The following is a 57671-nucleotide window of genomic DNA, read 5'->3' as shown; positions in this document are numbered from 1 at the left end:
CCAATAACTTTCCTGGGAATTGCACTCCTTGAAATAACCGCCCCATATTTCAAGGAGTGTCCCCATGAAGTTGCTCCGTCGCGTCGTGGTTCCCCTGGTCGCCGTGCTCGTCGGTCTGCTGCCCGGAGTGGTGGCGGTCGAGCAGGCGTCCGCGCTGACCAAGCTGACGCACTCCCAGGCGACCTCGATCTTCCGGGCCGCCGGCCTGACCTGGTCGTCCAGCGGTGGCTGCTCGGACCGCTACAACTCCACGTGCACGTCGTTCGAGCAGATCAACGACAGCACGGCGTACGGCGTACGCACGCTGAAGACCGCCAGCGGGTGCGCGGTCAACATCACCGGCGGTACTGAGGTCGGCCACGCGAGCGGCACCTACAGCCACTGGAACGGATACAAGGTCGACATCTCGAAGTACACCTGTGTCGGCAACTACATCCGCAACACGTTCACCCGGATCGCCGACCGCGGCGACGGCGCCGCCCAGTGGCGCTCCGGCGCCGGCAACATCTACGCCGACGAAGGCAGCCACTGGGACATCACCTACTACAACTGCGGCGGCTGCTGACAGGAGCTGCTGACAGGTCTGGCGGGAGGGGCCTCGGTCCCTCCCGTACTGCGCGTACTAGGCTTCGGCTTGTGATTGTCGAATTGTCCGGGCACTCGTTGCTGGTGTTCGTCGGGATTCCTGCCCTCGTCATCGCCGTGCTGGCGCTGCTGGTGTTCGCGTCGTCGATCGCGAGCGGCCCGCGGTACCGTCCGGGCCTGTCCTGGTGGGCCCCGCCGGTCTGGATCAACGGACCGACGGCGACCAAGCCCGACCCGGCCAACCTGCCCGAGATGCCTGAGCTGACCAGTGCACCGGGTGCCACCGCGACCGCCGGCACCGGCGTCGCCCGCACGCTCGGAGGCGCAAGTGCCAGCTGGTGACGCATTCACCCCCGACCAGCTCTACGACATCGAGCGCGCCGTCCGGAACGCCGAGGAGACGTCCGGCCTGCACTTCTCCGTATACGTCGGCGGCGCGGACTCGGAGACCCGCCCGTTCGCGATCGAGCTGCTGAACGAGCTCGACGACCCGGACAGCAGCATCCTGGTGTACGTCGACCCGGCCGGCCGCCGGCTCGAGATCGTCACCGGCTCGCTGGCCAGGCGGCAGCTGTCGGACGCGTCCGCCGGCCTGGCCGCGCTGACCATGCAGACCTCGTTCGCCACCGGTGACCTCACCGGCGGCCTCGTCACCGGCGTCCAGCAGCTGGGCGCGCACGCGCACCAGCCGCCGCTGCTGCACGCGAACAACGAGCCGCACAAGCTCTGACGTGGCGGCCCTGCAGCCCCGTCGCATCGACCTGGACGACGTCGTACTGCGTCCGTTCGTCGCCTCCGACGAGGCTGCGGTGGCCCTCGCGCTGCAGGACCCTGGCATCCTTCGCTGGACCGCCGGTACGGCGGTGATCAGCACGCCGGCCGACAAGCGCGCCCTCCGCTGGCTCGAGCCGCGGATCGACAGCTGGGCGCGCGGCAACGCGGTCTTCGCGATCGCGGACACACAGACAGACGCGGTGATCGGCAGCGTGACGCTGCGGGACGTCCACCGCGTACCGGACCAGGCCGTGGCGGCGTACTGGGTGAGCCCACTCGCCCGTGGTCGCCGGCTCGGTGCCCGCGCGCTGGACGCGGCCGCGCGCTGGGGCTTCGCAGCCGAAGGCCTACGGCTGCACCGCATCTCGCTCGACCACGCGCTGGTCAACGAGGGGTCCTGCCACGTCGCACAGCGCGCCGGGTTCCAGCTCGAAGGCGTGATGCGTGACTACTACGTCGAGCCGACGGGGCAGCGGCACGACTCGCACCTACACGCCCGGCTGGCGACCGACTCAGTGCCCCCTGTGCCCTCTGTGCCCTCGGTACCTCAGCCGGCCGGTTCGTAGGTCGGGCACGGGCTCTGGTACGCCGCCTGCGTGCGCGGGTCCAGGCACAGGTTCAGCATCTGCTCCGAGGACGTGCCCGGGCCGAGGTAGACCATCCAGGTGCCGGTGACCGGCGTGAGTGAGCTGGTCGTGAGGCCCGGGTACTGACCGTCGACCAGCATCGCCTTCGCCGGGATGCCGGCGCGGGTGATCTTGGCGGCCGTCTCCTTGGCCGTCTCGCCCGCGTCGGCCGGGTACTTGTCCAGCATCGCGATCCACTGGCCGCTCTTGAACTTCGGCGAGGCCGGACCGGTGTTCACCGGCGGCGGTGTGGTCGTCTGAGCCTTCGCTGTCGGCTTCGGGGCGCTCGCGGACACCGGCGGCTTCCGGTCGGCCTTGGTGACGCTGCCCGTCGCGCTCGCGGTCGGTGCGGCCGGTGCCGCGGCGCCGTTGTCGGTCCCTGACCCCATGCGCAGTCCGTCGGCGGGTGTCTCCGAGTCCGCGCCGCGGGTGAGGATGAACGCGAACACCGCGACCATCGCCAGGCTGGCCACGATTGCTGCGCCGATCGCACTGCGCGATCGCTGCGGCTTCCGCGACCGCGCCGCGGGCGCGTTCCGTCGGGCGGCAGGCCGCTGCTGTCTGCGGGCGGCCCGGGCGGGCGGCTTCCGGTGGTCGACGCGTGTCACGGCAAGGGCCCCTCCCCGACACCCTGATGGATATATGCGGTGCAGCTTAAACCGAACGCACGAGTAAGTGAGCCTTCTTCAGGTGGTAAGAATCTCTTTCCCTAGAAGGGAATCGCACACCGCGCACACTCCTTCACGATCCGCCGACCAACAATCGTTTGATTCTCACGGGTAGCGTTCGCGCTACCACTGTCCGGGTCCGGAGGCGATGGCTGCCGTCCGGCGGCGCTGGCAGCCTCGTGCCAGCTGTCCGACCGACGGGTGCGCGGACGAGTGCTTGACCTAGAGGGCGCTCTAGTTGGTTCGCTGACGGTCATGCGTTATCTGACGATTGGCGGCGACTCCGCGCGGCAGCGCCGGGTCAGCCAGATCGCCCTCGGGGCGATGCTGATGGGGACGGTGACCGACGAGGCGACCTCGTTCGCGATCCTGGACCGGTACGTCGAGGCGGGCGGGACGTTCGTCGACACGGCCAACAACTACGCGTTCTGGGTCAACGGCACCCAGGGCGGTGAGAGCGAGCAGCTGCTCGGCCGCTGGCTGCGGAGTCGCGGCGTGGGCGACGAGTTGACGATCGCGACCAAGGTCGGTGGCCGGCCGCCGCGGCCCGCCAGGCAGCTCAGTGAAGACCTGGAGGGCCTGTCGCCACAGGTGATCAAGGAGTCGCTGGCGCGCAGCCTGGAGAACCTCGGCCGGGACCACGTCGACGTGTACTACGCCCACGTGCCCGATCCCGCCGTACCGCTGGAGGTGCAGGTCGAGACCTTCGGCGCGCACGTGGCCGAGGGGACCGTCGGTCTGGTCGGGCTGAGCAACTACTGGAGCTGGCAGATCGAGCGGTTCAGGACATTGGCGGCTGCGGCAGGTCTGCCGGGGTGCGAGGTGCTGCAGCATCACCACACGTACTTCCGGGCCCGGACCGATCAGGGCGGTCTCCGGTCGCGTGACGGCGCCATCGGAGTCACCGACGGCCAGCTGCTCAGCTATCTGCGTGCAGAGCCCAGCATGAGCCTGGTCGCGTACTCGCCTCTGCTCAGCGGTGGTTATGTGCGCGCCGACAAGCCGCTGGACGAGTCGTACGACCACGCCGGCACGAGAGCTCGCAAGCTCGCGCTGGACGACGTCGTCCGCGAGACCGGTGCGACAGCGAACCAGGTGGTGCTGGCCTGGCTGATGGGTGGCGAGCTCTCGATCGTCCCGCTGGTCGGTGCGTCGTCCGTCGCCCAGCTCGACGAGACGCTCGCATCCGTCGACCTGGAGCTCACCGCGGACCAGCGGAACCGTCTGGACGCGGCTGGTCAGAACTAGGTGCCGGACGGTATGCCGTCGGGGCGTGGGATGGGGCGGGTGTCGAGGACGTCGTCGAGCCAGCCGTCGACGTCGACGCCGGCCGACAGGATGTGCTGCACGTACGACGCGCGCTCGTGGCTGAGCACCTCGAGTTCCCAGACGCAGGGCGCGGCGCCGATCGGTGCCGGGCGCAGGTCGTCGACGTCCATCCCGCTGAAGATGCTGAGACGCGACTGGAAGTCCTTCGCCCAGCTCTGCACCACGAGGTTGATGCCGTCGTCGCCCAGATGCAGTACGACGACGCCGAGCCCGACGGACCCCATCGCGTCGTCGAACTCGAGCTGCCGGGTGGCGGTACCGCGGGCGACGTCGACCATGTGGTCGTCCCATTGCCGGCCGCGCGCAGTGACGACGTACGGCTTCACCAGACGGTGGGTGTACCGCCAGGGCATCAATGGGGTGATGGGGCGGGGTCGGTACGCCTCTGCGAGTCCGGTCAGCGCAACAGCTGCCGCACCAGCCAAGGCGGGATCAGAGGCGGGCACCGACCCAGTCTTACCGCACGACGAGGTTCAAAGCGACAGGGCCGGTCCCGTGATGAGACCGGCCCTGTCAGAAGGGTGTCAGGCGACGATGTCGTTGGCCTGCGCGGCGATCGCGCGGGTCAGGTCGGCCTGGGCCTCGGTGACGTACCGGAGCGTCGGAGCGTCGACGGACGACGACTCCGCGGCCAGCCAGCCGGTGAGCGCGTCCAGCGCGCCCTGGTCGGCAAGATGCCGCGGGGACAGGTACACGAGCACGTTCTCGCCCATGGACGAGCCGAGCCGCGTGTACACGTCCTTGGCCGCGTTCAGGTACTTGTCGACGTACGGCCGCAGCAGGTCCTCCTGGCCCGGCTGCTGGAAGCCGAGGATGGTCCGGAACTGGGTCTCGTTCGGAGTGTCCTCGGACTCGACGGCGACCCGCCAGGCCTCTTCCTTCGCCTCCGCGGTCGGCCGGGCGGCACGGGCCTGGGCAGCCCGCTCCTGACCGGTGATCGTGGTGTCGCGGGTGAGCTCGTCGTCGATCTCGTCGGCGCCGATCCGGCCGAGCCGGGCCAGCGCCACGATCAGCGTCCAGCGCAGGTCGGTGTCGACGACCAGACCCTGCGGCAGGTCGCGACCCTCCAGCCAGCCGGCGAGCCGGTCGGCACCGGCGTCGGAGAACACCGCCGAGCTGTACGCCCGGACGAACGCCAACTGGTGGTCGCTGCCCGGCTCCGAGTCGGCGACCAGTCCGGCGAGCGCCTCCTCGAACTGCGTGCGCAGGGCGGGCCGGTTCTGCGGAGCGGCGTACTGGTTGATCGCGCTGCTCGCCTGGTTGAGCAGGGAGCGGACACCGGTCAGGTCGGTCTCGGCCCGGATGCCGCGCAGCACGATGCCGACGTACTGGCTGGCCGGCATCTCCGCGTCCCGGGTCATGTCCCACGCCGAGCCCCAGGCAAGTGCCCTCGGCAACGACTCGGTGAGCTGGTCGATCGACTCCACCAGCGTGCCGCGGGAGCGCTCGTCGAGCCGGATCTTGGCGTAGGTGAGGTCGTCGTCGTTCAGCAGCACCAGGTCCGGCTGGGTTGCGCCGGTCAGCTCCGGGAGCTCGGTGCGCGGCCCGTCGATGTCCACCTCGAACCGCTCGGTCCGGACCAGGCCGGCCTCGGTCCGCCGGTACAGGCCGACCGCGAGCCGGTGCGGCCGCAGCACCGGGAACTTCTCGGTCGCGGTCTGCTCGATCGCGAACCGCGCGAACGCGCCCTGCTCGTCGACGGCGAAGTCGGCCCGCAGCGTGTTCACGCCGGCGGTCCGCAGCCAGCGCTCGGTCCAGTCGTCGAGGTCGCGGCCGGACGCCTTCTCCAGCGGCTTCAGCAGGTCGGCGAGCTCGGTGTTGGAGAACGCGTGGTCCTTGAAGTACTCCTTCAGCGCGCTGACGAAGGTGTCCTCGCCGACGAACGCGACCAGCTGGCGCAGCGTCGAGGCGCCCTTGGCGTAGGTGATGCCGTCGAAGTTCACCTCGACCGCGTGGAAGTCGATCATGTCGGCCGCGATCGGGTGCGTCGACGGCAGCTGGTCCTGCCGGTACGCCCAGTTCTTGCGGGCGTTGCAGAACGTGGTCCACGCGTCGGAGTACTTCGTCGTGGCGACCACCTGCGCCCAGTGGCTGGCCCACTCGGCGAACGACTCGTTCAGCCACAGGTCGTCCCACCAGGTCATCGTGACCAGGTCGCCGAACCACATGTGCGCCAGCTCGTGCAGCACGGTGTTGGCGCGCGCTTCCATCTCCGCGTGCGTCGTCCGGCTGCGGAACAGGTACTCGTCGCGCAGCGTCACGCAGCCCGCGTTCTCCATCGCGCCCATGTTGTACTCCGGCACGAAGGCCTGGTCGTACTTGTGGAACGGGTACGGCGTACCGAACGCTTCCTCGAAGAGCGCGAAGCCCTGCTTGGTGACCTCGAACAGGTCGTCGACGTCCAGCGCGCCCTTCAGCGACGGACGGCACAGCAGCGACAGCGGGTACGTCCCGTGCGGCCCTTCGTACACGTCGGTGACCACGTGGTACGGACCCGCGACGACCGCGGTGATGTAGGTGGAGATCCGCTCGGTCGGCGGGAACTCCCAGCGCGCCAGCTCCTCGCCGTTCGCGCCCTGGTACGGCGTGGGCTCGGGGGTCGGGGCGTTCGAGATGACGACCCAGCGGGCCGGTGCGGAAACGGTGAAGGTGAACGGGGCCTTGAGGTCGGGCTGCTCGAAGGTGGCGAACACCCGGCGGGCGTCCGGCACCTCGAACTGGGTGTAGAGGTAGGTCTCCTTGTCGGCCGGGTCGACCGAACGGTGCAGCCCTTCACCGGTCCGCGAGTACAGGCAGTCCGCCACCACGATGAGCTCGTTGCGCTCCGCCAGCCCGTCGAGCTGGATGCGGGCGCCGTCGTACACGGCGTCCGGGTCGAGGGTCACGCCGTTCAGCGTCACCGAACGGACCGTGTCCGCGATCAGGTCGGCGAAGGTGCTCGCCCCGGCCTCGGCCGCGAACGTGATGGTGGTCACCGACGGGTAGGTCGGAGCACCGGTCGGGGCGTTGGCCAGATCGAGCTCGACTGCGTAGCTCACGTCGCTGACCACGCCCGCACGGGAACGCGCCTCGTCGCGCGTCAGGTTGGTTCCAGGCATGTCGGCATCCTATGCACCTGGCTCGCGGGTTGGCCGAGGGTTTCCCCCCGACATTGGGTATTGGATACCGAGTCGGTATAACCGTTGTTTCAACTTTGTATGATGGTGAATATGACTGCCTCCGCTGATTTCTGGTTCGACCCGGCCTGCCCCTGGGCCTGGATGACGTCCCGCTGGATGCTCGAGGTCGAGCAGGTCCGGGACGTGACGACGACCTGGCACGTGATGAGCCTCGCCGTCCTGAACGACGGCCGTGACGAGCTCCCCGAGAAATACCGCAGTTTCCTGAGCAACGCGTGGGGCCCGGTCCGCGTGCTGATCGCGGCCGAGCAGGCGCACGGCAACGAGGTGCTGCTGCCGCTGTACACCGCGCTCGGCCGGCGGATCCATGTCGAGGGCCGGGGGATCGGCGACGGCAAGGGCGACGTGATCAAGGAGGCGCTGGCCGAGGTCGGGCTGCCGGCATCGCTGATCGAGGCGGCCGACACGGACCGGTACGACGACGCGCTGAAGAAGTCGCACCACGCCGGCATGGACCAGGTCGGCATGGAGGTCGGTACGCCGGTGATCTCCGTCGAGGGCACCGCGTTCTTCGGTCCGGTGGTGACCCCGGCGCCCAAGGGCGAGGCGGCCGGCAAGCTCTGGGACGGCGTCCGGCTGGTGGCCGGCACCGAGGGTTTCTTCGAGATCAAGCGCACCCGGGACCGCGGCCCGATCTTCGACTGACGGTTCAGGGGTTGAACTTTCAGCACCCGGGCGGTGAAAGTTACTCACTCATGAATCCGTCCAGGAGTGAGTGGGTTTCCAGATGACCTTGGCCGCCGGCGTCGCCGTGTTCGACCGCCAGACCGGGCAGTTCGTCCACCAGCAGGACGCGGACCAGCGCTTCCGGTCCGCGTCGGTGGTGAAGCTGCTGATCGCGCTGGACTTCTTCGCACGCCGCGGACCGGAGTACGACGTACCGCCCGACGACGGGAAACGGCTCGAGGTCATGCTGCGCAGCAGTGACGACGACGCGGCGAGCTACTACTGGGACCAGTTGGGCGGCGCCGCGATCGTGGACCGCACGGCCGAGCGACTCGGCCTGACGCACACGGCCGGCCCGCCGCCCAGCCACCCGGGTTTCTGGGGGTACGTCGCGATCACCGCCGCCGACACCGTCCGGATCTACCGCCACCTGCTGGAGGACGCCCCACGGCCGGTCCGCGACTTCGTGATGGGCCACCTGCATCAGGCGACCCGTCACGGCACGGACGGCTTCGACCAGTTCTTCGGGATCCCGTCGGTCTTCGCGGACGGCTACAGCATCAAGCAGGGCTGGTCCGGGTTCCACGGGTCCAGCGGGTATCGGTCGGACCGGGCGAAACCGGAGTCCGTGGTCGACCTCGTCAACGACGCGCTGCACACGACCGGCACCGTCGGGCCGGACGACCGGAGCATCGTCGCGGTCTTCACGCTGCACCCGAGCGGGACGCCGTACGAGCAGGCGTACGCCGCGGTGACGGAGCTGACCGCGGAGCTGACGGTGCCGGGCGGCGTACACGTGCGGAAAGCTGACAAGTAGATTGCGGGCCATGCGAGTGCACATCGGCTCCGACCATGCCGGCTTCGAACTCAAGAACCACCTGGTGCAGCACCTGACGGCTGCCGGGCACGACGTCGTGGACCACGGTCCGGCGGTGTACGACGCCGTCGACGACTACCCGCCGTACTGCCTGCGCACGGGCCAGGCCGTGGCCGGCGAACCGGGCAGCCTGGGCATCGTGATCGGCGGCTCGGGCAACGGCGAGCAGATCGCCGCCAACAAGGTGAAGGGCGTCCGGGCAGTGCTCGCCTGGAGCACCGACACCGCGCGGCTCGGTCGCGAACACAACAACGCCAACGTGATCAGCGTCGGCGCCCGGATGCACACCGAGGAGGAGGCCACCGCGTTCGTCGAGACGTTCCTGGCCACCGACTACTCCGGCGAGGAACGGCACACCCGCCGGATCGAGATGCTGTCCGCCTACGAGTCCACCGGCGAACTCCCACCGCTGCCCTGATCATCGTGCTCGGTCGCATCGGTCGCATCGGTGCTCGGCAGGACGGGGCGACGTACGACGGGCTGACGGGGCCGCGACACGTCGCGGGCCCGCATGCTCCGGCCGGTGCCGACCACGGCCGGGGTGGGCGGACTCGTCCGGCCCCCTCTGGATCCATCTGTCGTCCCCATAAGAGGAACTATGCCTGAAGGTCACACCCTGCATCGATTGGCGAACGACGTCTGGGACGCGTTCGGCGGCCGGACGGCTCGGGCGTCGAGCCCGCAGGGCCGGTTCGCCGAGGGCGCTGCGCTGCTCGACGGGCACCTGCTGCGCCAGACCGAGGCGCACGGCAAGCACTTCCTCGCCGACTTCGAGGGCGCGGGCTGGCTGCACATCCACCTCGGGCTGATCGGGAAGATGGACATCCGCCCGGCGCCGGTCCCCGAACCGGTCGGTCAGGTCCGGCTGCGGCTGCAGAACGCCACGGCGTACGCCGACCTGCGCGGTGCGACCGTGTGCGAGGTGATCACCGACGAGGAGCGCGACAAGCTGCTCGGCCGGCTCGGTCCGGACCCGCTGCGTGACGACGCGGATCCGGACCTGGCATGGAACCGCATCCACCGTAGCAAGCTGCCGATCGGTCAGCTGCTGATGAACCAGGACGTGCTGAGCGGGGTCGGCAACGTGTATCGCGCCGAGGTGCTGTTCCGGGCCAAGCTGAACCCGATGACACCGGGCAACGTGGTGAAGAAGCGCGAGTGGCAGGGCATGTGGGACGACCTGCTCGCGCTGATGAAGTACGGCGTGGAGACCGGGCGGATCGACACCGTTGCCGACGACCACACCCCGGAGGCGATGGGCCGTGACCCGCGCCGGGACGACCATGGGGGCGAGGTCTACGTCTACCGGCGTCAGGGGCAACGGTGTTTCGTTTGCCAGTCGGTGATCCGCACGAAGATCCTCGCGGGCCGTAACTTGTTCTGGTGCCCCAAGTGCCAGCGAACCGGTCTCACTCGCAAGAGCTGATAGTCACCGGTTGTGTTTCGAATTGATGCACGGACCGATCGGTACCGTTATGTTCTTCACACCATGAGGAAGAGTGGCGGACTCGCGCTGATACGACGCATCGGCCGCCGGGTCGAGGCGCTGGGCCGGCGTGCCCGCCGTTCGCACCGCGTCGCCTTCGGCGCGCTCATGCTGGTGCAGTTGCTGATCTCGATCGCGTGCCTGGCCTGGTCGACGTTCGTGCCGGCCTCGTTCCTGATCGTCCCGCTGGTGGTCGGCGGCGTGCTGCTGCGGTTCGGGGAGCTGGTCGCGCTGACCGCGATCACGACGACGTTCGGCGCGTACGTCGTCCTGTCGCGCGGCCTGACGCTGCCCCGGATCGGCTTCGTGCTGGTGCTCGTGGTCGTCGGCTGGATCATGATCACCAGCGCGAAGGTGCGCAGCCGGCTCGGCGTACCCGGGACGCGCGGCGAGTCGATGCTGATGGAGCTGCGCGACACGCTCACCGCACAGGGCGAGTTGCCGACACTGCCGCCGGGCTGGCGGGTCGAGGTCGCGATCCAGTCCGCGGGCGGGTCGACGTTCTCCGGCGACTTCGTCGTGTCGACGGTGCACGAGCACGTCCTCGAGGTGGCGCTGGTCGATGTCTCCGGCAAGGGCATCGACGCCGGGACCCGGGCGCTGTTGCTGTCCGGCGCGTTCGGCGGGCTGCTGGGCGTCGTACCGGAAGAGGAGTTCCTGTCGTCGGCGAACCGGTACATCCGGCGGCAGGAGTGGGACGACGACTTCGCGACCGTTGTGCACGTCGTGCTGGACCTGCGCACGGGGGACTTCGACGTCCGGACGGCCGGGCATCCGCCGGCGATCCAGTTCGACGCGTGGTCGGGGCGCTGGCAGACGCGGGACACCGAGGGTCCGCTGCTCGGGCTGGTGGAGTCGCCCGATTTCGAGGTGAACCACGGGCAGCTGAAGCTCGGGGACGCGTTGTTCCTGTACAGCGACGGGATGGTCGAGACGCCGCGCCAGGACATCGGCCGCGGCACGGACCGGCTCGCGGGCCACGCGGAGCGGCTGGTGGGGCAGGGGTTCCTGGGCGCGGCCGCGGAGCTGGTGGCCACCGCCGGCGGGCCGGGCGACGACTCGGCGATCGTCATCATCCACCGCATGGCGCATGCCTGAGGCAACCAAGTCTCTCGTTGTCATCCCGCGAGTTCGTTGACTTGGGCAACGAGAGGGGCATACTGCTGGAGAGATGTCCGCCGGGTTGTGACCATTGGTGAGACAGGGGACTGGGGATGGTCGTCAAGGGGGTTCGCGCTCAGGCTGCCACGATGGTGGCGGCCGCCGGGGCGCTCACGGTTCTGATCGGCGCCGCCGCGATGTTCGTGCGGCCGGGCGGGGACGCGCTGCCGGCCGGCGCGGCGATGGCGGCGCCGCCGGGCAACAACGGGACGATCAAGATCGACGGGGTGGAACTCGGCGACAAACCGCCGGAGAACAACCCGCACCAGGGGTGTTCGTTCACCGTCGAGTTCTACAACTACGAGGAAGGGCCGTACAACGCGCAGGTCATCTTCCAGGACCAGGCGCCGACGTCCGACGCCGGCGTACAGGTGGTGTCCGGCGACCTGAACCCGTTCATCGGCGGGGATCCGGCCGGCGGCGGCAACGACCTCGACGCACGCGTGGTCTACACGGTGAAGTTCACCGGCCAGCCGCATCCCGTGCAGGGCTACCACCTCAAGATCACCATCCACGCCCCCGGCGCCCAGGGCAACGACACCAAACACAAAGTCTTCTGGGTCAAGGGCTGCGACGCCCCACCCCCAACCACACCCCCGACGACTCCGCCGACGACTCCGCCGACGACTCCGCCGACGACTCCGCCGACGACCCCGCCGACTACTCCGCCGACGACCCCGCCGACTACTCCGCCGACTACTCCGCCCACGACCCCGCCGACGACCCCGCCCACGACGCCTCCGACAACGCCCCCCACCACGCCCCCGACCACGCCGCCGACGACACCGCCCACCACGCCTGTGACGACGCCGCCCAGTACTCCGGTGACGACGCCGACGGTGCCTCCGGGAACGGTGTCGAGCACGCCGCCGGCCAGTACGACGACGAGGCCGACGACTCCGGCGCCGACGCACCGCACGAGCTCGGCGAGTTCCGGCGTACCGACTGCGGTGAACGCCGGCCTGCCCGGTCCGCCGACCCGTCCGGTCGCGGTCACTAGCGACGGCAGCCCGTCCGAGGCGGGCAGCATCCTGATGACGCTCGGCGGCATGCTCCTCGCCGGCGGCGCCATCGGCTCACTCCGCCGCCACGGCCGCCACACCAGATAGCAGCCCCGGTCCCGGCGGCCGTCACAACCGCCGGGACCCGCGCTGTCCACAGCCCTCCACCCGACGAGTACGCCCCACACGAGCTCGGCAAGCTCCGGCGTACCGACTGCGGTGAACCCCGGTCTGCCGCGTCCGCCGACCCGCCCGGTCGCGACCACCGGCGACGACAGCCCGACCGAGGCCGGCGGCATCCTGATGACGCGCGAAGTACTTGTGGCCGGTGGGGTGATTGGCTCACTCCGCTGTCACGGCCGCTGGGACGCTCGGTGTCCGCGGCCCTCCGTCTTCGCGTACGACGAGGTCGGCGCCGCCGCGCCATACGAGCTCGGTGAGGTCCGGCGTACCGACTCCGGTGAACGCCGGATGCGTCGACCCGTCCGGTCGCGGCAAGCAGTGACGACAGGCCGACCGAGGCCGGCGGCATGCTCCTTGCGGATGGCGCGATCGGTTCACTCCGCCGTCACGACGGCCAGTACGCGGTGTCCGCAACCCTCCGTCGGCGCGTACGACGACCCCGGGGGCCGACGCGCCGTATGAGGTCGGCGAGTTCCGGCGTACCGACGTACCGACTGCGGTGAACGCACGCCTGCTCGGTGCGCCGACCCGTCCGGTCGCGGCAAGCAGTGACGACAGGCGGACCGGGGCCGGCGGCAACTTATGACGCGTGGAGGAGTGCTTCTGGCTGGTGGCGCGATTGGCTCACACCGCTGTCACGATCGCTGGGACGCGCGGTGGCCGCAGCCCTCCACGAGCGAGTATGACGAGTCCGGCGTCGACCGCCGTGACGGTGAGTTCCGGCGTACCGACTGCGGTGGACGCCGGCCCGCCCGGTGCGCCGACCGTCCGGTCGCGGCAAGCAGTGACGACAGGTCGACCGAGGCCGGTGGCAACTGATGACGCGCGGAGGAGTTACTTCTGGCCTGGCGCGATTGGCTCAGACCGCGATGTCCGCAGCCCTCCGCGGGCGCGTACAACGAGTCCGGCGTCGACGCGCCTTCCGAGCCCGACGGGTTCCGGTGTGCCGACTGCTGTGAAGGCCGGCCTGCTCGCGCCGGTCTGTTCGGTGGCGGCAAGCCGGTGACGACAGGCTGTCCGAGGTCGGCGGCGTGCTTCTCGTGGGTGGCGCGGTTGGCTCACTTTGTTGTCACGACCGGTGGGACGTGGTGTGCGGGCGAGTACGACGAGTCCGGGGCAGACGCGTCGCGCGAGATCGGAGTTCTGGGGTATCGGCTGTGGTGAACGCCGGCCGGTGCGATCGGCTCAGTGCCCCGTCTTGTGCGTTGTCCACAGGCCTTGCGCGGCGGGGGCTGTGGAAAACCCTGCGACACGCGGGCTAATCGTTACCGAACGAGCTTGACTGCCGTAACGGAACCGAAATACTTCTCCAAGGCCTAACCCCTGCACTCGTTCGAGGACGGACATGACCCACACGGGCGTTCGCTCCCGCGCGGCCGGCATCTTCGCCGGCGCCGGAGCGCTTTCACTGCTTCTCGGCGCGGCGGCTCTGCTCGTCGCGCCCTCGGCCAACGCGGATCAGACCGCCGGCCACAACCCACCGGGCAACAACGGCACGGTGAAGATCGAGGGCGCCGACATCCAGAGCGGACCGCCGGACAACAACCCGCACCAGGGCTGCACGTTCACCGTCGAGTTCTACAACTACGACAAGGACGACTCGTACAAGGCCCATGTCACCTTCGAGGACCAGGCCCCGACCGCGGACGCCGGCCTTCAGGTGGTGTCCGGCAACCTGGACCCGTTCATCGGCGAGGACGAGGCCGGTGGCGGCACGGACCTGGACGCGCGTGAGGTCTACACGCTGAAGTTCTCCGGCGAGCCGCACCCGCAGCAGGGCTACCACGTGAAGCTGACCGTGAACGCCCCCGGCTCGATCGGCAACGACGTCAAGCACAAGGTGTTCTGGGTCGAGGGCTGCACCACGACGCCGCCCACGACGCCGCCGACGACTCCGCCGACCACGACGGACACTCCGCCCACGACGCCGCCGACCACGCCGCCGACGACCACGGACACTCCGCCGACCACGCCGCCGACGACCCCGCCGACCACGACGGACACTCCGCCCACGACGCCGCCGACGGAGTCGCCCACCACGACGGACACTCCGCCTGCGACGCCGACTGACACGCCGTCCACCCCGGGAACGTCGGTGAACCCGACGAGCACGCCGCCGCCGGTGACCGAGTCGACTCCGGTCTCCGACGTGCCGAGTGACACGCCGACCGCCGGTGTTCCGACCGCGATCGACGCCGGCTTCGGTGGATCCGACGGAGACTCGGTTGCCAACAGCAATGGTACGTTCGGTCTCGCGGGCGGCCTGCTGCTCGCGGCCGGCGGCATCCTGATGGCCGGCGCCGGAGTGGTCACCTTCCGCCGCCGCGGCAAGCACACCGCCTGACCGTCATCCGCACGCGGCCGCCCGCTCCGTCCGGGGCGGCCGCGTACCGGTCCGTCGTCGCCCCGGCGATGGCGTAGCCTGCTCCGTCGTGACGATCGATGGGCTGGGTGACACGTTCGACTCGGACGCGGATCCGGCGGCGCCGGACGTGTCGTTCGAGGAACTCGTCGCGATGATGCCGGAGACGTTGCGGGAGGTGTTCCCGCCGTACCGCTGGCAGCTCGCGAAACTGTGGGAGCTCGACCTGAAGGTCGAGCCGGTCGAGATCGCCGACCTGGTCTGGATGTTCGACCTGCCGCTGTGGCAGCTCGAGGGCGAACGGTTCAGGGTGACGCCGCACCAGGTCGCCGAGACGCCGATGAACTTCCGCGCGCACTACCAGCGGGTGATGGACGCGGATCTCGACTTCCCGATCAACCTGGTCGCGTACCGCGGTCGGCTGGTCGTGCTGGACGGCGTTCACCGGCTGCTGAAGGCGCACTTCCTGCGCCGGCGCTGGATCGAGGCGACGATCGCGACCGCAACCCAGCTCCGCTCCTGCGCCCGATGAATCAAGCCCGGCGAAACTGGGCACCCCCGAACGGGGAGGATAGGCGTCATGGACAGCGTGGAGCGTGAGGTGTACGTCGAGGCCCGGCCGGAGGTGGTGTGGGCCGCGGTGACGCAGCCGGAGACCTTTGCCCGGTGGTACGCGTTCGGCGGGGCGGAGATCGATCTGCGCCCGGGTGGGCGGCTGGTGATGCGCTGGGACGAGCACGGCGAGTTCCGCGGCTTCGTGGAGAAGGTCGAGCCGGGCCGCCGGTTCGCCTACCGGTACGCCGTGGAGCCCGGTGTGGAGCCGGTGCCGGGCAACGCGAACCTGGTCGAGTTCACGCTCACGCCCGAGGGCGACGGCACCCGGCTGCTGGTGGTCGAGTCGGGCTTCGACCGCCTGGACGAGCAGCACGACCCCGAGCAGTCCGCGCAGGCCTGGGACAACGCGCTTGCGGCCCTGACCGAGCTGGCTCCGGCGCTCTGACCTGTCCGCGCGACGCGCCGGGGCTGTTGATGGTGATGCGTCACCATTATCATGGGTGACATGACAACCAACAGCGACGAGTACGCCCCCAGCACCAGCGACTGGGTCCGCGAGCAGGTGGAGAAGGTCACCGAGGCCGGGACCACCGACGCGGTCGACATCATCGGGCTCAAGGTCGTGCTGATGACTATGCGCGGTGCGAAGTCCGGCAAGATCCGCAAAGTGCCCGTGATGCGGGTCGAGAAGGACGGCGTGTACGCCGCGGTCGCCTCGCTCGGCGGCGCACCGAAGAACCCGGTCTGGTACTACAACCTGAAGGCCGATCCGAAGGTCAGCCTTCAGGACGGCGACGTCACCAAGGAGTACGTCGCCCGCGAGATCGAGGGCGACGAGTACGACGAGTGGTGGCAGCGCTCGGTGGCCGCGTACCCGCCGTACGCCGAGTACCAGACCAAGACCACCCGGAAGATCCCGCTCTTCCTCCTCGACCCGGTCAACTAAGTCCTTGCAAAGATCTCGCCTCGGTTGACGGTCGGTGACGAGGCGCGGGCCAGGCTTGTGAGACGCTGGCGACGGCTGGGTCGACCTCGACCCGGCCCGACGCCTTGCGTCGCCTGAGTTCTGGGAGTTGTCCTGACCACACACGACGCGGTGCGGGAACCGTTCGTCGGGTCGACGCGGCTGCGTCTGGCCGGACTGGCACTGCATGCCTATACCGCGAGCGGAACGGTGCTCGCGCTGCTGATCGTCATCGCCGCCATCGACGGCGACGCCGTGCGGGCGCTCTGGCTCGGCCTCGCGACCCTGGTGATCGACGGCACGGACGGGATGCTCGCCCGCCGGCTGCGGGTCAAGGAGACGATCCCGTGGTTCGACGGTGCGATGCTCGACAACATCGTCGACTACCTGACGTACGCGTTCGCGCCGATCGTGTTGCTGTGGACCGGCGGCTATCTCCCGTCCGGTACCTGGGGCGCGGTGCTCGGCGCGCTGCCGCTGCTCGCGTCCAGCTACCAGTTCTGCCGGGTCGACGCGAAGACCGAGGACCACTTCTTCCTCGGCTTCCCCAGTTACTGGAACGTGGTCGCGTTCTATGTCGTGGTCCTGAGCCTCAGCCCGGTCACCACCGGCATCATCCTGGTGGTCTGCTCGGTGCTCGTCTTCATCCCGGTGAAGTACGTGTACCCGTCGCGCACCAAGGCGTTCCGCTCGCTGAATCTGCTGGCGACCGCGATCTGGCTGGCGTCGTACGCCGTGCTGCTCGCGCAGATGCCGGACCCGAACGTGGTCGTGGTCGCGATCTCGCTGTCGTACCTGGTGTACTACGGCGGCCTGAGCCTCTACCTCACCTGGCGCCGTAGGGCCGTCGCGTAGTGGTTCTCGGGCTGAGCGCGGCGCTCGGCGCCGCGGTGCTGTTCGGTATCGCGGCGATCCTGCAGGCCGTCGGGTCGCGGAAGGTGCCGACCGAGTCGGAGCTGGATCCGCGCCGGCTCGGCGGATTCGTGGCTGCGCTGCTCAAGCAGCCCGCGTTCCTCGGTGCGCTCGGGCTGAACCTGGCGGGCTTCGGGCTGCACTTCGTCGCGCTGCGCCTGCTGCCGCTGTATCTGGCGCAGGCCGGGATCGCCGTCAGCCTCGTGATCACGGCGCTGCTCGCGACGCGGCTGATGTCGGATCGGCTGAGCGCGCTGGAATGGTCTGCGGTGATCGGCGTCTGCGTCGGGCTCGGTCTGCTCGCGGTGGCTGCCGGTGATGCCGGCGACAGCGCGCAGCACCACGGCCTCACGATCGGCATCATCATCGGGCTCGTGACGATTGCTGTCCTGGGCGCCGTCGCCAGCCGTTCGCAGCACGGTGTCTCCACGGCGTTGCTCGGCCTGCTGGCCGGTCTCGGATACGCCGGCGTCGCGATCTCTGCCCGCTTGTTGCAGGACGGGTCGCTGAGCGAGCTCGTACGAAGCCCGACGCTCTACACCTTGCCGATCAGCGGCGCACTGGCGTTCATCCTCTACTCGTTGGCGCTGCAGCGGGGGTCAGTGACGCTGGCCACCACGCCGATGATCGCGCTGCAGACCATCACACCTGCCGCCGTCGGCGTCTTCGTGCTCGACGACGCCGTCCGTGCCGGCTGGTGGCCGGCCGCGATCATCGGTTTCCTCCTGTCCGCGGCGGGTTCGGTCATCCTGGTCCGCTTCGAGAGCGTGAAACCCCAGGACGTACCGGCCGGTCCCTAGCGGCTCGGCCACTTCCAGGGCGGCTCGTCGAGTGGGCCCTGGCCGGTGATGGTGGTGGCGCCCTTCTCCTTGACGAGCTCGAGTGTCTGGAGGTCGGGGGAGAGGGCTTCGAGTGCGGCGATGAACGGGCGGGAGTGGGTGACCACGATGACCTGGGTCTCCTTCGCGGCGGTGACCACCAGGTTGGCCAGTGCGGGCAGGAGATCCGGGTGCAGGCTGGTCTCGGGCTCGTTGAGGACGAGGAGCTCGGGCGGCCGCGGGGTGAGCAGCGCGGCGACCCAGAGGAGATACCTGAGGGTGCCGTCGGACAGCTCCGCCCCGGACAGCGGGCGCAGCAGACCGTGCTGGTGGAACGCGATCTCGAAACGGCCTGCGGTGTTGACGATCTGCACCCGGCTGCCGGGAAACGCCAGCTCGATCGCCTCGTCCAATGCCCCGCGCGGGCCCAGCTCCCGGATCGTTTGCAGGGCGGCCGCGACATCCGCGCCGTCCGCGGCGAGCACGGCGGTGCGCGTGCCGACCTGCACCTGACGGGCGGGCGCTGTCGCGTCGGTGCGGAAGTGGTCGTAGAACCGCCACCCGCGCAGCCGCTCCCGCACCAGCAGCAGTTCGGGCGCGCGCTCCGGATCCGCGAACTCGCTCAGCATGCTGTCGAACGTCTGCAGCGGGTGCCCGCCGCGCTGCCACTCACCGCTCGCCGAACGGATCCGCACCTCGTGGTTGTTGCGCTCGACCAGCAGCGCCGCCGGCCGCAGGAACGGCCCGGCCCACAGGGCCTCGCGTTTGATCACCGGATCGAGGTCGAATTCTGATCCATGCGCGATCGGCAACCCGAGATCCATCAGGTAGCCGTAGTCGTCGCCTGCGAAGCCCATCCGCAACGTCACCGGCCCGGTCCGCACGGTGCCCTGCGTCGGTCGGTCCTTCCGCACATGCTCGGGCCCGGCCCACAGCGTCGACTGCAACCCACCTTCACGGGCAAGCGCCGCGACCGCCCCGTTCCGCGAGGCGTCGGCCAGCAACCGCAGCGCCCGGTACAGACTCGACTTGCCCGTCCCGTTCGCACCGGTCACCACGTTCAGACCGCGGAGCGGCATGACGATCCGCCGCAGTGACCGGTAGTTCTCCACCGCCAGCGTCGTCAGCATGTCAGTCAAGGTACCGACGCCCTCCGACAATCAGGTTTCGGCGCGGTCCGGGGAGATGTGCCAGAGGACTCCGAGTTCCTGCAGCATCGCCGCGGCCGCCGCGCCGTGCATCTTGCTCCGGTCCGCCATCGTCGAGAACCGCGGACGGCGTACGTCGACCGCGGGCAGGCGGCGGGCGAGCTCCTGCTCGATGGCGTCGAGCAGCCGCGCCCCGGCCCGGCGGACCGGCCCGTCGATCACGACGTCCGGGATGTCGAGGATCGCCGCCTGGACGCAGACCAGCGCGCCGAGGCTCCGGCCCGCGAATTCGACCCGCTCGGCGAGGGCTCGCAGCTCCGGTGGCTCGCCGGGGGACGCGACCGCGTCGAGGTCCTCGACGGCGGCGTCGCCGAGGATCGCGGGCAGGTTCGCCACCGTTTCCAGGCAGCCCGTCCGGCCGCACTCGCAGCGCCGGTCGCTGACGCCGACGTCGATGTGCCCGACCTCGCCGGCCCGCTGCCGTTCGCCGAGGTGCACGCGTCCGTCGAGGATGATGGCGGACCCGATACCGCCGGCGATGTGCAGCACGATCACACTGCCGCCGGCCTGACTGCGGTGCGACAGTTCGGACATCGCCACCGCGGTCGCGTCGTTGACGAGCACCACGTCGTACCCGAGGGCCTCCCGCAACGGCCCGGCGAGGTCGACGTCGTGCCAGCGGAACTGGATCGACTCGACGATGCCCTGCTCCGGCGACAGCATGGCCGGGACGGCGACGCCCGCGGCGAGCACCGTCCGCCCGTCGTCGGCGGCCAGTTGCCGCAGGAAGCTGCCCAGGACCGAGATCACGTCGTCGACGCCGGGGCCGGGCGGCAGGGCCACCCGGCCGGTCGTGCTGATCACCCCGTCCAGTCCCACCACGCCCGCGACGATCTCGGTCGGCCGGAGGTCGGCCATCAGCAGGCACTGGCGGCCGGTGTCGACGCGGAGCGGCTTCGCGGGTTTGCCGCGGCCGCTCGGCGTCCCGGCCTCCTCGACCACCAGATGCCGTGCCATCAGGGACTCGACGATCTCCGACACGACCGCGCGCGCCAGACCGGTGGACCGGGAGATGTCCGCGCGCGACATGCTGCCGTCTCCGATCAGCACGGTCTGCAGAACCAGTCTGGTGTTCCGCTCGCGCAGTACGCCGGGCGTCACCTTCTCGGTGATCCGTATCGCCTTCGTCATCCCTGCCTTCAGTACACGCCGTACACCGCCAACTCTTGGAGGTGGAGCGTGTAGGCGTTGGTGGTGTTCGCGAATCCGGTCACCCGGACGTACCGGTAGGCGCCCGTCACGTCGTACCGGTCGCCCACAGCAGTCTGCGCCTTGTGGGTCACCTTCTCCGCCAGCCGGGTCCACGTCTGCCCGTCCACGCTTCCGTCGACACGATAGAGGTACGACCGGCCGTCGGCGTAGTACGGCGTGACGCGGATGCCGGACAGTGCGTGAGCAGCGCCGAGATCCACCTGCAGCGACGACGGTTGCCCTGCGCACTGTGCGGGCGCGCAGAACCAGCCGGTGCTCAGATCGCCGTCAACCGCGCTGGCCGCCGCGTGACCACCTTCCGCGCTGGTAGCCGCTACAGGCTTCCCCAGGCTCAAGGAGACCGGCGGCGGCGTGGAGCACGTGACCGTCGGTACGCCGAACGACAACGCGTCGAAGTACCGGTTCGCGTCGTACTGGTGCACCTGCAGCCGCAACTGCCGTACGCCGGTGACGTCCGCGTCGAGCACGACCGCCTTCGACGCGTCGCCCGCGATTCCGCTGCGCAGCACGCCGGACTCGGTCAGCAGTCGGCCGTCACCGAAGACACGGACGACCACATCGCCGTCGGGAGTGTGGTTCATCGCATCGTCGATCCCGACCACCGTGGTGAAGCGCCCGCAGCCACCGCCGAGCTCGAACCGTACGTCGGCGTTCGCGTTGGTGCCAAGGCCCTTGCTGTAGGCAACACCGTCGAGCAGGATCGGCTGGCCGTTGCCGGACGGCGTGGCCGGCGTGACGGTGTCGCGTGCGACCGGGTAGACGCCGTCGTGGTTCCGTGAAGACGCGAACTGCAGGTCGCTCAGCTGGTACCGCCCGGCCGCCGCGACCGGCAGAACCGCGCTGGCCTTCCGGAGCCCGGACTGGTCGGACCGCATCGACACCTGCAGTGTCACCTTGTCCTGCAGACCACTGCCGCCGCGCACGGTCCAGGAACGCGTCACCGTGGCTCCTGGTCCGACTTGGCTCGGTGCGTCGCCTGTTGGTTCGACAGTGACCCCAGTGGGTGCCGTGACGTCGAGGGTCAGCCCGGTGAGGGCGCCGAAGTAGTTCGTGTTGGTGATGATCGCGGTGACCTGAGCAGCCCCTGACGCATCCACGGTCCCGGTCGGGCGGAGTGCCAGCGTCACGTCGTAGTCGTCGTTCTTCAGCCGGTCCAGCAGCTTGGCGGCTTCTGTGTAGGTGTCGCCGGTCGGCTGGGTGCGGTAGCTGGTGCGGTCTCGCGACCACTGCTCAGCCACGTCGTACCAGTCGATCTGTGGTGTGGCCGAGGTCTTCAGCGCCTCGAAGTACTGCTTCCAGCGGGGCGCGTAGTAGCCGTCCAGGAGCCCGGACCACTCGCGGTACGCGTAGTCCTGCAGGTCTGTGGTGCGCAGTCCCCACGACGTGAGCTGCTTGCGCGCGTCGTACTCGAGCTGCGCGGACTCGGTGCTGTCCGCACCCCAGCTCCTGGCCTGCTCCAGCCACCGTCCGATCAGGTACTGCTCGTTGGTACCGACCAGGTCGTCGACGCCGGCGATGTACCCGAGCCACGTGTCGGTCAGCTGCGTGAAGCGCCTGAGGTCTCCGGCCTCGTACGCCGACCGGATCTGCGGCAGCAACGTACGGGACCGGTCGGCGACGGACTGACGTGCTACCTCCAGCAGGTCGTTGCGGTACGCCGCGTTGTTCCGCAGCGAGCTGCCGACCGCGAGCAGTGCGGGCAGCGCACCCGCGAACTCGGCCGGATCGTAGGCGAACGCCGCCTGCGCCCAGCTGTGCGGCCGCTGGACCGTCAGGCTCGGGATCGCGGCGAACAGGCCGCCGTGGCCCGACGAGCGGCCGCCGTTCGGCGGAATCGAGTACGCGGTCTCGGCCAGGATCCGCCACGCCTCCCGCGCGTTCGGGTCCGTCCCGCCGTACCGGGCGTCCGCGTAGTCGGCGAACCACTGGTCCAGGTCCACGGGGCCGTCGTGCCAGGGCAGCTCGGCCAGGAACTCCATCGCCACCGCGTTGTTGTAGCTGGCCTCGGGCATGATCGCGATGCCGGACAGGGCCGAGCCGGGCTTCGCCAGCGAGGCCCAGAAACGCTCGTTCCAGGCGCGGATCGGGGCGCCCATGGTGGAGTTGCCGCCGAAGTTCCAGATCGACCCGAACGCGTACGGCGTCCCCGACCAGTCCTTTTCGCGGTCAGGGCTCAAAGCCCGGTCGGACAGCCCGTCGACGACCAGCATCCGGCTACGGTCGATGGCCGCGATCGTCTCCGGACGCGGGTTGCTCTGCCAGCCGAGGATCGCCCAGATCGCGCCCGGATGTGCCCTGTCCAGGGCGTTCTGCACCGCCACCGACGCTTGGCCGACCGAGATACTGCCGGGCCGTCCGCCCTCGTGCAGGAGATCCATCTTGAACATCGTCGACGGACCCAGGACCCGTTCCTGGACCGCGTAGAACCGGGCCGCGACCTGGTCGAACAGCGGGTCGGTCGGCGCCAGCCAGTCCGGCCGTTCCAGCCCCACCCAGGTGCCTTGCGGCACGGTGGTAGCGCCCGGGTTCTTCGCCGTGAAGTCCCGTGGCACCGTGCCGAAGTAGCCGGGCAGGACCGGCGTGATCCCGAGCGACCGCATCCGGTCCGCGATCCGCCGGCCGAGCTCCGCGCGCTCCTGGATCACCTGGGCGCTGACCGGCGCGGTGAAGTTGGACATGTTCTGCAGCAGCCACCACGGCTGGTACCCGGGTGTTGGGATCCAGGCGCGCAACTCGTCCGCCTGGTAGCCGAAGGACTGCAGCGCCTCGTAGTACACGGCCTCGGTCCCGATGGGCATGAAGATCTCGTTCACACCGTGCAGTGCCTGGATGTCGATCAGCCGTTCCCAGTCCTCGAACGTCCGGTACGGGCCGGAGTACCCGTCCTCGGTGTCGTTGCCGGCGAACCGGTGCTCGACGACCGACGACTGCTCGATCGGCCGCTGCGGCGCGGGCAGGACCGGCGGCAGGTCGAGCTGGTCGCCGGTCCAGGAGATGTCCGCCTTCACAACGTGCTTGAGGAACCAGTTGAACCCCATCAGCAACGCCGACGTACTGCTGCCCTCGACGACCGGCCGCGCGCCACGGCTGGTGATCCGGAACGTGTCGCGGCCCGCGGACGCCGGGATCGTGGCGAGCGTGATCTGGCTTCCGTGCCGGGTGCCGACCAGGCGCCGGATCGCGTCCTTGGCCGGACCGGTGTCGAAGAGCGGGCGGGCGGACGGGCCCTGCTCCGGGGAGTCCGCCAGTGCGGGCGGCGCGCCGAGCAGCAGCGCCACCGTTGCCACAGTGGCCGCCGCGGTCGTCGCGGCGAGCCATCGCCGGACCCTGGTACGTCGGTTCATCAACCTGACCTCCGATTTTGATCGCGGCCCAAACTAAATGGCGGTATGCAACCGGTCAACAGCTCGGCGAGGACTTTCGAAAATATTCTTCCTAAACCTGCCGTGTCACAGCCGGCCGCGCTGTCTCGTCTCGGGGGCGCAACCGATCAAGGAGTGTGACGAGCGATGCGTGTGTTCGTGGCTGGTGGGAGTGGAGTTATGGGGCGGCGGCTGGTGCCGCAGCTCGTAGCACGTGGGCATCAGGTGACCGCTACGACGACCAGTGCGGCCAAGCTGGACCTGGTCAGAGCAGCAGGTGCCGAAGCAGTGGTGATGGACGGGCTGGACGGCGCGGCGGTCGGCGAGGCGGTCGCGCTCGCACGGCCGGACGTGATCGTGCACCAGATGACCGCGATCTCGATGGCGCATGCGGGCAAGCCGGACATCAAGCACCCGGACCGCTGGTTCGCGAAGACCAACCGGCTGCGGACCGAGGGGACCGACCACCTGCTGGCCGCGGCCGAGGCAGTGGGTGTGCCGCACTTCGTTGCCCAGGGCTACGCGAGCTGGAACGGCATCCGCGAAGGCGGGTGGGTCAAGACCGAGGAGGACCCGCTGGACCTTCTGGAAGGGACAGCCGCGTACGTCGGCCTGAAGGCGCTCAGCCGGATCGAGGACCTCGTGCTGAAGATCGGTGGAGCCGTCATGCGGTACGGCGCGTTCTACGGCCCGGGGGCCATCGACGACCAGGTGGAGCTCGTGCGCAAACGCCAGTACCCGCTGGTGGGACGCGGTACTGGCTACAGTTCCTGGGTGCATCTCGACGACGCGGCCGGCGCGACAGTGCTGGCTGTCGAGCAGAAGGCCGGCGGTGTGTTCAACATCGTCGATGACGACCCGGCACCGGCCCGCGACTGGCTGCCGTACCTGGCGGAGTGCGCGGGTGCGAAGCCGCCGCTGCGTGTTCCGGTGTGGCTGGCGCGACGGCTGGCGGGGGACCAGGCTGTGGTGATGATGACCGAGGGCCGTGGGTTCTCCAACGCCAAGGCGAAGCGGGAGCTGGGCTGGGAGCTGCACTACCCGTCGTGGCGTCAGGGTTTCAAGGCCGAGCTGGCGTGATGCGCACTCGCGACGAGGAGTTCGAGGAGCTGCGACCGCTGCTGTTCTCGATCGCCTACCGGATCCTCGGCAGCGTCAGCGAGGCGGAGGACGCCGTACAGGACACGTGGCTCCGGTACGCCGCGTCACGGACGGAACCGGCGTCCGCGAAGGCGTTCCTGTCCGCTGTCGTGACGCGTATCTGCGTCGACGTACTGCGGTCTGCTCGGCGCCGTCGGGAGGCGTACGTCGGACCGTGGTTCCCGGAGCCGTTGCTGTCCGACCCGTACGAGGACCCGGAGCGAGCGGCCGAGCTGGCCGACTCGGTGTCGATGGCCGCGCTGCTCCTGCTGGAGCGGCTGTCTCCGCTGGAGCGGGCTGCGTTCGTGCTGCGGGAGGTGTTCGGGTTCGACTTCGCTGAGGTGTCGTCGGCGCTGGGACGGACTGAGGCCGCCTGCCGTCAGTTGGTGGTTCGAGCGCGTCGCCATATGGAGGCAGGGCGGCCGCGCTTCGCTGCGGACCAGCGTGAGCGGGAGGAGTTGGCGGTCCGCTTCTTCGACGCGTTCAAAGAAGGCGACGTCGACAACTTGCTGGAGTTCCTGGCCGCCGACGTCCAGCTGGTGGGGGACGCCGGTGGCAAGGCGCCGCAGTGGGGCCGGGGTGTCGTCACAGGCGCTCACAACGTCGCAGGAATGCTGGCTGCCCTGTCCGCGCCGTTCACCCAGATCGGTGGTGTCGTGGAGCCGCACGTGGTGAACGGCCAGCCGGGCGCGATCTTCCGCGACAACGCGGGTCGCGTGGTCAACACCTGGACGCTCGACATCGCCGACGGACAGATCCAGGCGATCCGTGCGGTGGTGAACCCGGACAAGCTCCGGCACGTCGGCCCGGTCGCCGACGCGTGGGCCGTCGTCCGGGACACGAACGCGGCCCGCCGAAACGGGTAGCGGGGCGCAGGGAAGACCCCTGCGCCCCGCTGTGTGCCGTCAGGTCAGGCCAAGGATTCTTCCCAGGCCTGGTGCAGTCCGGCGTAGTGGCCGTCCACCGTGATCAGGTGGTCGGGTGCGCCGTCCTCGATGATCTGGCCGTATTCCAGCACCAGGACGCGGTCGGCGGTCTCGACCGTGGACAACCGGTGGGCGATGACGATCGCCGTACGGTCGGCCAGGATCGTCTTCAGCGCCCGCTGGATCAGCCGTTCGCTGGGGATGTCCAGGCTCGACGTCGCCTCATCCAGGATCAGCACCGCGGGGTTGGCCAGGAACGCCCGCGCGAACGCGACCAGTTGCCGCTGCCCCGCGGACAACCGCGAGCCGCGCTTCTCGACCGCGGTCTCGTAGCCGTTCGGCAGCGCCATGATGAAGTCGTGCGCGCCGATCACCTTCGCGGCCTCGACGACCTCCTCCATCGTGGCGTCCGGCTTGCCGAACCGGATGTTGTCCGCGACCGAGCCGGTGAAGAGGAAGTTCTCCTGCGTCACCATCACGACCCGCTCGCGCAGGTCGTCCTCGGACAGGTCCCGCAGGTCGACACCGTCGAGCAGCACATGCCCGCCCGTCGGGTCGTAGAACCTGGCCACCAGCTTGGCGATCGTGGTCTTGCCGGCACCCGTCGTGCCGACCAGAGCCAGTGTCTGACCGGCCGGCACGTCCAGCTGCAGACCGGGCAGCACCGGTACGCCGTCGACGTACTCGAAGCGGACGTTCCGCAGCTCGAGGTGACCGTGCGCCGGGCCCGGCTTCGCCGGCTGGATCGGCTCCGGCACGTCCGGGGTCTCGTTCAGCACACCGGACAGCTTCTCCAGCGCCGCCGACGCGGACAAGAAGGTGTTGTAGAACTGCGAGATGTCCTGCAGCGGCTCGAAGAACTGCCGCAGGTACAGCAGGAACGCCGTCAGGACGCCGACCGTCACGTGGCCGTGGTAGGCCTGGTAACCGCCGTACGCCAGGATTGCGACGATGGTGATGTTGCCGACGCCCTTGATCGAGGGCATGAAGATCGCGTTCAGCCGGAACGACTCCAGGTTCGCCTTCCGGTAGCGGTCGTTGACGCCGTGGAAGATCTCCTCGTTGCGCGGCTCGCGACGGAACGCCTGCACCGCGCGGATACCGGTCATCGACTCGACGAAGTGCACGATGACCAGCACGACCGCCTCCCGGGTCTGCCGGTAGACGACCGCGGACCGCTTCCGGAACCACGCCGTCAGGAGCAGCAGCGCCGGGAACGACAGCAGCGCGAGCAGACCCAGCTTGAGGTCCAGCGTGAGCAGGATGATCGCCGTACCCACCAGCGTCAGCGCGGCGGTGACCAGACCGTCGAACCCATTCGCCAGCATCTCGTCGATGACCTGGACGTCGGACGTCAGCCGGGAGATCACCCGGCCCGAGGTGAACTTGTCGTGGAACGCCGGGCTGAGCCGCTGGAAGTGGTCGAAGACCCGGCGCCGCAGACCGAGCAGGATGGTCTGGCCGAGCCGGCCGGAGCGCATCAGGAACAGCTGCCGTGCCCACGCCTGCAGCAGTGCCGAGGCGAGCACGGCGATCACGATCGTGATCAGCTCCCGCGAGCCCTGGCCGGCGAGGATCGGCGGGATGCCGTTGTCGATGCCCAGGTGGACCAGGTACGGCACGGCGAGCCGGGCGCCGTTCTCGACGATCACGATCACGATCAGCAGCCAGATCAGCTTCTGGTACGGCCTGAGCAGCTCACCGAGCAGCTTCCGGGAGTCCTCCTTCAGCCGGATGCTGGTGGCCCGGGAGATCTCCCGGTCGGGGTCCTCCTCGAACTGCCCCCGCCAGCTCTGCTCTTCCGGCAGCTGGTCGTCCTTCACATCCTCGGGAGGAGGTGTCTGCTGGGTCGTCGTCATGCGTGCACCTCCTCTTCCTCCGCTGCCAGCAGGTGCCGGTACTCGGGCACCGTGGCCAGTAGTTCTTGATGGGTTCCTACGTGGGTGACTGTGCCGTTCTGCAGCAGTGCGACCTTGTCGGCCAGCATCACCGTCGACGCGCGGTGCGCGACCACGATGCCGGTGGTCTCGGAGAGCACGTTCTGCAGCGCTTCCTCGACCAGGGCCTCGGTGTGTACGTCGAGAGCCGACAGGGTGTCGTCCAGCACCAGTACGGCGGGCTTGGCGAGCACCGCCCGCGCCAGTGCGAGCCGCTGGCGCTGACCGCCCGACAGCGACATGCCTTGCTCGCCGACGCGTGTCTCGAGGCCCCACGGGAGGTCGTTGGCGAACTGTGCCTGGGCGACCTCCAGTGCCTGCTGGACCTCGGCGTCGGTGGCGTCCGGACGGCCGAGCGTGAGGTTCTCCCGGACGCTCATGGAGAACAGCGTGGGGTCGTCGAACGCGGAGGCGACCGCGGTCCGCAGCGACACCAGGGTCAGGTCCCGGATGTCGTGTCCGTCGATGGTGATCCGCCCCGCAGTCACGTCGTACAGCCGGGGGATCAGTGCGGTCAGTGTGGTCTTGCCGGACCCGGTGGCGCCGACCAGTGCGAGCGTCGTACCAGGGGTCAGGTCGAGGTTGATGTCGTGCAGCACCTCGGTCGAGTCGTCGGAGAACCGGAACCCGACGTGCTCGAAGCGCAGGTGACCGCGCGGGTGGGTGAGTTCCTCCGCGCCGGACTTGATCACCGAGTGGGTGTCGAGGATCTCGCTGATCCGGTCCGCCGCGGTCATCGCCTCCTGGGCCATCGCGAGGATCGCGCCGAGCGAGGTGACCGGCCAGACCAGCGACAGCATCAGCGTGATGAACGCGACCAGGGTGCCGAGCGTGATCGCCTCCCGGCCGACGGCGAGCGCGCCGAGCAGCAGCACGATCACCAGGGTCAGGTTCGGGATGACGCCGAGGAAGCTCCAGAACCGGGATGCGAGCCGGACCTTCTCGACCTCGGTGTGGTACAGCGTGGTCGCCTCGTCGTCGAACTGCGCCTGGACGTGCGGCCGGCGGCCGAACGCCTTGATCACCCGGAAGCCGAGCGCCGACTCCTCGATCCGGGTGGCCAGGTCGCCCTGCTGGTCCTGCACCTTGCGGGAGATCCGCAGGTACTTCTTCTCGAACTTCAGCGAGACCATCACGATCGGCACGGCGGCCACGAGGACCACCAGACCGAGCGGCCAGTAGAGCTGGAGCAGCAGGATCGTGACCACGACCAGCTGCAGGATGTTCATCACCAGGAACAGCAGGCCGAAGCCCATGAACCGGCGGATGGTGGACAGGTCGGTGGTGACGCGGGACAGCAGCTGGCCGCTCTGCCAGCGGGTGTGGAACTCCATCGGCAGCGACTGCAGCCGGACGTACAGGTCGTGCCGGAGCGTGGCCTCCAGGTCGCTGACGGTCCGGGACTGCGCCCAGCGGCGCATCCAGACCAGGAGGACCTCGGAGATGCTGAGTCCGAGCGCCAGCAGGGCCAGCGGGACCAGCATGCTCAGCTCGCGCCGGGTGACCGGTCCGTCGATGATGGCCCTGGTGACCAGCGGGACGGTGAGGCTGACGGCGACGCCGAGCATCGCGGTGGTGAACATCACCGAGAGGCGCCAGCGGTGGGGCTTCAGATAGGGACGCAGCCGCCACAGATTGCGGCTACGTTCGGGGGCACGGGTGGTAGGGGCAGCGATCGACGGCGCTTGGACAGCGTGCTCGGAGGGCATCTGGACGGGCGCACTTCCCATCTACTTCGTCAAAGGGTTTCGGCGACCTGAAAACGGCGCACTTTCCAGTATCGCCCAGTGGGTAAGCGCTTGTCCTGCCAATTCCATTCCCGGGCGATGAATTACCGCTTGTCGCAATAGGCCGTCCGGGTGTCAGGCGGCGAGGGGTTCCGGACCTATCACGTTCCATGATCAGTGCGCGGCGATCGATCGCCGGCCTGATGCCTCTTCGGGCAGTTCCCGGAGGTCCCGGAGCGGGGAGCACAGGGCGATCAGCAGCCCGCCGAGCATGCCTCCGGTGGCCAGCAACAGCGTCGGGCGGATCTGGATCGCGGTGGCCAGCACGCCGGAGGCGGCTGCGCCGACGGTCTGGCCGCCGATCACCAGGGTCCGCCACGAGGCGGTCACCTGGCCCAGCAGGTGCGGTGGGGCCATGGACTGCCGCAGGGTCCGCTGCGGGACGGCGAATAGGGACATACCGAGCCCGGCGAGTACCTGTCCGACCAAGATGAGCGGCGTCACGCCGGTGAACAATGCGACGGCGTTGAGTGACGCCAGAAACACACCGCTGAGATAAGAGCGGCCGATTCCCACGCGCCGGCACCAGCCGGGGGCGACGAAGGTACCCGCCACCGCGGCAGCACCGAACGCGGTCAGCGAGAGCCCGACGAACGCCGGTGACTTGTGCAGCTCCCGGATGAGGAACAGCACGACCAGCGGTCCCTGCATCGCTCCGGCCATGGCCGCAACAGCCGCGGACACCACGAGCGGCCGGAGCATCCGGTCGCCGAACAGCACGCGCAGTCCCGCCGACAGCCGTACCTGGGACCGCTCCGGCACAGCTCCACGGGCGGGCTCACGGATGAGGTACGCCGCCACCGTCGACACGACGTACGACGCCGCGTCGACGACGATCGCGAACGGCGCCGTGAGCACCTGCACGAGGAAGCCGGCCGCGGAGGGACCGAGCGTGGAGGCGAGGTTGAGATTGAGCAGCGCGGCGCTGTTCGCCTGCATCAGCTCCGCCCGTGGCACCAGCCACGGGATCATCGTCTGGGACGCGGTGTCGGACAGCAGAGTCAGCACTCCGGTCAGTACGGCGACGGCGTACAGCTGCTCGATGCGCAGCCAGCCCAGTGCCGCCGCGGCCGGCACTGAGCCGAGCAGGAACAGCCGACCGACATCGGTCCAGATCAGCACGCGACGCAGGGACCACCTGTCGACCCAGACGCCGGCCAGCAGCCCGAACACGAGGTGCGGCGCGATCGTCAACGCCGACAACGCACCCATCTGCACTGCTGACGCCTGCAGGCTGACGACAGCCACCAGCGGCAGCGCGACAGTGGTGACCGCACTGCCCGACGCCGACACCAGCTGCCCGATCCACAGCTTGCGGAACTCGCCTCTCACGACCCATGCCATGCCGGTGAACCTGTCACTCAGCAGAGTCGTCCGACTACGCCTGTTCGCCGTGAGCAGATGCAGTTCACTCCACGCGAAACACAGGACCCCTTGCGGTGAAGGGCAGCGACGCGCCACGGGGGACCAGCCACGCGTGCTCCCGCCGTACCCGGACGACGTCGCACTGGCCGTCGGTGATGAGCAGGATCGGCCCGTGCGCAGGGAAGTCAGCTGCGCGCTCGAGAAGGTCGACACCGGGCTGCAGCACGGTCCCGCCGCGACCGTGCACCTTCACGCGGCCCGCGATGTCGTCCACCGGCACGTAGCCGGCGTCGTACGCCGCGGCGTCGCAGTACACGACCCGCGCGGCCGGTACGTCGCGGGCGCGTGAGTACGACGCGATCGCGCCGAGTGCCTTGCCGAGGAGCTCGCGGTCCATCGAGCCGGACGTGTCCAGAACGACGCCGTACGTCGGGAGCCGTTCGAGCTCGACGGGGCGGATCCAGCCGGGCCGCGGGATGTCCGGCGTACCGGACTGGCGCCGCGAGGCACGGGCATACGTCCGGGTCTTCTCGATGGCCGGGACGTGCTCCTCGAACCAGCGCGCCAGCTGCGCGTCCCAGGCGAGCGGTGGGTGGTCCAGCGCGCGGATCTCCTCGACGAGTCCGGCAGGCAGCGTGCCCCGGGAGGAGTCGTGATACGCCAGCCCGGTGCTCAACGCGCGATGGTAGATGTCGTCCAGCCCGGCCGCGCGGGCAGCCTCGCCTGCATGCGGGAGCGGGTGCCCGAGGACGTCGCCGAGACCGACTCCGCGCAGCGTCGCCAGCTTGCGGTAGCGGCGCAGGTCGGTGGCGATGCGGTCGTAGACCTCCTCGGCGGACATGCCCTTGAGTGCGGGGTCGTGGAGGGCTCCGTCGGGCATCGTGCCGACTCCCATCTCCAGGAGCCAGCCGTTGATCACCAGGTCGGCGGCGACGTTCCACAGGTACGGGTCGCGGCCGCCGACGCGCTCACCGTGCCGGAGCGCGGCGTGCAGCATCTCGTGCGCCATCACGAACCGCCACTCGCCGAGCGTGAGGTCGGTGAGCGGGTTGATGTAGATCTCGCCGGCGGACGCGTTGACCGCCGCGGTGTGGATGTCCCAGCCGCGCGCGAGTTCGGTCTCGGCGACGACCTTCATGCTCGATGCGATCGCGCCGAGCAGCGGGTACGACGACACGAACCAGCCGAGAGCCAGGTCCCACTTGTCCCTCCCGTCGCGACCCGCGGTCAGCGAGGAGCATGCGCCGCCTGCAACGTCGACAGCCGCCGCGGCGGCAGCCGAGAGGCCGGCGGCGAACAGCTCGCTCCAGTTCGGCGGCCTGCCCCAGCCGTTCCAGCGGGCGGTCTGAACGTCCGGTGCGTGACCGGCAACGCCGAGGCGCTCGTAGTCCGCCGGTACGCCCTCCCGCCGCCACAGCCGCGCCAGCGCGTCCTCCTCCATGGCTGGGAAGGACACCGGGAGGTCGACGACCGGCGTACCGAGTTTGAGCGACTGGAGGTAGCGGTTGACCGCCACGTCGTACGAGGCGCTCCTGGCCTGGTCAGCTGCCGGCAGGTCCCGCTCGGCGTGGCCGAGGCCGAGGTGGATCAGCAGGTGCGCGAAGACCCAGGACCATTCCTCCGGCGTCGCCCGGCGCACCCGGTGCGTACGGATCTGACCGTTCGAGTCGATGGTCGCCCAGCCGTCCGCCGGGCAGCTGTCGTCGCGGAGCGGGCTGTGCGCCCAGTCCGCCATCGGCGCGAACAGCGGGTGCCGCGCGATGACGCCCCAGCCGGCCTGGATCGCCTCCCAGGCCGGGTCCCGTCGCGCCTTCTTCTTAGGCACGTGCGGCCACGAGACGCGGCAGGTCGCGGCTGACCTCGACCAGGAACCACGTCGGCAGCACCGGGCGGCCGTCGTCGTCGGCCGCGATCACCAGCTGCGCCACCTCCAGCGAGATCTCCGCCAGCTCGACGAGCAGCGCCTTGCCGCGGTGTGCGAGCTGACGGGCCGCGGGGCTCGCGGACGCCTTGTCGGCGGCCAGTTCCTTGACCAGCCGGGCCCGGAACGTCTCGGCCAGGAAGTACAGCAGGTCCCGGTCCTCCGGCGCGGACGGCCAGCCGGTCTCGCCCTTCAGTACGGCGTCCAGGCCGAACGCGTGCCGCACCGTCTTCACGTAGGCGCGGAACGTCGACGCGTGCGCCGCCGACAAGGTGCCGAAGGCAAGGACACGGAGGGTCTCATCGGACACGTCGTCGCCGTACGACAGGAGGGCGTCCGACAGCATGTGCCAGCTGCGTGGCGTCGAGAACGGCTCCTCGGTCTTCGGCGGCGCGGTCCATAGGTGGTCCGGACGGTTGCGCAGGTACTCGAGCACCCACGGGTGGATGCCCGCCGTCCCTGCCCACCGCAGCCAGTCGGTCGCGGAGGCGCGCAGGTGGATGTGCACGAGCCGGTTGACCAGGGCGCTGGCCATCGGGCGTGCCAGGGCGTTGTCGGTGGCGCGGTTGCCGGCCCCGATCACGACGGAGCCCTCGGGCAGCTCGTACTCGCCGATGCGGCGGTCCAGGATCAGCGAGTAGAAGGCCTTCTGCACCTCGGCGGAGGACGCGTTCAGCTCGTCCAGGAACAGGCAGTACGGCTCGTCGCGGGCGATCGCCACCGGCGGTGCGAACCGGCTGCGGCCGTCGACGATCTGCGGTACGCCGATCAGGTCCTCCGGCGCCAGCTGGGTGCCCAGGAGCGTGACGCATTCCAGACCGAGCGATTCCGCGAACGCTCGCACCAGACTGCTCTTCCCGATCCCCGGTGCGCCCCAGAGGAAGACCGGGCGTACCACTGCCACGTGCAGCAGTACTTCGGGCAGCTCGGCCGCCGACACCGTGATTCCCGCCTGCATCAGTTCCCTTCATGGTTGGTGAGTGACTGTTGGCCAGCCCTTCAGGATCCTCCTGCGGTCACTGTGTGTCACGCGGTTTTCCAGGGTGCTTCCGTTACCGGTGGTTACTGGCTAGGGTGCGGCGCGACGATGAAGGAGTACTGGGGGTCTGCTGTGCCGAACTTTCGCGTGAAGGCGGCTGCTGTCTGTGCCGTCGTACTGCTGCCGTTGACGGTGTCGTCGCAGGTGATGGCGGCAGACCCGCCGGAGCACCTGGGGGAGGGTGTGCTCGTCCCGGGGAAGACCGCGGTCGACGTCGGGATGTCGGGTACGCGCGTGGTCGTTTCGAACCCTGTCTACGAGACGAGCAACAACGGGACCACCTGGACGGCCTCCGGAGGCTCGAACGACGGCAAGCCGCTGCAGGTCGAAGGGTCGTCGCTGCTGACCTTCGACAGCGGTACGGCGAAGGTCGGCGGGCTCACGTTCCCCGCGACGGACGAGGTGGTGCTGGGGAAGGGCGGCAAGCTCGTCTCGCACCGGGCGGCCGCGGCGGCGACGGCTGAGGTGTACGACGTCGCGACGAAGGCCAAGCTGGCCGACTTCGCCCCGCCGTTCGCCATGGCGGGCGACACGGTCTGGAAGGTGACCGAGCCGGGGCATCTGGACGGCAAGAACCTAACGACCGGTGTGGTGAAGACCGTGCTGGTCGCCGGCGCGTGCACAGTCGGCCCCGACGACGTCAACGGCCGGTGGGCTGTGCTGAGCGGCTGCAACCAGGTCGTGGACGTCAACGGGCCGCAGCCGCCGCGCAACCTGTCCGTGGCCGCGGACTCTCAGTTGGGCAACGGCTTCGCGGTGCAGACGTCCGGCTCCGACCTGCTGGTGACCGATCTCAACGACCCGGCGCTGGGCCAGCGGCGGTACGGGCCGATCCGCACCGCTACTCCGACCTTCCGCGCGGACGGCTCCGGACTGGCGAAGATCGTGTACGCCGACGCGTCGAGCAAGCCTCGCGTGATCACGCTGAGCTGGCTGACCGCAGACCCGCAGCAGCGCCCCGACACCGTGGCGCCCGTACTGACCGCTGCGTCGGCGGGTGACCGGATCCGCGACAACACGAGTCTGTCCTTCGAGTGGGCGTACGACGACCCGCAGGACCCGAACTCGCCGGCGACGGGTGTGAACAGCTACGACCTCCAGTACCAGCAGCGCCCGAACCGCACGTCGCCGTACGGCGCGTGGGTCCAGCCTGCCGCGTGGCAGGGGCTGAAGACGACCGGAGCGAGTCTTACCGCGCCGATCGGCACCGATACGTGCTGGCAGGTGCGGGCGCGCGACTACGCCGGCAACCTGAGCGCGTGGAGCGCGTCGTACTGCAGTGACGTGGACGGGACCGCTCCGTCGCTGGTCACGTGGCGGATCGGTGATCGCGTCCAGCTCAGTGGATCCGCGACGGTGCGCTGGGCGTACAAGGACGACACCGACATCGCGTCGTACGACGTGGTCTACAAGACCGCTGCGCCGGGTGTCGCGTTCGGGAAGTGGATCTACCCGGCGGTCTGGCAGAACACGCGCATCACGTCGATCACCTGGGCGCCGCGTCTCGGTTGGGACGAGTGCTTCATGGTTCGCGCCCGCGACTACCTGGGCAACCTCTCCGCCTGGTCGGCTCCGATCTGCTCGGTCGCCCCCGAGGATGACCGCGCGCTCACGTCAGCCGGCACGGTCACCCGCTCCACGAGCACGCTCGCGTTCCAGGGCACCACCACCATCCTCAAGGCCAACGGCGCCTACCTGACCAAGGCGACCGAGGCAGGCCTGCGCATCGCCCTGGTAGCCCTGCACGGCCCGGGCCAAGGCCGCGTGGACATCTACCACGCCAACATCAAGATCGGCACCGTCTCACTCGCGGCCTCCACCACCAGCCGAGTGGTCACCTACCTCCCCACGACCCCGTTCCGCACCGGAGCCCTGAAAATCATCTCCACCTCCACAGCCCCGGCCACCGTCGACGGCATCGCCTTCCTCAGGGCCTCCTGAGACTCTCAATCGTTTGAATTCAAAGGGTTTGAGCGGGGCTGGGGGTTTTCGGCACGTTCAAGTCCGATTGGCGGTTTCGGTGCCAGAGCCCGGGGGTAGGTCTCCGCGGAGACAAACAGAGGACTGAAGAACAAGACTCGGGGACTGAAACTGGGAGGGCACCCTTGTCAACGCAGTATCCGTCGGCGCGACCTGCCGACGAACGGCAGTCAATCGCGCCCGCTGACGGGCCGTTCGCACCTTTCGAGGAGCTGCCTTCTCGAGCCGGATAGCGAAGCCCGATGGATGCCAACGCCCTCCAGGACAGCTGGGACCGGGTGACGCGACACGGTGAACAGGTGCCGCTGTACTTCTACTCACACCTGTTCGTCTCCTACCCCGAAGTACGCGCGATGTTTCCGCTCTCGATGTCGGGCCAGCGGGACAAGTTCGTCAGCGCGCTCGGCCGGATCGTCAGCCATGCCAACCACATCGATCAGGACGCGGCCTTCCTGCAGCACCTCGGCCGCGACCACCGCAAGTACGCCGTCGTCGCGGAGCACTACAACGCCGTCGGCGCCTCGCTCTGCGCGACCCTGAAGCACTTCCTCGGCCCCGAGTGGGACGAGGACCTCGCCATGCACTGGACGGCCGCCTACCAGGTGATCGCCCGGATCATGGTCGAGTCCGCGGAGACGTCGTCGGAGACCAGCCCGGACTGGTGGGACGCCGACGTGCTCTCGGTCGAGCGGCGCACCATGGATCTCACCCTGCTCACGGTCCGGCCGCGGCGCGCGTACTACTTCCGCCCCGGTCAGTCCATCTCGATGGAGATCCCGCAGCGCCCCAAGATGTGGCGGTACTTCAGCCCGGCGAACGCCCCGCGCGCCGACGGCTCGATCGACCTGCACGTCCAGCAGATCGACGGCGGTCAGGTGAGCCCGAGCGTCGTACGGTCGCTCAAAGCCGGTGACGCCGTGAAGCTGGGCGCGCCGGTCGGCGAGCGGCTGACCCGGCGCGACGACGACGTACGGGACCTGCTGATGGTCGCCGGCGGAACGGGTCTCGCCCCGCTGCTCGCGGTCCTGGAGCAGATCGACAACGAGTGGAACCGGACGCGCACAGCGCCGCGGGTCCAGCTGTTGCACGGCGTACGGATGCCCTGGCACCTGTACGAGCGCCCCCGGTTGCGAGAGCTGGCTCAGACCCGGCCGTGGTTCGACTACACGGAGGTCGTGTCCGACGACGCGTCCTACCCGGGGACGCGCGGCAAGGCCGGGACGATCGCGGCGCAGCAGGACCTGCACGGGCGTACGGCGATGGTGTGTGGCGGACCGCAGATGGTCGCGCACACGCTGGAGAGGCTCGCCGCCGCCGGTGTCGACACCGAGCACATCAAGTACGAGCACTTCTACTACGCGGCCGTTGACGAGCACACCGCCACCGCCGGCCCAGCGTTGACCAGGTCAGGAGACAACAAGTGACGAACGGAAAGCACCGCCACGGCTCTCCGCACTACCGGACACCCGAAGCGATCCGGGGCGAGACGTTCCAGCGCCGGCTACGGGGTCTCGACGCCGACCAGGTGTACGACTACCTCGACGTGGTGGCCGAGCAGGTCCACGCAACGGCCAGCGACCTCAGCGAGAGTCGGGCCGAGAACCAGCGTCTCCAGGCAGAGCTGCAGCGCACCCGGGCCGAGCTCCAGCGCGCGCAGACACAGGTGGACGAGTACGAGCAGGCAGGCGACCGCGTTAACGAGCAGATCGTCCAGCTGTTCAGCCAGGCGCAGCTCGTCGCCGAGGAAATGGTCCAGGACGTCAGCCGCGACGCCCGCGAGCGCATCGGGCAGGCCCGCGCCCACGAGCGCCGAATCGTCGAGGAGGCGATGGACTCGGCCGGGCAGCAGGTCCGCTCGTACGCCCAGACGGCCCAGGTGCGGATGCAGTCGATCGTGGACACGTTCGCCACCGAGGTCGACCGGATCGGGAGCGCAGCGGTCCCCGGCGAGCCGGAGGCCCGCCAGAAGGACGCCTGGTTCGACGACATGAGTGACTGGCAGGTCCGCCTGCGGAACGGGAGCGGCCCCGTGTCTCCGAGCTCGGACTGACCGGTGCGAGCTCCTCTGAGACCCGCTCCCGCAGAGGACGACATGTTGGGCCTTCCGGCCCATCAAGCGCCGGCGTCTGTTCGCCGCCTGCCCGCACGCCCGTTGGCCCGCCCGCTGGCGGCTCTCGGGCTGGCCGTGGCGGCCGGCGTCGTCGGCGCGCTCGGCCTCGGCGGCGACCTCCCGACAGTCGTCGCGATCGCCCTCGGCGCGGCAATTCTCTTCCTGGCGGTGGGAATCTGCGTCGCGTACGCCATCGAGGCACGCCCCGGCACCCAGCGTCCCCAACCCGGCGAATCCCGAGCCCAGGCCGGCGACTCCCGACCCGCAGCGGGCGAGCCTCGGCTCGGACCTCGCCGCCGGGGCGGCAGGTCTCGCCTGCAGGGCGGAGGGCCTCGGCTCCAGGTTGACGCCGAGCAGCCGGGCGGTGACCGGCGTACCGGCTGTCCGGTCTCGTCAGGCGCGCCCGTACCGGAGCCTGCGCCCGACGTCGCCGACATCGAGGCGGTCCGGGCCGCGGCGAAGGAGTTCCTCGAGCTCTTCCACGCCGAGAACCCGCGGGCCGGGCGGCTCGAGCCACGGCTCGCCGCGGTCATGCAGGAGATCGACCTGACCGGGACGTACTGGCACACCGCCGACGAGCTGACGTTCGGCGCCCGCGTCGCGTGGCGCAACAACAAGCGGTGCATCGGCAGGCTGTACTGGCGGAGCCTGCAAGTGCGCGACCTGCGGACGGTGTCCGACGCCGGCAGCGTCGCCGCGCACTGCTTCGATCACCTGCGGAGCGCGCACAACGGCGGCAAGATCCGGCCGATGATCAGCGTGTTCGCCCCCGAGACGCCGAACCGGCCCGCGCCCAGGATCTGGAACGAGCAACTCATCCGGTACGCCGGGTACGAGCAGCCGAACGGGCGATCGCTCGGCGATCCCCGCTATCGCGCGTTCACCACGAAGCTCATCCAGCGCGGGTGGCGGCCGCCCGACCGGCCGGGCGCGTTCGACGTACTCCCGCTCGTCGTGGAGACCGTCGACGAGGGGCCGCGGATGTTCCAGCTGCCCGTCGACGCGGTGCAGGAGGTCCCGCTGGAGCACCCCGAGCTGCCCTGGTTCGCGGGGCTCGGGCTGCGCTGGCACGCCGTACCGGTGATCAGCAACAACCGGCTCGACATCGGCGGTGTCTCGTATCCGGCGGCACCGTTCAACGGCTGGTACATGGGCACGGAGATCGGCGCCCGCAACCTGGCCGACAGCGACCGGTACGACCTGGTGCCCCAGGTCGCCGAGCGGATGGGGCTGGACACCTCACACGAGGCGACGCTGTGGCGCGACCAGGCGCTGGTCGAGATCAACCGCGCGGTCCTGCACTCGTTCAACCTGAACGGCGTCACCGTCAGCGACCACCACACCGAGTCCCGCAGGTTCCTCATCCACCTGGAGAAAGAGGAGCGCGCCGGCCGCGAATGTCCCGCCGACTGGAGCTGGATCGTCCCGCCCCTGTCCGGCTCCCAGACCCCCGTCTTCCACCGCTACTACGACGCCAAGACCCAGGTCCCCAACTTCTTCACCGACCCCGGAGCCACCTGCCGCTCCCTCCACGGCGGCCCACCCGCGTTTCCCTGACATTCTTGGAGGCGTGGACCGGGTAGTGGTCATGGGCTGCGCCGGCAGCGGCAAGTCGACCCTCGCGAGAGAGCTGGCCGCGCGCACGGCGTTGCCCCTGACCGAGCGGGACACACTGGGCACGATGGGATCGCGCGAATACCTCGAAGCCTTGGCCGAGTTGGCCGTCCGGCCCCGATGGATCCTCGACGGGGCGCCGTACTACGCCGACGAGCTCATCTACCGGGCGGCGGACACGGTCGTCTTCCTCGACTACCCGAAGCCTCTGGTCGTGTGGCGAGCGTTGCGCCGGACCGTCACGATCGAGCTGACCCGCCGACCAGCCGGAGCGCACAAGCCCGGAGGATCAGCCATCTGGCGTGATCCTCAGCATCCGCTGCGCTGGACCTGGACATCCCACCAAGTCCGTCGCCAGGAGGGCCGCACGCCCCTCACACGCCCCGACCTGCCGAACCTCAAGTTCCTCCACCTCACCCGGCCGTCCCAGGCGACGCGCTGGCTACACCGCCTACACCGGTAGCGGCGCGCCCCAACCACCTTCCCGGGCGATCCGACACGAAGAAGCTCCGGGCTCTTGAGTCGTTCTCAGACGGGACGTACTTCGGCGAGGCGTTTGACGGAGTAGTCGTCATCCCAGCAGACAGCGGCTTCCCAGGCGGCGGAGGCTTGGGCGGCGACGTCGTACGCGGCGTCGCCGAGGTCGGCGGCGTTGTCGGGCAGGACGAGGTCGAGGTCCGGGACGTCGACGTGTGACTCGTCCCAGTCGATCAGCCCGACGTGATCCGCGGTCATGCGGATGTTGCCGGGGTTGGGGTCGCCGTGGACGACGCGCGTCTCACGTCCAACCAGCCGTGCCCACGCGGCCCGGCACCGGACCACGCCTTCCGGCGGCATCGCGCCGAGATCGATCTTCGTCCCGGTCTCGGCATGCAGCAGGTCGGTCGACGACCGCCACCCCGGCCGCTGCGGCCAGCCCCGCGTCAACCGATGCAACTCACGCAGCGTCTCAGCCACTCGACGCCAGTCGGCCGGCGTCTCCGGCGGTCCACCCTCCAAATGCGTCATCACCACCAACCCGTCGGCAAACAGCCGCCCGTCCACGGTCGGAATCGGCACCGGCACGGTCAGCCCTTCATGGTCGAGATACCGCAGCAGCTCAGTCTCCCAAGCAAGATCAGCATCACTCCGCCCCCCAAGCCGCCCAACCGCCAGCCGCCCACCAACCCGCACCCGCCAAACGTCATTGGCCACCCCACCCGACAACCGCTCAACCCGAACAGCGTCGTCCCCCCACAACCCCAACCCATCCCATCCCACCCGCCACACCCTACGGCGTACGGGTGGCAGCAAGTCTGTCCAAGATGGGACTCCACGCTTGAACTCGCCCCCCGCAACAACCCGTTGGTGACCTCTGGCGTCCGCCAATTGGGGCACGCCCTGGTCCGCGGTTTCAGAGGCCGGCGGGTCACCGACTGGGGTAGCTGGCGCGTAGCAGGCGAGCCGGAGGTGATGGGAGTCGATCAGCGTGGAGGAGGAGGCTTCCGACTGACGGGATCGCTTTCCGGCTGGGCGTCGCCTCGGTGTCTGGCTGTGGCCCCGCTGCCTGCGGGGGTGCGGCTCTCTTGGGCCATGGGTGGGCAGCCTGCGACGTAGGCGTCATTGCCGGCGCCAACTCCGGGACTCTGTTGTTCTTCGTGCTGCCGTTCCTGTGGGTCGTCAACACGTTCCTGTTCGGCCTGGTCTTCGCCGTCGTCTCCGGCAGCACCCGGCGTCAGAAACCGCTGGGCGTACTGGCCGGCCTTGCCGCCGTGGTCGTCTTCGCGTGGCTCGTCTTCGCCTGGCAAGGCACACCAGCCGACTCACCCGACCCGCGATGCCCCGGCGGTGTTCCCACCTGGTGGCCGTCCTGGATCCCCATCTGACTGAGCAGCGGCAATCGTTGACGGCCCGGTTACGCGCGGCGTCTGGGAAGCGTCAGGAAGAGCTCGCGATCGCGCCACACCACGACGACTGACAGCACCAGCAGCAGGGCGGTCTGGATCACCTTGGTGTCCGGATCCGTGAGGAAGAGCTCGTTGCCGAAGTTGGCGGCGAGGTGGAAGACGATCGCGACCAGGACGCTGCGGCCGCCGCGGTAGTAGAGCCAGTTCATCAGAATGACGAACGGTATCAGCGAGACCGTGTAGTTGAGGGTATGGATCAGGCCCTCGTCGACGACCTCTGCCTGGTAGTAGCCCTTGATGAAGCCGAGCGGCACGTGCCACAGCACCCACACCACACCGAATACCAGCGACGTCCACAAGACGTTCATCCGCGATGCGAGCGCATCCGTCCCGTAGGTCTTCCAGGCGAGTTCCTCCAGGACGGGGGCCAGGATGAGCGTGATCCATGCCGGCATCAGGCCGGTCGTGAACGAGAAGCCGTTGCGGAGCTGGAATTGCGAGACGTCGTAGCCGAACAGGATGGAGACCGCGGTGGCGACCAGCAGCGAGCCTGGGAGCAGGAAGAGCGCGGCCAGCCAGACCCAGGTGTGAGTGCCGCGCGGCGCGATCAGGCGGGTGAGGACGTCGCGGGTGAGCCCGTCGTTGCGGATGAACCCGATCGCCACGACGACCGGGGCGGCGAGGCCGGCCAAGCCGAGGCCGGTCATGACGGCGAGGGTGACTTGGGTGGGATCGGGCTGCCGTGACAGCCAGGCGGCGGTGAACCACAGCGCCCAGGGGATGGCGGTGGCCAGGACGTAGAAGGCGACGGGGTGGCGGTAGCGGCTGACGTTGTCCAGCGCGCGACGCGTCTTGGGCGGCCGGTGGTCACTGTCGAACGGGTACATCGGGTTTCCATCTCCAGGGTGTGCAGTGACGGCTCCAGGCCGCCATTCGGATTTACGTAACGCTACATGTAGCGTATTTATTTCCGGCTAGAGTGGAGGCGTGCAGCAGCAGACCACGCCGAAGACGCCGAAGACGCCCGGTCAGCGCAGCATCGGCCGACCGCGCTCGACTGAGGTCGACGCTCGGCTCATCGACGGCGCCTTGGGACTGCTGCGCCACAGCGGCCCGACCGCGGTCACTGTGGAGGCGGTCGCCGCCCGATCAGGGGTGGCCAAAACCACGATCTACCGCCGCTACCGCGACCGCGACGACCTGCTCCGCGCCGCCATCGGCTCCGCGGTGACTCCACCGGACCAACCGCCCGTCGAAGACATTCGGGGCCGACTGACCTGGGCGCTCGGACAGGTCCAGACCATCTTGAGCGAGGTCCTGGGCCACGGCGGGATCGCGGCCCTGCTCGACGACCGGGAGCCCACCTTCACGACGCTGGTCCGCGACCTGCTCACTCCGTACGCCACCGCCCTGGCCGCGCCCATCGAGCACGACACCGCCGCCGGAAGGCTGCGCAGCGACCTCGACGCCGACGCCGCCGTCTCCCTCATGCTGGGCACCTACCTCGGCGAACTACTCCGCCACGGCACCGTCGGCGCCGACTGGATACCCCGCTGCGTCGACCTGCTCTGGCACGCCATGACCTGACGTCGGCCCTCCGGCAACTGCACGATTCGCGTGGTGCCTGATCCTTCCGGCCCGCTGGGAGGCAGCCGCCAGGCAACTCATCAGCACCTTGCGAGATTTGGGCTCGGTGGCGAGGTCCTCAGTGGAGACTTCCCGATGGTGGCCTTCAACGCACCAGCCGGCGGCGACTTCCACGGGATCAAAGCGCTCCTGATCGAAGGAGAAGAGGAGGGATGGTGGCACTACGAGGTTGGCTGTGCCACCGATGAGTGGTGCAACGCCTGATCTTCGCGCCCTCCGATGCGCAGCACACGGAACGCCGCCTGACGGCCGCGTTCACCGGCATCCGGTGGGGTGAGCTGATCGCACTCCGCCGGACAGACATAGACCTTGACACCCGACTCATCCGGGTTTCTCGGGCCTTCGCCGAGCTGGGCGGTGGGCGCCTGGTCGTCGTACCGCCGAAGTCGGAAGCGAGTGGGCGTGGCGTCACGATGTCCTGGTGGGTGAGCTGACGGTTCACCTGGCCAAGTTCGTCGGCGGGGATGACGTGTCGCTTGTGTTCGTGGGGGGAGGAGGGGCGGTACGCCGAAGCGGGGGAGCTGGTGAACCAGCGTCAAGTGGACCAAGCGGGTAACGGAGGCGGATCTTCCGGCGGGCTTCACCTTCCATGACCTGCGTCACACGGGTAACCAGCTGGCGGTGAGTGGCGCGTCCACTCGGGAACTGGTGCAGGCGCGCAGCGCTGATCAATCAGCACGCCACGAACGAGCGAGCTCGGGAGATCGCTGACCGGCTGAATGAGGTTGTCGAGCGGGAGACCAAGACCGGGGATGGGGGCGCGCCGGACGACGAGGCTGGGGCCGCCGGGGTGCTGGTCCCGACCGGTTAGGGCACGTGGAGGGCACGGCGCTCGAATCCGGTCTCCGCATGACGAAGGCCCCTAGCCACAAAATCCCTGTGGCTGGGGCCTTTGCCGTTGGAGCGGGTGACGAGAATCGAACTCGCGTAGCCAGTTTGGAAGACTGGGGCTCTACCATTGAGCTACACCCGCGGTGCTCGGACATGATTCCATACGGAGCCCTGTGGACCCAAAACGGGTTTTCGGGGGCCCCGGTGGCGCGAGCACTGGTTCTGGGCGGCTAGACTCGTGCGGTCACTGCGGGGCGTAGCGTAGTGGCTAGCGCGCCTGCTTTGGGAGCAGGAGACCGCAGGTTCGAGTCCTGTCGCCCCGACAAACCCCGTGCAGCACCGGCTGTGGCGTCGGCTGTCCGGCGTCGCAACATGTCACCGAATCAAGGAGAACCGCCACCGTGAAGAGCACCGTCGAGTCCTTGAGCCCGACCAAGGTCAAGCTCATCGTCGAGGTGCCGTTCGAGGAGCTCAAGCCGAGCCTCGACGCGGCGTACAAGAGCATCGGCCAGCAGATCGTGGTGCCGGGCTTCCGCAAGGGCAAGATCCCGCCGCAGGTCATCGACCAGCGGGTCGGCCGCGGCCCGGTGCTCGAGGAGGCGATCAACGACGCCCTCCCGAAGTTGTACTCGCAGGCGGTCAGTGACAACCAGGTGAAGGCGATCGGCCGGCCTGAGGTCGACGTGACCGAGTTCAACGACAAGGAGAGCCTGCAGTTCTCCGCCGAGGTCGAGGTCCGCCCGGAGATCACGCTGCCGGACCTCGAGGGCCTGGAGGCCGAGGTCGAGGACATCGCGGTGTCCGACGACGAGGTGACCGAGCAGATCGAGGCGCTGCGCCAGCGGTTCGGCTCGCTGAACCCGGTCGAGCGCGCGGTCGCCGACAAGGACTTCATCACGATCGACCTGTCGGCCAGCAAGGACGGCGAGAAGGTCGAGGAGGCGCAGGCGACCGGCCTGTCCTACCAGGTCGGCAGCGGTCAGCTGCTGGACGGGCTGGACGAGGCGGTCATCGGCCTGACCGCGGGCGAGAAGAAGACCTTCGTCACCCAGCTGGTCGGCGGTTCGCTGAAGGGCGACGACGTCGACGTCGAGGTGACCGTGACCGCGGTCAAGGAGCAGGAGCTGCCCGAGTTCGACGACGAGTTCGCGCAGACCGCGTCGGAGTTCGACACCGCCGACGAGCTGAAGGCCGACGTGCAGGGCCGGCTGGAGCGCGGCAAGCGGCTCGAGCAGGCCGGCGAGGCGCGCGACGCCGTGCTGGAGAAGATCCTGACGCTGGTCGACGTGCCGGTCCCCGAGGGTCTGCTGACCGACGAGCTGGCCGCCCGCAAGGAGAACCTGGAGCAGCAGCTCGGTTACTCCGGGATGACCATGGAGCAGTTCCTCGAGGGCGAGGAGCAGACCCAGGACGAGTTCGACGAGGACCTGAAGAAGCGCTCCGAGGACGCGATCAAGGCGCAGTTCGTGCTCGACCTGGTGGCCGAGCAGCAGGAGCTGAGCGTCAACGACCAGGAGCTGACCGAGCACATCGTCCGGCACGCGCAGCGTTCCGGCGTCAGCCCGGACCAGTTCGCCCAGCACGCGGTGGAGAACAACCTGGTCCCGAGCCTGGTGTCCGAGGTCGTCCGCGGCAAGGCGCTGGCCTACCTGGTGGAGAACGCCAAGGTCACCGACGCCTCCGGCAACACGATCGAGCTGAAGACCCTGCAGCCGGACGGCACCTACGCCGACCCGGAGGCCGCCGAGGCCGAGGCGACCGCCGAGGAGCCGGAGCCGGCGAAGGCCTGACCCGCCGCACGACCCCCGCAAGAGCAGAGCAAGACCCCCGTACGGTCCGGACCCCAGGTGGGATCCGGGCCGTACGCATGTTCGCCGGACGATCGCGACACGATCGCAAGAAACCTCGCCTACGGTGGCTGGTGAAACGATTTCCAGGCGAGGGGGCCGGGTGTGACCGCGCTGCTGCAGGAGCCGGAGGTACGGCGGGAACCGGAGTGCCCGGCCCCGCCGGAGGTACCTGACGAGGCAGCGGCCGACGAATCCGGATCCGTTGTCCTGTGCGGCTGGTGAACGCGTCCGAATTCGCTCACAGCAGACGAACGGCGGGCGGGCGATGCGCCGTGAGCGAACACCTCCGGCCCAGCCTTAGGTCTGTCGCCGCCGACCAGTAATGTCGGGTTCGTGAACGAGACATTTGCAGCCAGCCCCACCGCCGCGGGCGGCAATGGATCCGGCGGACAAGACGACGACATCTACCGCGAGCTGCGGAAAAACCGGATCATCTTCTTGGGGTCCGAGGTTCGCGACGACAACGCGAACGCGATCTGCGCGCAGATGCTGCTGCTGAACGCGCAGGATCCCAACGCGGACATCTGGCTGTACATCAACTCGCCGGGTGGCTCGGTGGACTCCGGCATGGCGATCTACGACACCATGCAGTGGATCTCCAACGACGTCGCCACCGTCGGGATGGGCCTGGCGGCCTCGATGGGTCAGTTCCTGCTCTGCGCCGGCGCGAAGAACAAGCGCTTCGCTCTGCCGCACGCGCGGATCATGATGCACCAGCCCTCCGGCGGTATGGGCGGAACGGCGTCGGACATCAAGATCCAGGCCGAGCAGTCGCTGCACCTGAAGGCGCTGCTGTTCCGGCTGATCTCGGAGCACACCGGTCAGCCGCTCGAGCAGGTCGAGAACGACGCCGACCGGGACCGCTGGTTCACCGCCGACCAGGCGAAGGAGTACGGCTTCATCGACCACGTGGTCAGCAGCGCCGCTCAGCTCAGCCAGGGCAGCCCGAACTCCTGATCTCCCACTCCGTCAGTTAAGGACGCACCAATGAACTACTTCATCCCGCAGTGGGAGGAGCGCACGTCGTACGGCATGCGCCGGATCGACCCGTACACGAAGCTGTTCGAGGACCGGATCATCTTCCTCGGCACGCCGATCACCGACGAGATCGCGAACGCCGTGATGGCGCAACTGCTGTGCCTGCAGTCGATGGACTCCGACCGCGACATCAGCATCTACATCAACTCGCCCGGCGGCTCGTTCACCGCGCTGACCGCGATCTACGACACGGTCCGCTACATCAAGCCGGACGTCCAGACGGTCTGCCTCGGCCAGGCCGCGTCGGCCGCCGCGGTGCTGCTCGCCGCCGGTACGCCGGGCAAGCGGCTCGCCCTGCCGAACAGCCGGATCATCATCCACCAGCCGGCCACCGAGGGCACCTACGGCCAGTCGAGTGACATCGAGATCCAGGCGAACGAGATCCTCCGGTTGCGCGCGCTGCTGGAGAAGATGATCGCCGACGCCAGCGGCAAGTCGCACGAGGAAGTGTCCCGGGACATCGAGCGGGACAAGTTCCTGACGGCCGAGCAGGCGATCGAGTACGGCCTGATCGACGACGTCCTGCAGTCCCTCAAGGCCCCGGTTCCGGCCGGCGTCTGAACAGGTTCAGATCAGGCTCGGCCGGTCTGACCGGCTGTCAAGAGCTTGACGCGTTCGCCACCGGCGTAGTCACAACCCGGTGGCGAGCGCGGTTTTTCGGCCCCGGACGGGGTACCGTCGAAAACGGTCCGACTGCGCATAGAAGGGATCTGTCCCGGTGGCACGCATTGGTGACGGCGGCGATCTGCTCAAGTGCTCGTTCTGCGGAAAGAGCCAGAAGCAGGTCAAGAAGCTCATCGCCGGTCCCGGCGTCTACATCTGCGACGAATGCATCGATCTCTGCAACGAGATCATCGAGGAGGAGCTGAACGAGGGCTCCGAGGTCGGACTCACCGAGCTGCCCAAGCCGCGGGAGATCTACGACTTCCTCAACGCATACGTCGTCGGTCAGGACGTGGCCAAGAAGGCACTCGCGGTGGCGGTCTACAACCACTACAAGCGGGTCCGCGACGGCCAGGGCGCGTCGAGCGCCGGCCGGCACGCGAAGGACGAGGCCGTCGAGCTGGCCAAGTCGAACATCCTGCTGATCGGCCCGACCGGCTGCGGCAAGACCTATCTCGCCCAGACGCTCGCCCGGATGCTGAACGTCCCGTTCGCGATCGCGGACGCGACAGCGCTGACCGAGGCCGGGTATGTCGGTGAGGACGTCGAGAACATCCTGCTGAAGCTGATCCAGGCGGCGGACTACGACGTCAAGAAGGCCGAGACCGGGATCATCTACATCGACGAGGTCGACAAGATCGCTCGCAAGAGCGAGAACCCGTCGATCACCCGGGACGTCTCCGGCGAGGGTGTCCAGCAGGCGCTGCTGAAGATCCTCGAGGGCACGACGGCGAGTGTGCCGCCGCAGGGCGGCCGCAAGCACCCGCACCAGGAGTTCATCCAGATCGACACGACCAACGTGCTGTTCATCGTCGGCGGCGCGTTCGCCGGCCTGGACCACATGGTCGAGCAGCGGGTCGGCAAGAAGACGCTGGGCTTCAACACGAGCCGCGAGCCGGAGAAGCCGAAGGAGCTCGGCGGGTATGCCGACGTCATGCCGGAGGACCTGCTCAAGTTCGGTCTGATCCCCGAGTTCATCGGCCGGCTCCCGGTGATCACGACGGTGTCCCCGCTGGACCGCGAGGCGCTGATCAAGATCCTGTCCGAGCCGAAGAACGCGCTGGTCAAGCAGTACCGGCGGCTGTTCGAGATCGACAACGTCGAGCTCGAGTTCAACGACGACGCGGTCGAGGCGATCGCGGACCAGGCGCTGCTGCGCGGCACCGGCGCCCGCGGCCTGCGGGCGATCATGGAGGAAGTCCTCCTGAACGTGATGTACGAGGTGCCCAGCCGCGAGGACGTCGCGAAGGTCGTCGTCACCGGCGAGGTCGTCCTGGAGAACGTGAACCCGACGCTGATCCCGCGCGACCAGATCGAGCGCAGCAAGCGCGACCGGCGCGAGAAGAGCGCCTGACACTCGTTGCTCAGCAGGAGGCCGGGTCCGCCGTACGGCGGGTTCCCGGCCTCCTTCTCGTGGGCAGGATCGCAGGCCGTTCGATCCCGTTCCTACAGGGAGGAAAGCACTGAGTCCGCTGCCGCAAGAGTCTCGTCGACCTGGTCCGCGGTGTGCTCGGTGGACAGGAACCACAGCCCGCGCGGGACGATGTTGATCCCGGCAGCGAACAACCCCGCGTGGAACCGAGCCATCGCGGCCCGGTCGCACTCGGCGAACGACCGATAGTCCGTGACGGCGGCCTGGTCCGTGATGTAGGTCTGGAACACCGGACCGGGCCCGTCGACGAGCAGCGGTACGCCGTGGCGCTCCGCCGCCGTCCGCAGGCCGGCCATCAACCGCTGACCGGTCGAGGTGAGCGGTGGGTAGACCGAGGCACGCTTCTCGTCGAGGTACGTCAGGACGGCGTCCGCCGCGGCCATCGCGACCGGGTGCGAGTTGAACGTGCCCGCGTGCGCAACCTTGCCGTCCGCGATCGACCCCATCACCTCGGCCGAGCCGACGAGCGCGGATACCTGCATCCCGCCGGCCATCGCCTTCCCGAACGCGGCCAGATCGGGCACGACGCCGAGCAGTTCGCCCGCCCCGCCCGGAGCGACCCGGAAGCCGGTGATGATCTCGTCGAAGATCAGCAACGACCCATGCTGCCTGGTGAGCTCCCGCAGCCCTTCGAGATAGCCGGGGGAGGGCGTGATGCAGCCGGTGTTGCAGAGCAGCGGCTCGAGGATGACCGCGGCGACCTCGTCCCCGCACTGGTCGAGCACCGCGGCGACGGCGGGAAGATCGTTGTAGGGCAGGACGATCAGGTCGTCCGCGTCGTGGCGCGGCTGGCCCGCCGTACCGCCGACCGCGGTCGGGTGCTTCGCGTCGCCGGCCAGCGCGAGGTCGGGGTGCACGCTGTAGAGGACCGGGTCGAGCCAGCCGTGGTAGTTGCCCTCGAACTTCACGATCTTGGGCCGTCCGGTGTGCCCGCGGGCCAGCCGGATCGCGCCGTGCACTGCCTCCGAGCCGACGCTGTTGAACCGGACCAGCTCGGCCGCCGGCACCATGCGGCAGAGGCGTTCGGCGACCTCGGCCTCTAGCTCATGCTGCGCCGCGTACGCGACGCCACGGCGTACCTGTGTGGAGACCGCGTCCGCGACGAGCGGGGCGGCGTGGCCGAGCAGGTTCGGGCCCTGCCCCAGCACGTAGTCGAGGTACCTCTTGCCGTCCACGTCCCACAGCTCGGCGCCGCGGGCGTGGTCGACGAACAGCGGCTTGTCGGCGCGCCGCGCGTCGCTGGAGACGCCGCCGGCGATCACCTTCTTGGCGCGGGCATAGAGGTGGTCGGCTTGTGTGGGCACAGCGTCCTCCTAGTCGAGCTTCTCGGTCAGTAGCCGGAACTGCTGGCGTGGCCGTCCGCCCCCGGTCGAGCGAGCCGGCGGTAGCGGCCAAGCGAGGCCTGCCTCCACCAGCTCCTTCAGCATCCGGCGTCCGGTGCGCTGGGTGACCTGCATGATCGCGGCGACGCTCTCGACATCAACCACGACCTGCCGGCCCGGCGCGGAGCTCATGGCAGAGGCGATCGAGGTGACGATCTCCAGCGCCCGCTGGTCGATCGGCGACGTACCGTCGATCGGTGCGGCGTCAGTCGTCGCAGCACCGGGCTCCAGGTCCAGCCGGTCGCTGCTGCCGTCCAGATACACCGCTACCTTGCCGCCGGCCGCAACAGATTCCTCAACGGCCATGAGTGCGTTGGCCTCGGCAGCACGCGCAGTCTGGCCGGTGCCCGCGCCTACAGCGACAGGTACGCCCAGCTGTGCCGTCAACGCACCAAGGAAGGGCGCGACGGCGAACTGCTCAGTCAGCCGCAGCAGAGCGCCGTACGTCGTGGTGACGAGGAAGAGCGTGTCTGAGCGGCGCGTTACCGATGCACCGACCTGGCGGGCCTCGGACAGCAGCTTCTGGTGCGTCGACAACGCCAGCTCCTGCTGCCAGTAGTCACCCGACTCGGCACCGGACGGAATGACCTGTACGGCGATCATCGCGAGCTGGTGCGCACCCATCCGCGTGCCCTGCCCGAGCAGTACGGCGGTCTCCAGCGCGTCCCGCACACTCGACCGCGTCGGCGCGATCCGCAGTACGGGTACGCCGTCCGCGCGCAGCTCGCGCTCCACGGACAGGATCGTGGTCAGCGCGACGGTGGTGTGCTGGCGCTCGAACTTCTCCCGGTGGAACGCCGCGAAGCCGGCCACCGACTCGGGCCCTTCGTACGGGACGTCGTATACCTGCGCGGTGTCGAGGCCGATCTCGCTGTACGCCTCGGAGACGTCCGCGAGGGAGAGCGAGTCGATGCTGACGCGGCTCAGGTCGACGTCCGGGATCGTCAGCGAGGCGCGCAGCAGAGCGGCGTAGAGCGCGGCGCCGGTCAGCGGCAGGTGCGTCGACGGGACAGTGAGCCAGTGGCCGGTCGTCGCCAGGTCGAACGCCCACGGGCCGGGGAACACCGCCGAGTCGATCCGGTCCCGCAGCCGGAGATACCGCTCCTCGGCCTCCGACAGGTCGTCGTACCCGCCGGTCAGGAACCGCACGCCGTGCGCGGATCGCTCCGCGACCTCCTGGCCGACCTCCGACATCGTCTTCACCAGCCGGCGCGGGCCGAACAGACCGACCGTCACGGACGGCAGGCGCTCGCCGGACACCTGCTCGGTCTGCTGTGTCTCGTCGGTCATAGGTCAACCCCTCGTTCTCCTGGCCCGTCCGGCAACGGCCGCCACCGGAACAGCTTGCGGGCGTTCCCGCTGAGAACATCTTGGCGTTGACTCTCCGACAGTGGTGCGCAGACCACCCGGCCCAGCGACATCCGCTGGTCGATGAACGGGAAGTCCGAACCGAACAGCACCCGGCCGCTGCCCACCTGGTCGACCATTGATCGGATCAGCGGCCCGGTCATCTGTGAACCGCAGACCTCGAGCCAGAGCGAGTCGTACCGGCTCGCCGCCGCGATCGCCTCGTCCACACCGGCCGGTGTGATGCCGGCGTGCCCGAGGATGACCGACGTCCCCGGGTACCGCTCCGCGACGGTCCGGAACAGCGCGGGGGCGTCGTACGGCGACTGGTGTTCGGAGTGACTGAGGACGGGGCAGCCGGTGGACTCGGCGAACTTCCACACCGCGGCGTACCGCGCGCCGGTGACCGGGTAGCGGTGCAGGCTCGGATGCACCTTGATCCCGACGAACCGTTCGTCGCTCGCGACCCGTTCGAGTTCGCGCTCCGGGTCCTGCCACGGGTTGACGACCGCGTACGCCGCGATCCGGTCCGGGTACGCGTCGACCGCGGCGAGCGACTGGGAGTTGCCCAGGTGCGCGTCCTGCTGGATCGCGCGGTTCGCCGAGAGCACGGTGACGTCGGTGCCGGTACGGTCCATCACCGCGACCATCGTCGCGGCGTCCGGCTCGGGGATGAAGAACAGCGAGTACGGGCCGAGGTGCGCGTGCACGTCGACGATCCGATGCTGCGGCCGGCGCCCGATCATGACCGGACCCCGCTCCGGAACAGCCTGCCCGCGGTGCCGGACCCGACCAGCCGGACCGTCGCGTCGTCGAGGCCCGACCACGCGAGCCGGACGACGCTCTCGCCGGGATCGCGGACGCCGAGGCCGGTCGCGAACAGCAGCCGGTCGGCGAGGTTGTTGGCGGCCAGCCACTCGACGCCCTGGTGCGCGGCGAAGTCGACCAGATCGACGTACACGCCTGCGTGCGCGTCGAGCACGGCCCACAGCTCGCGCAGCTTGCGGTAGCCGAGGTTCGACACGATGATCGGCAGCTCCGGGAAGCGGAGCGCGATCCGGGTCAGGTCCGGCCACGGCAGTTCCGCGGCGTCCGCGCACAACGGCAGGTGACGGGCCTGCAGCGCGTCGTACAACTCGTCGAGCAGCGCGGGGGAGAAGCCGTGGGACGCCGGGTGGATCCGGAAGGCGGCGACCCCGTCGTCGACGGCGCGATTCACCAGCCCTGTCAGGGAGTCGAGCTCACCGGGTGTCGCGGGCACGGCCGTCCAGCAGGCCAGCACGCCGCGATCGGCCAGACTGTGCGCGACCGCGGAGGCTTCCGCGTTCCCGCCGACAGGATCGTGCAACCAGGACGCCATCGCGCTCACCAGGGCACCAGACAGCGCGTACCGGTCGAGGTGGGCGGCGATCGCGTCCCGGTCGGTGGGCGGCAGCAGCGACGCCGGATGCGCGCCGCTCACGATCCGCGCATCGAACCAGCCCTCGGTCACGGCGTCACCCATGCCACACCCCGTCAACAGTCCAGGGCCCGGCGTACGGGAGGGTGAGGTGAGCCCATTCGTTCTCGGTCGTCGTGTCAATGATCGTGCCGCCGAGCCGGATCTCGCCACCCGCCCGGACCCACAGGCCGCATCTCCCCGCGCAGGTGATCGAGAAACGCACGTGGTCCCCGCTCACCGTGGCCACGACGTCGACCTCGTCGGTGCTCCGGAGCGCCTCGGGCAGCTCCCGGACTCGCCAACCGGTTGCCCACGACAACTGTCCGTCGACGATCCGCGTCCAGGTCGACGGACCGATCCGGTCGACCGTCTGGCCGGATGTGACGGCCAGTTCGCCGTCGATGCTTTGCACTGACACCTCGGGCGGTTCGGCGCCGGCGTGCGGGATCAGTACGGTCGTGAAGTCCCCGGTCGACCGCGTGAAGCCGAGCGAATGCAGCGGGCCGTATTCACCCACCCGACGGGCCAGAACCGGACGACGGGCGACCCCCTCGGAGACCCGGGCGGTGATTGCTGCCGGGTCGGCCGCCTCCACCAGTAGCAGGCCGGGTCCGTCGGGGCCGGCGGCGTCATAAGCGAGAGGTCCTACCTGGCGCCATGGATGCAGGGCGTGCCAGTTCGCCCGGAACGTGTGTCGGCCGTCCGCGTGGTCGGTGACGACGACGTACGACGGTTCCTCGCGGACCATCGCGACCGTCCGTGCCTGCTCAAGGCCGTTGCCGTGGTGGTGGGCGGAGAAGACCGCTACTACGTCGGCGTCCACCAGCGAGTCGACGGCGACGCGACGGTCAGTGGACAGCTCCTGGTCGTCCACGAGCACCGTGTTGTGACCGCGGCCTGACTGGTACCACGTCTGATACAGGGAATCGTCGTAGCTCGGGGGGCCACCCGCCTCCCAGAGCAACGGCTGTCCCCACCCGTCCAGCACCAGATCCAGTACGGCGCGATGCGAGTGCGACTCCAGCTCGTGCTCGATGTGCGGCCCGTGGTTGATCACCGCACGCACCTCAGGACCGCGCAGGATCGTGTACCCGGACTCGGGCAGCACGGTCGCCGGCGGCAACTCAGGAACCGCTGCCGGCAAGAGCCACTCCGCACGGTCCGGCCGCGTCGGAAAGGTCGCCACCTCGGCAGCGAACTCCGAAGGCGACAACCACTGTCCCGCGATCTGTGCGAGCACCGGGTCGTTCAGCAAGTAACTCCCGCGCAGCAACGACGCTGCCGGCCACTCGATCCCGCTATCCTGCAGATGCGGCAACCAGCCGCCCGTCGACACCAGCTCGCACATCCACGTGTGCATGGCGGCGAACCGGGGATGTGCCGCCACCGCCGGGTCGATCCGTGCGGCGGTCTGCAATGCCGTCAACACCATCCGGTGGTATCCCGGCGAGCGCTCGTAGTGCCCACCGTCCGGATAGACGTCCAGCACCAGGTGTTCCTCGATCCGCTGTCGCGCACGCTCCGTCCACGCCGCCGACTCCACCAGCGACGGCAGTACGGCGCTGAGGTGCAGCAGCTCTGTCGCGCACACGAGCTGCCAGTTCCCGTGCCGGAACACGTCATGCTCGTCGTACGCCCAGCGGGCTCCGCCGACGAGTGTTGCGACTAGCTGGCCCCACACACGGTCGGACAGCGGCGAGTCGGTCAGTACCTCGAGTGCCGGCAGCAGGCTGCGGCAGCGGGCCCAAGTGCCGAGCGAGTACCAGATGACGTCCAGCCCTGGCCATTCGCCAGTCACTGAGTCCCGGCGTGACACCCACTCGTCCAGATGCTGCTCAAAAGCCTGCAGATAGCGGATGTCCCCGGTCAGCTGCCAGGCCTGCACACCAGGAGCCAGCCACCCGAGGTAGTGGAAGCCGTACAGCTGCGACCGGCCCAGCCCACTCCCCGTGACGTCCACACCATCCAGCAAGGGAGCAGCCGCAGCCAGTACCGCGTCCGCCGCCGGACTGGATCGCGTCGCCGAGGCCCACTCGGGCAACGGCCAGGCAGGCCGCTGCAACTGCCCACCGACAAAGGCCCGCAACCCCGCCAGATCAGTAGCCGGCGACCCGAACGCCTTGATCAGGTCGTCCGTCCCGATCCGATTGATCCGCTCGTCGATGTGCCGCGGCTTCTCAGGACCCTCGCTCATGCGACCAGTATCGAGACGTCGACGGGTTGGCGGGTCTCGATGGAGAGGTGCGCGGCTTCCAGTACGGCGGTCACGTTGCGGCTGCTCTCGATGGTGATGAGGGGGTCGCGCCCGGTGCGGCAGCAGTCGACCCAGTGGGCGATCGCGTCGGCGTAGGCGCCGGCGGGGATGCCGTGCATGACGCGTTGCAGCATGTTCCGCGGGTACGTGTAGCCGTCGGGGCGCGCCAGTACGACGTTCTCCTTCTGCCGGTCGAGCTGTACGACGCCGTTGTCGGCGACCACCGCGACGTACGAGTCGACCGTCGTCGGGAAGGTGTTGGGATAGATCCACGCGGACTCGAACGTCGCGACCGCGCCGCGCGAGTACTCGGCCTGGATCTGGATGGCGTCCGGGGTCTCGATCCCGAGCGACCGGAGCTTGCCCCAGCGTGCGGTCGCGTAGACCCGGCTGACCTGGTCGCGGAGCAGCCAGGAGACCAGGTCGATGTCGTGACTGGACAGGAACCAGGCGCAGGTCGTGCGGTCGGCCCAGGACAGCATCTCGGTCGGCACGAAGATCGTGTCGTCCTTGCGGGCGTACGCGACAGCGGCGTCGCCGAGGCCGTCGAGCAACTCGTAGGCCTGGGCGTACGCCGGCACCCAGCGATGGTTGAACAGGCACATCGCGATCACGCCGTTGTCCCGGATCGCCTTCACAGCGGCGTCCGCCTCCGCGACCGAGGTCGTCATCGGCTTCTCGACCAGGATGTGCTTCCCGGCCTCCGCGGCCCGGACCATCATCTCGCCGTGCAGGTCGTCGGGCGTGGTCAGGACGACGGCGTCGACGGTGTCACTGGCCAGCAAAGCTTCGAGATCGGGATGGACGACCGGCCGGGCGCCCCGCCCGGCGATCTCGTCGGCCAGCCGCTCGGCCGACTCCGCCGAGCGGCTCGTGACCGCGGTGATCGAGGCGTCGGCCCGGCCGGACAACGACAACGCGTTGCCGCGGCCCATGATCCCCGCGCCGACGATCCCGATCCGCAGTGTGTCCGTCACGTCTACTTACCCTTCGCCAGTGTGTCGTTCCACGCCTTCTCGGCGTCGTCCAGTGCCTGCTTCGCGGTCTTGGTGCCCGACATGTACGCGCGCACCTGGTCGTCGAACAGCTGCCGCAGCTGCTCGTCGTTACCCGAACCCATCGACGCGTCGACGCTCTGCTTGAAGGTGTCGATGAGGATCTTCCGGGCCTGGTCGGCCGGCGTGGTTCCGCTGATGTCGGTGAAGAACGGGTCCGCGAGGGCCTTCACCGACGACGGGTAGATCGGCACCAGCTTGCACAGCGCGAGCTGCTGCTCGGGCGCGGCGACGTACTTCAGCCACGCGGCCGCGGCGGCCTGGTTGTCCGACTTCGCCGGGATCCCCATCACCTGCTGGCCCGGCATGTAGAACTTGCCGTCGGCACCGGTCACCGGCGGACCGACCACGATCGACGAGTAGACGGCCGGCGCGTTCTTCTCGACGTTCAGCAGCGAGCTGGACACGGCCGCCGGGTTGAACGCGATCAGCTTGTTCTCCAGCGACTGCGGCAGGTCCCGCGGGTTCTCGCCTAGGCTGCCGGGCGCGATCGCGCCGGAGCTGTAGAGCGGCTTGAACTTCTCCAGCAGGGCCAGCGTCTCCGGGGTGTTGAATGCGGCCTGCTTGCCGTCCTCGGACAGCAGCGGGATGCCGTTGGCCTGCACCACGCTCGAGTACGCCATGAAGTTGGTCGCCGACTTGCCGGTCGCGTCGTGGTACTTCGTCGCGAGCGCGAGCGCCTCGTCGTACGTCGTCGGCGGCTTGGCCGGGTCGAAGCCCGCCTTGGCCAGCAAGTCCTTGTTGTAGAACGCCAGCGACGTACCGCCGTTGTACCAGGGGATCGCGATGCGCTTGCCGTCGACGACCAGCGGCTCGGTCAGGTTCGGCAGGTACGCCGCCACGTCCTCCTTGCTGAACAACGAGTTCAGGTCGGCCATCGAGCCGGCGAACAACCCGGTCGTGGCCGAGGTGAAGTTGACGACGTCCGGCACCTTGCCGCTGGCGATCGAGGCCAGCAGTTTGGTCGTGATGTCCGCCCCCGGCACGTCCACCCAGTTGATGTGGACCTTCGGGTGCTCCTTCTGGTAGGCGTCGATCCATTGCTGGATGTCCGGCCCGTAGTTCTTCTGCAGGTTGATCGTCCACCACTCGACGTCA

General features: G+C 69.1%; 51 protein-coding genes, 2 tRNA genes and 1 pseudogene (1 of these 54 cut by a window edge). 33 read left to right on the top strand and 21 right to left on the bottom strand.

Going from position 1 to position 57671, the window contains the following annotated elements:
* Window positions 1–64: 64 nt before the first annotated feature.
* The 4 genes from ACWEOO_RS33770 to ACWEOO_RS33755 all read left to right on the top strand — a co-directional run bounded on the left by ACWEOO_RS33770 (window position 65) and on the right by ACWEOO_RS33755 (window position 1925).
* Complete coding sequence (locus tag ACWEOO_RS33770; protein WP_359938106.1) at window positions 65–565, top strand: hypothetical protein; 501 nt, start codon at window positions 65–67, stop codon at window positions 563–565.
* Between the two features lie 71 nt (window positions 566–636).
* Window positions 637–927, top strand: a complete 291-nt coding sequence (gene ctaJ, locus ACWEOO_RS33765; protein WP_355689473.1) for an aa3-type cytochrome oxidase subunit CtaJ — start codon at window positions 637–639, stop codon at window positions 925–927.
* The gene (locus tag ACWEOO_RS33760; RefSeq protein ID WP_359938103.1) at window positions 914–1315 is read left to right on the top strand and encodes a DUF5130 family protein; all 402 of its coding nucleotides are present in this window, start codon (window positions 914–916) and stop codon (window positions 1313–1315) included. The genes ctaJ and ACWEOO_RS33760 overlap by 14 nt, the downstream gene beginning before the upstream one ends.
* Before the next feature lies 1 nt (window position 1316).
* Window positions 1317–1925 (top strand): GNAT family N-acetyltransferase, encoded by a 609-nt coding sequence (locus ACWEOO_RS33755; protein ID WP_452146481.1) that lies wholly within the window; start codon window positions 1317–1319, stop codon window positions 1923–1925.
* Here ACWEOO_RS33755 and ACWEOO_RS33750 read toward each other — a convergent pair.
* Window positions 1907–2593 carry a hypothetical protein gene (locus tag ACWEOO_RS33750; RefSeq protein ID WP_452146480.1) on the bottom strand — a complete coding sequence of 229 codons (687 nt, stop codon included), beginning with the start codon at window positions 2591–2593 and terminating at the stop codon, window positions 1907–1909. The two genes, ACWEOO_RS33755 and ACWEOO_RS33750, sit on opposite strands and share 19 nt — an antisense overlap.
* Window positions 2594–2908: 315 nt before the next feature.
* Here ACWEOO_RS33750 and ACWEOO_RS33745 point away from each other — a divergent pair, with 315 nt between their 5' ends.
* A complete protein-coding gene (locus ACWEOO_RS33745) occupies window positions 2909–3901 on the top strand; it encodes an aldo/keto reductase (protein WP_452146479.1) in 993 nt (330 codons plus the stop codon).
* Here the strand turns inward: ACWEOO_RS33745 and ACWEOO_RS33740 are convergent.
* Together ACWEOO_RS33740 and pepN are read right to left on the bottom strand one after the other, a co-directional pair.
* On the bottom strand, window positions 3898–4335 hold the full coding sequence (locus tag ACWEOO_RS33740; RefSeq protein WP_452146478.1) for a hypothetical protein: 438 nt from the start codon (window positions 4333–4335) through the stop codon (window positions 3898–3900). The genes ACWEOO_RS33745 and ACWEOO_RS33740 overlap by 4 nt on opposite strands.
* Window positions 4336–4506: 171 nt before the next feature.
* On the bottom strand, window positions 4507–7080 hold the full coding sequence (pepN, locus tag ACWEOO_RS33735) for an aminopeptidase N (protein ID WP_452146477.1): 2574 nt from the start codon (window positions 7078–7080) through the stop codon (window positions 4507–4509).
* 111 nt (window positions 7081–7191) lie between these two features.
* Between pepN and ACWEOO_RS33730 the strand changes: the two genes are divergently transcribed.
* The 12 genes from ACWEOO_RS33730 to ACWEOO_RS33675 all read left to right on the top strand — a co-directional run bounded on the left by ACWEOO_RS33730 (window position 7192) and on the right by ACWEOO_RS33675 (window position 18128).
* Window positions 7192–7806, top strand: a complete 615-nt coding sequence (locus tag ACWEOO_RS33730; RefSeq protein WP_363712165.1) for a mycothiol-dependent nitroreductase Rv2466c family protein — start codon at window positions 7192–7194, stop codon at window positions 7804–7806.
* Window positions 7807–7888: 82 nt separating this feature from the next.
* Window positions 7889–8644 carry a hypothetical protein gene (locus tag ACWEOO_RS33725; RefSeq protein ID WP_452146476.1) on the top strand — a complete coding sequence of 252 codons (756 nt, stop codon included), beginning with the start codon at window positions 7889–7891 and terminating at the stop codon, window positions 8642–8644.
* 10 nt (window positions 8645–8654) lie between these two features.
* Window positions 8655–9122 carry a ribose-5-phosphate isomerase gene (locus ACWEOO_RS33720; protein WP_363712169.1) on the top strand — a complete coding sequence of 156 codons (468 nt, stop codon included), beginning with the start codon at window positions 8655–8657 and terminating at the stop codon, window positions 9120–9122.
* Between the two features lie 180 nt (window positions 9123–9302).
* Complete coding sequence (locus tag ACWEOO_RS33715; protein ID WP_452146475.1) at window positions 9303–10130, top strand: Fpg/Nei family DNA glycosylase; 828 nt, start codon at window positions 9303–9305, stop codon at window positions 10128–10130.
* Between the two features lie 63 nt (window positions 10131–10193).
* Window positions 10194–11288, top strand: a complete 1095-nt coding sequence (locus ACWEOO_RS33710; protein WP_452146474.1) for a PP2C family protein-serine/threonine phosphatase — start codon at window positions 10194–10196, stop codon at window positions 11286–11288.
* Window positions 11289–11404: 116 nt separating this feature from the next.
* A complete protein-coding gene (locus tag ACWEOO_RS33705; RefSeq protein ID WP_452146473.1) occupies window positions 11405–12460 on the top strand; it encodes a hypothetical protein in 1056 nt (351 codons plus the stop codon).
* 1420 nt (window positions 12461–13880) lie between these two features.
* Entirely contained in the window at window positions 13881–14879 is a 999-nt protein-coding gene (locus ACWEOO_RS33700; protein ID WP_452146472.1) for a hypothetical protein, read from the top strand.
* 88 nt (window positions 14880–14967) lie between these two features.
* Window positions 14968–15429, top strand: a complete 462-nt coding sequence (locus tag ACWEOO_RS33695; RefSeq protein WP_452146471.1) for a hypothetical protein — start codon at window positions 14968–14970, stop codon at window positions 15427–15429.
* Between the two features lie 48 nt (window positions 15430–15477).
* The gene (locus tag ACWEOO_RS33690) at window positions 15478–15897 is read left to right on the top strand and encodes an SRPBCC domain-containing protein (RefSeq protein ID WP_452146470.1); all 420 of its coding nucleotides are present in this window, start codon (window positions 15478–15480) and stop codon (window positions 15895–15897) included.
* A 60-nt stretch (window positions 15898–15957) separates the two neighbouring features.
* The gene (locus ACWEOO_RS33685) at window positions 15958–16398 is read left to right on the top strand and encodes a nitroreductase family deazaflavin-dependent oxidoreductase (protein WP_359938053.1); all 441 of its coding nucleotides are present in this window, start codon (window positions 15958–15960) and stop codon (window positions 16396–16398) included.
* A 150-nt stretch (window positions 16399–16548) separates the two neighbouring features.
* Window positions 16549–17271, top strand: a complete 723-nt coding sequence (locus ACWEOO_RS33680) for a CDP-alcohol phosphatidyltransferase family protein (protein WP_452146469.1) — start codon at window positions 16549–16551, stop codon at window positions 17269–17271.
* Entirely contained in the window at window positions 17271–18128 is an 858-nt protein-coding gene (locus ACWEOO_RS33675) for a hypothetical protein (protein ID WP_452146468.1), read from the top strand. Before ACWEOO_RS33680 ends, ACWEOO_RS33675 begins: the two co-directional genes overlap by 1 nt.
* Here the strand turns inward: ACWEOO_RS33675 and ACWEOO_RS33670 are convergent.
* The 3 genes from ACWEOO_RS33670 to ACWEOO_RS33660 are packed head-to-tail and all read right to left on the bottom strand — an operon-like array spanning window position 18125 to window position 23910.
* Window positions 18125–19276 carry an AAA family ATPase gene (locus ACWEOO_RS33670; RefSeq protein ID WP_452146467.1) on the bottom strand — a complete coding sequence of 384 codons (1152 nt, stop codon included), beginning with the start codon at window positions 19274–19276 and terminating at the stop codon, window positions 18125–18127. The genes ACWEOO_RS33675 and ACWEOO_RS33670 overlap by 4 nt on opposite strands.
* A 30-nt stretch (window positions 19277–19306) precedes the next feature.
* Window positions 19307–20485, bottom strand: coding sequence for an ROK family protein (locus ACWEOO_RS33665; protein WP_452146466.1), 1179 nt, complete (start codon window positions 20483–20485; stop codon window positions 19307–19309).
* Window positions 20486–20493: 8 nt separating this feature from the next.
* A complete protein-coding gene (locus tag ACWEOO_RS33660) occupies window positions 20494–23910 on the bottom strand; it encodes an alpha-N-acetylglucosaminidase TIM-barrel domain-containing protein (RefSeq protein ID WP_452146465.1) in 3417 nt (1138 codons plus the stop codon).
* A 165-nt stretch (window positions 23911–24075) separates the two neighbouring features.
* Here ACWEOO_RS33660 and ACWEOO_RS33655 point away from each other — a divergent pair, with 165 nt between their 5' ends.
* The gene (locus ACWEOO_RS33655) at window positions 24076–25008 is read left to right on the top strand and encodes an NAD-dependent epimerase/dehydratase family protein (RefSeq protein WP_452146464.1); all 933 of its coding nucleotides are present in this window, start codon (window positions 24076–24078) and stop codon (window positions 25006–25008) included.
* Window positions 25008–25934 carry an RNA polymerase sigma-70 factor gene (locus ACWEOO_RS33650; protein ID WP_452146463.1) on the top strand — a complete coding sequence of 309 codons (927 nt, stop codon included), beginning with the start codon at window positions 25008–25010 and terminating at the stop codon, window positions 25932–25934. Before ACWEOO_RS33655 ends, ACWEOO_RS33650 begins: the two co-directional genes overlap by 1 nt.
* 44 nt (window positions 25935–25978) lie before the next feature.
* Here the strand turns inward: ACWEOO_RS33650 and ACWEOO_RS33645 are convergent, their stop codons facing one another.
* The 5 genes from ACWEOO_RS33645 to ACWEOO_RS33625 all read right to left on the bottom strand — a co-directional run bounded on the left by ACWEOO_RS33645 (window position 25979) and on the right by ACWEOO_RS33625 (window position 33962).
* A complete protein-coding gene (locus ACWEOO_RS33645) occupies window positions 25979–27853 on the bottom strand; it encodes an ABC transporter ATP-binding protein (RefSeq protein ID WP_452146462.1) in 1875 nt (624 codons plus the stop codon).
* The gene (locus ACWEOO_RS33640; protein ID WP_452146461.1) at window positions 27850–29514 is read right to left on the bottom strand and encodes an ABC transporter ATP-binding protein; all 1665 of its coding nucleotides are present in this window, start codon (window positions 29512–29514) and stop codon (window positions 27850–27852) included. The genes ACWEOO_RS33645 and ACWEOO_RS33640 overlap by 4 nt, the downstream gene beginning before the upstream one ends.
* A 318-nt stretch (window positions 29515–29832) precedes the next feature.
* Window positions 29833–31062 (bottom strand): MFS transporter, encoded by a 1230-nt coding sequence (locus ACWEOO_RS33635; protein ID WP_452146460.1) that lies wholly within the window; start codon window positions 31060–31062, stop codon window positions 29833–29835.
* Between the two features lie 64 nt (window positions 31063–31126).
* Window positions 31127–32908 (bottom strand): vWA domain-containing protein, encoded by a 1782-nt coding sequence (locus ACWEOO_RS33630; RefSeq protein ID WP_452146459.1) that lies wholly within the window; start codon window positions 32906–32908, stop codon window positions 31127–31129.
* Window positions 32901–33962, bottom strand: coding sequence for an ATP-binding protein (locus ACWEOO_RS33625; RefSeq protein WP_452146458.1), 1062 nt, complete (start codon window positions 33960–33962; stop codon window positions 32901–32903). The genes ACWEOO_RS33630 and ACWEOO_RS33625 overlap by 8 nt, the downstream gene beginning before the upstream one ends.
* A 129-nt stretch (window positions 33963–34091) precedes the next feature.
* Here ACWEOO_RS33625 and ACWEOO_RS33620 point away from each other — a divergent pair, with 129 nt between their 5' ends.
* From ACWEOO_RS33620 to ACWEOO_RS33600, 5 genes are all read left to right on the top strand, one after another.
* Window positions 34092–35984, top strand: coding sequence for a hypothetical protein (locus ACWEOO_RS33620; RefSeq protein WP_452146457.1), 1893 nt, complete (start codon window positions 34092–34094; stop codon window positions 35982–35984).
* 281 nt (window positions 35985–36265) lie between these two features.
* Entirely contained in the window at window positions 36266–37447 is a 1182-nt protein-coding gene (locus tag ACWEOO_RS33615; protein WP_359938021.1) for a globin domain-containing protein, read from the top strand.
* A complete protein-coding gene (locus ACWEOO_RS33610; RefSeq protein WP_452146456.1) occupies window positions 37444–38073 on the top strand; it encodes a DivIVA domain-containing protein in 630 nt (209 codons plus the stop codon). The genes ACWEOO_RS33615 and ACWEOO_RS33610 overlap by 4 nt, the downstream gene beginning before the upstream one ends.
* A gap of 42 nt (window positions 38074–38115) precedes the next feature.
* On the top strand, window positions 38116–39690 hold the full coding sequence (locus ACWEOO_RS33605) for a nitric oxide synthase oxygenase (RefSeq protein ID WP_452146455.1): 1575 nt from the start codon (window positions 38116–38118) through the stop codon (window positions 39688–39690).
* Between the two features lie 13 nt (window positions 39691–39703).
* On the top strand, window positions 39704–40210 hold the full coding sequence (locus ACWEOO_RS33600) for a hypothetical protein (protein WP_452146454.1): 507 nt from the start codon (window positions 39704–39706) through the stop codon (window positions 40208–40210).
* A 65-nt stretch (window positions 40211–40275) separates the two neighbouring features.
* Here ACWEOO_RS33600 and ACWEOO_RS33595 read toward each other — a convergent pair whose 3' ends face one another.
* On the bottom strand, window positions 40276–41007 hold the full coding sequence (locus ACWEOO_RS33595) for a phosphotransferase (protein WP_452146506.1): 732 nt from the start codon (window positions 41005–41007) through the stop codon (window positions 40276–40278).
* Between the two features lie 305 nt (window positions 41008–41312).
* On the opposite strand from ACWEOO_RS33595, the gene ACWEOO_RS33590 reads away from it, so the two are divergent.
* Complete coding sequence (locus ACWEOO_RS33590) at window positions 41313–41612, top strand: hypothetical protein (RefSeq protein WP_452146453.1); 300 nt, start codon at window positions 41313–41315, stop codon at window positions 41610–41612.
* Between the two features lie 29 nt (window positions 41613–41641).
* Here ACWEOO_RS33590 and ACWEOO_RS33585 read toward each other — a convergent pair whose 3' ends face one another.
* Entirely contained in the window at window positions 41642–42520 is an 879-nt protein-coding gene (locus ACWEOO_RS33585; RefSeq protein ID WP_452146452.1) for a CPBP family intramembrane glutamic endopeptidase, read from the bottom strand.
* A gap of 100 nt (window positions 42521–42620) precedes the next feature.
* Between ACWEOO_RS33585 and ACWEOO_RS33580 the strand changes: the two genes are divergently transcribed.
* From ACWEOO_RS33580 to ACWEOO_RS33570, 3 genes and pseudogenes are all read left to right on the top strand, one after another.
* Window positions 42621–43220 (top strand): TetR/AcrR family transcriptional regulator, encoded by a 600-nt coding sequence (locus tag ACWEOO_RS33580; protein WP_452146451.1) that lies wholly within the window; start codon window positions 42621–42623, stop codon window positions 43218–43220.
* Window positions 43221–43238: 18 nt separating this feature from the next.
* Window positions 43239–43484: pseudogene (locus ACWEOO_RS33575) on the top strand (DUF4265 domain-containing protein); the annotation flags it as partial.
* Window positions 43472–43714 carry a hypothetical protein gene (locus tag ACWEOO_RS33570; protein ID WP_452146450.1) on the top strand — a complete coding sequence of 81 codons (243 nt, stop codon included), beginning with the start codon at window positions 43472–43474 and terminating at the stop codon, window positions 43712–43714. The pseudogene ACWEOO_RS33575 and the gene ACWEOO_RS33570, both read left to right, overlap by 13 nt.
* Window positions 43715–44179: 465 nt before the next feature.
* Here the strand turns inward: ACWEOO_RS33570 and ACWEOO_RS33565 are convergent.
* Window positions 44180–44253: transfer RNA gene (locus ACWEOO_RS33565), tRNA-Gly, on the bottom strand.
* Window positions 44254–44361: 108 nt separating this feature from the next.
* On the opposite strand from ACWEOO_RS33565, the gene ACWEOO_RS33560 reads away from it, so the two are divergent.
* From ACWEOO_RS33560 to clpX, 5 genes are all read left to right on the top strand, one after another.
* Window positions 44362–44434, top strand: a tRNA-Pro gene (locus ACWEOO_RS33560).
* Window positions 44435–44512: 78 nt separating this feature from the next.
* Window positions 44513–45901: a trigger factor gene (gene tig / locus ACWEOO_RS33555; RefSeq protein WP_452146449.1), complete on the top strand. Its 1389-nt coding sequence runs from the start codon at window positions 44513–44515 to the stop codon at window positions 45899–45901.
* Window positions 45902–46294: 393 nt separating this feature from the next.
* Entirely contained in the window at window positions 46295–46918 is a 624-nt protein-coding gene (locus tag ACWEOO_RS33550) for a ClpP family protease (protein WP_355689390.1), read from the top strand.
* Between the two features lie 30 nt (window positions 46919–46948).
* A complete protein-coding gene (locus ACWEOO_RS33545) occupies window positions 46949–47560 on the top strand; it encodes an ATP-dependent Clp protease proteolytic subunit (RefSeq protein ID WP_359937999.1) in 612 nt (203 codons plus the stop codon).
* Window positions 47561–47717: 157 nt separating this feature from the next.
* On the top strand, window positions 47718–49016 hold the full coding sequence (gene clpX, locus ACWEOO_RS33540) for an ATP-dependent Clp protease ATP-binding subunit ClpX (protein WP_359937996.1): 1299 nt from the start codon (window positions 47718–47720) through the stop codon (window positions 49014–49016).
* 92 nt (window positions 49017–49108) lie between these two features.
* Here the strand turns inward: clpX and ACWEOO_RS33535 are convergent, their stop codons facing one another.
* The 7 genes in view from ACWEOO_RS33535 to ACWEOO_RS33505 are tightly spaced (at most 9 nt apart) and all read right to left on the bottom strand, a layout consistent with a single transcriptional unit that may run on beyond the window.
* Window positions 49109–50398, bottom strand: a complete 1290-nt coding sequence (locus ACWEOO_RS33535; protein WP_452146448.1) for an aspartate aminotransferase family protein — start codon at window positions 50396–50398, stop codon at window positions 49109–49111.
* A gap of 9 nt (window positions 50399–50407) precedes the next feature.
* The gene (locus tag ACWEOO_RS33530) at window positions 50408–51766 is read right to left on the bottom strand and encodes a hypothetical protein (protein WP_452146447.1); all 1359 of its coding nucleotides are present in this window, start codon (window positions 51764–51766) and stop codon (window positions 50408–50410) included.
* Complete coding sequence (locus ACWEOO_RS33525; RefSeq protein ID WP_452146446.1) at window positions 51763–52569, bottom strand: amidohydrolase family protein; 807 nt, start codon at window positions 52567–52569, stop codon at window positions 51763–51765. The genes ACWEOO_RS33530 and ACWEOO_RS33525 overlap by 4 nt, the downstream gene beginning before the upstream one ends.
* Entirely contained in the window at window positions 52566–53327 is a 762-nt protein-coding gene (locus ACWEOO_RS33520) for an amidohydrolase family protein (protein WP_452146445.1), read from the bottom strand. Before ACWEOO_RS33520 ends, ACWEOO_RS33525 begins: the two co-directional genes overlap by 4 nt.
* On the bottom strand, window positions 53320–55458 hold the full coding sequence (locus tag ACWEOO_RS33515) for a heparinase II/III family protein (RefSeq protein ID WP_452146444.1): 2139 nt from the start codon (window positions 55456–55458) through the stop codon (window positions 53320–53322). Before ACWEOO_RS33515 ends, ACWEOO_RS33520 begins: the two co-directional genes overlap by 8 nt.
* Window positions 55455–56495: a Gfo/Idh/MocA family protein gene (locus ACWEOO_RS33510; protein ID WP_452146443.1), complete on the bottom strand. Its 1041-nt coding sequence runs from the start codon at window positions 56493–56495 to the stop codon at window positions 55455–55457. The genes ACWEOO_RS33515 and ACWEOO_RS33510 overlap by 4 nt, the downstream gene beginning before the upstream one ends.
* Before the next feature lie 2 nt (window positions 56496–56497).
* Window positions 56498–57671, bottom strand: the 3' portion of a protein-coding gene (locus tag ACWEOO_RS33505) for an ABC transporter substrate-binding protein (RefSeq protein ID WP_452146442.1). 131 nt of this gene lie beyond the right edge of the window; 1174 of the gene's 1305 nt are visible here — the last part of the coding sequence; its start codon lies off the right edge, out of view; it ends in the stop codon at window positions 56498–56500.

The organism is Kribbella sp. NPDC004138 (assembly GCF_053603655.1).
The sequence above is the reverse complement of the archived record's forward strand: the minus strand, read 5'-3'. Positions and strand labels throughout refer to the sequence as shown.

Bases quoted from the DNA above. Each gene is read 5' to 3' on its own strand.
- ACWEOO_RS33770 (WP_359938106.1), top strand. From the start codon at position 65: ATGAAGTTGCTCCGTCGCGTCGTGGTTCCCCTGGTCGCCGTGCTCGTC.
- ACWEOO_RS33745 (WP_452146479.1), top strand. From the start codon at position 2,909: ATGCGTTATCTGACGATTGGCGGCGACTCCGCGCGGCAGCGCCGGGTC.
- ACWEOO_RS33740 (WP_452146478.1), bottom strand. From the start codon at position 4,335: ATGCCCTGGCGGTACACCCACCGTCTGGTGAAGCCGTACGTCGTCACT.
- pepN (WP_452146477.1), bottom strand. From the start codon at position 7,080: ATGCCTGGAACCAACCTGACGCGCGACGAGGCGCGTTCCCGTGCGGGC.
- ACWEOO_RS33730 (WP_363712165.1), top strand. From the start codon at position 7,192: ATGACTGCCTCCGCTGATTTCTGGTTCGACCCGGCCTGCCCCTGGGCC.
- ACWEOO_RS33725 (WP_452146476.1), top strand. From the start codon at position 7,889: ATGACCTTGGCCGCCGGCGTCGCCGTGTTCGACCGCCAGACCGGGCAG.
- ACWEOO_RS33720 (WP_363712169.1), top strand. From the start codon at position 8,655: ATGCGAGTGCACATCGGCTCCGACCATGCCGGCTTCGAACTCAAGAAC.
- ACWEOO_RS33715 (WP_452146475.1), top strand. From the start codon at position 9,303: ATGCCTGAAGGTCACACCCTGCATCGATTGGCGAACGACGTCTGGGAC.
- ACWEOO_RS33710 (WP_452146474.1), top strand. From the start codon at position 10,194: ATGAGGAAGAGTGGCGGACTCGCGCTGATACGACGCATCGGCCGCCGG.
- ACWEOO_RS33705 (WP_452146473.1), top strand. From the start codon at position 11,405: ATGGTCGTCAAGGGGGTTCGCGCTCAGGCTGCCACGATGGTGGCGGCC.
- ACWEOO_RS33700 (WP_452146472.1), top strand. From the start codon at position 13,881: ATGACCCACACGGGCGTTCGCTCCCGCGCGGCCGGCATCTTCGCCGGC.
- ACWEOO_RS33690 (WP_452146470.1), top strand. From the start codon at position 15,478: ATGGACAGCGTGGAGCGTGAGGTGTACGTCGAGGCCCGGCCGGAGGTG.
- ACWEOO_RS33685 (WP_359938053.1), top strand. From the start codon at position 15,958: ATGACAACCAACAGCGACGAGTACGCCCCCAGCACCAGCGACTGGGTC.
- ACWEOO_RS33670 (WP_452146467.1), bottom strand. From the start codon at position 19,276: ATGCTGACGACGCTGGCGGTGGAGAACTACCGGTCACTGCGGCGGATC.
- ACWEOO_RS33665 (WP_452146466.1), bottom strand. From the start codon at position 20,485: ATGACGAAGGCGATACGGATCACCGAGAAGGTGACGCCCGGCGTACTG.
- ACWEOO_RS33660 (WP_452146465.1), bottom strand. From the start codon at position 23,910: ATGAACCGACGTACCAGGGTCCGGCGATGGCTCGCCGCGACGACCGCG.
- ACWEOO_RS33655 (WP_452146464.1), top strand. From the start codon at position 24,076: ATGCGTGTGTTCGTGGCTGGTGGGAGTGGAGTTATGGGGCGGCGGCTG.
- ACWEOO_RS33650 (WP_452146463.1), top strand. From the start codon at position 25,008: ATGCGCACTCGCGACGAGGAGTTCGAGGAGCTGCGACCGCTGCTGTTC.
- ACWEOO_RS33645 (WP_452146462.1), bottom strand. From the start codon at position 27,853: ATGACGACGACCCAGCAGACACCTCCTCCCGAGGATGTGAAGGACGAC.
- ACWEOO_RS33640 (WP_452146461.1), bottom strand. From the start codon at position 29,514: ATGTTCACCACCGCGATGCTCGGCGTCGCCGTCAGCCTCACCGTCCCG.
- ACWEOO_RS33635 (WP_452146460.1), bottom strand. From the start codon at position 31,062: ATGGCATGGGTCGTGAGAGGCGAGTTCCGCAAGCTGTGGATCGGGCAG.
- ACWEOO_RS33625 (WP_452146458.1), bottom strand. From the start codon at position 33,962: ATGCAGGCGGGAATCACGGTGTCGGCGGCCGAGCTGCCCGAAGTACTG.
- ACWEOO_RS33620 (WP_452146457.1), top strand. From the start codon at position 34,092: ATGAAGGAGTACTGGGGGTCTGCTGTGCCGAACTTTCGCGTGAAGGCG.
- ACWEOO_RS33615 (WP_359938021.1), top strand. From the start codon at position 36,266: ATGGATGCCAACGCCCTCCAGGACAGCTGGGACCGGGTGACGCGACAC.
- ACWEOO_RS33605 (WP_452146455.1), top strand. From the start codon at position 38,116: ATGTTGGGCCTTCCGGCCCATCAAGCGCCGGCGTCTGTTCGCCGCCTG.
- ACWEOO_RS33585 (WP_452146452.1), bottom strand. From the start codon at position 42,520: ATGTACCCGTTCGACAGTGACCACCGGCCGCCCAAGACGCGTCGCGCG.
- ACWEOO_RS33545 (WP_359937999.1), top strand. From the start codon at position 46,949: ATGAACTACTTCATCCCGCAGTGGGAGGAGCGCACGTCGTACGGCATG.
- ACWEOO_RS33530 (WP_452146447.1), bottom strand. From the start codon at position 51,766: ATGACCGACGAGACACAGCAGACCGAGCAGGTGTCCGGCGAGCGCCTG.
- ACWEOO_RS33525 (WP_452146446.1), bottom strand. From the start codon at position 52,569: ATGATCGGGCGCCGGCCGCAGCATCGGATCGTCGACGTGCACGCGCAC.
- ACWEOO_RS33520 (WP_452146445.1), bottom strand. From the start codon at position 53,327: ATGGGTGACGCCGTGACCGAGGGCTGGTTCGATGCGCGGATCGTGAGC.
- ACWEOO_RS33515 (WP_452146444.1), bottom strand. From the start codon at position 55,458: ATGAGCGAGGGTCCTGAGAAGCCGCGGCACATCGACGAGCGGATCAAT.